The organism is Pusillimonas sp. ANT_WB101, assembly GCF_008369125.1.
In the GTDB taxonomy this organism is placed as follows: Bacteria; Pseudomonadota; Gammaproteobacteria; order Burkholderiales; family Burkholderiaceae_B; genus Allopusillimonas.
The window spans coordinates 115343-173013 of the sequence record NZ_VOAY01000003.1; the positions used below are offsets into that span (position 1 = coordinate 115343).

At 57.0% G+C, this 57671-nt stretch carries 44 protein-coding genes, 1 tRNA gene, 2 pseudogenes and 1 riboswitch (1 of these 48 cut by a window edge); of the genes and pseudogenes, 21 read left to right on the top strand and 26 right to left on the bottom strand.

Annotation, left to right across the window (positions count from 1 at the left end; translation table 11 throughout):
• A protein-coding gene (locus FQ179_RS13300; RefSeq protein ID WP_149397812.1) for a thiopurine S-methyltransferase crosses the window boundary here: on the top strand, nt 1-124 show its end. It extends 542 nt beyond the left edge of the window; the window shows 124 of its 666 coding nt (coding positions 543-666); the start codon falls outside the window, past its left edge; the stop codon is at nt 122-124.
• A 179-nt stretch (nt 125-303) separates the two neighbouring features.
• Here FQ179_RS13300 and nadE read toward each other — a convergent pair whose 3' ends face one another.
• Nucleotides 304-1137, bottom strand: a complete 834-nt coding sequence (gene nadE, locus FQ179_RS13305; protein ID WP_149397813.1) for an ammonia-dependent NAD(+) synthetase — start codon at nt 1135-1137, stop codon at nt 304-306.
• A gap of 155 nt (nt 1138-1292) precedes the next feature.
• Between nadE and FQ179_RS13310 the strand changes: the two genes are divergently transcribed.
• On the top strand, nt 1293-2525 hold the full coding sequence (locus FQ179_RS13310) for an MFS transporter (protein ID WP_149397814.1): 1233 nt from the start codon (nt 1293-1295) through the stop codon (nt 2523-2525).
• A 106-nt stretch (nt 2526-2631) separates the two neighbouring features.
• Here the strand turns inward: FQ179_RS13310 and ilvD are convergent, their stop codons facing one another.
• Nucleotides 2632-4317: a dihydroxy-acid dehydratase gene (gene ilvD / locus FQ179_RS13315; RefSeq protein ID WP_149397815.1), complete on the bottom strand. Its 1686-nt coding sequence runs from the start codon at nt 4315-4317 to the stop codon at nt 2632-2634.
• A gap of 220 nt (nt 4318-4537) precedes the next feature.
• On the opposite strand from ilvD, the gene FQ179_RS13320 reads away from it, so the two are divergent.
• The 3 genes from FQ179_RS13320 to ppc all read left to right on the top strand — a co-directional run bounded on the left by FQ179_RS13320 (nt 4538) and on the right by ppc (nt 10831).
• On the top strand, nt 4538-6607 hold the full coding sequence (locus tag FQ179_RS13320; protein ID WP_149397816.1) for a TonB-dependent receptor domain-containing protein: 2070 nt from the start codon (nt 4538-4540) through the stop codon (nt 6605-6607).
• 311 nt (nt 6608-6918) lie between these two features.
• Entirely contained in the window at nt 6919-7668 is a 750-nt protein-coding gene (locus FQ179_RS13325) for an SDR family oxidoreductase (RefSeq protein WP_149397817.1), read from the top strand.
• Between the two features lie 310 nt (nt 7669-7978).
• Nucleotides 7979-10831 (top strand): phosphoenolpyruvate carboxylase, encoded by a 2853-nt coding sequence (gene ppc, locus FQ179_RS13330; protein WP_149397818.1) that lies wholly within the window; start codon nt 7979-7981, stop codon nt 10829-10831.
• Between the two features lie 180 nt (nt 10832-11011).
• Here ppc and FQ179_RS22465 read toward each other — a convergent pair whose 3' ends face one another.
• Both FQ179_RS22465 and FQ179_RS13335 read right to left on the bottom strand, forming a co-directional pair.
• Complete coding sequence (locus tag FQ179_RS22465; protein WP_223146266.1) at nt 11012-11143, bottom strand: putative transporter small subunit; 132 nt, start codon at nt 11141-11143, stop codon at nt 11012-11014.
• An 11-nt stretch (nt 11144-11154) separates the two neighbouring features.
• Entirely contained in the window at nt 11155-12849 is a 1695-nt protein-coding gene (locus FQ179_RS13335) for a sodium:solute symporter family protein (protein WP_149397819.1), read from the bottom strand.
• Between the two features lie 473 nt (nt 12850-13322).
• Between FQ179_RS13335 and FQ179_RS13340 the strand changes: the two genes are divergently transcribed.
• The 3 genes and pseudogenes from FQ179_RS13340 to FQ179_RS22735 all read left to right on the top strand — a co-directional run.
• A complete protein-coding gene (locus FQ179_RS13340) occupies nt 13323-14876 on the top strand; it encodes a CoA transferase (protein ID WP_255474988.1) in 1554 nt (517 codons plus the stop codon).
• A gap of 99 nt (nt 14877-14975) precedes the next feature.
• Complete coding sequence (locus FQ179_RS13345) at nt 14976-15677, top strand: DUF2238 domain-containing protein (RefSeq protein ID WP_149397820.1); 702 nt, start codon at nt 14976-14978, stop codon at nt 15675-15677.
• 11 nt (nt 15678-15688) lie between these two features.
• Nucleotides 15689-15820 (top strand): annotated as a pseudogene (locus FQ179_RS22735) (3-oxoacyl-ACP reductase); the annotation flags it as partial.
• Nucleotides 15821-16007: 187 nt separating this feature from the next.
• On the opposite strand, the gene FQ179_RS13355 reads toward FQ179_RS22735, so the two are convergent.
• Entirely contained in the window at nt 16008-16670 is a 663-nt protein-coding gene (locus FQ179_RS13355; protein ID WP_149397821.1) for a tRNA-uridine aminocarboxypropyltransferase, read from the bottom strand.
• A 254-nt stretch (nt 16671-16924) separates the two neighbouring features.
• Between FQ179_RS13355 and FQ179_RS13360 the strand changes: the two genes are divergently transcribed.
• The gene (locus FQ179_RS13360; RefSeq protein WP_149397822.1) at nt 16925-18037 is read left to right on the top strand and encodes a YncE family protein; all 1113 of its coding nucleotides are present in this window, start codon (nt 16925-16927) and stop codon (nt 18035-18037) included.
• Between the two features lie 311 nt (nt 18038-18348).
• On the opposite strand, the gene FQ179_RS13365 is transcribed toward FQ179_RS13360, so the two are convergent.
• The 3 genes from FQ179_RS13365 to FQ179_RS13375 form a co-directional block, all read right to left on the bottom strand.
• A complete protein-coding gene (locus FQ179_RS13365; protein WP_149397823.1) occupies nt 18349-18639 on the bottom strand; it encodes an AAA family ATPase in 291 nt (96 codons plus the stop codon).
• A 250-nt stretch (nt 18640-18889) separates the two neighbouring features.
• A tRNA-Pro gene (locus FQ179_RS13370) sits at nt 18890-18966 on the bottom strand.
• Nucleotides 18967-19215: 249 nt separating this feature from the next.
• Complete coding sequence (locus tag FQ179_RS13375) at nt 19216-20163, bottom strand: polyprenyl synthetase family protein (RefSeq protein ID WP_370459880.1); 948 nt, start codon at nt 20161-20163, stop codon at nt 19216-19218.
• Between the two features lie 187 nt (nt 20164-20350).
• On the opposite strand from FQ179_RS13375, the gene FQ179_RS13380 reads away from it, so the two are divergent.
• Complete coding sequence (locus FQ179_RS13380; protein WP_149397825.1) at nt 20351-21223, top strand: ATP-binding protein; 873 nt, start codon at nt 20351-20353, stop codon at nt 21221-21223.
• A 12-nt stretch (nt 21224-21235) separates the two neighbouring features.
• Nucleotides 21236-22273, top strand: coding sequence for a thiamine phosphate synthase (locus FQ179_RS13385; protein WP_149397826.1), 1038 nt, complete (start codon nt 21236-21238; stop codon nt 22271-22273).
• Here the strand turns inward: FQ179_RS13385 and FQ179_RS13390 are convergent.
• The 6 genes and pseudogenes from FQ179_RS13390 to coaE form a co-directional block, all read right to left on the bottom strand.
• On the bottom strand, nt 22270-23769 hold the full coding sequence (locus FQ179_RS13390; RefSeq protein WP_149397827.1) for an efflux transporter outer membrane subunit: 1500 nt from the start codon (nt 23767-23769) through the stop codon (nt 22270-22272). The two genes, FQ179_RS13385 and FQ179_RS13390, sit on opposite strands and share 4 nt — an antisense overlap.
• On the bottom strand, nt 23766-26879 hold the full coding sequence (locus FQ179_RS13395; protein WP_149397828.1) for an efflux RND transporter permease subunit: 3114 nt from the start codon (nt 26877-26879) through the stop codon (nt 23766-23768). Before FQ179_RS13395 ends, FQ179_RS13390 begins: the two co-directional genes overlap by 4 nt.
• A complete protein-coding gene (locus tag FQ179_RS13400; protein WP_149397829.1) occupies nt 26879-29983 on the bottom strand; it encodes a multidrug efflux RND transporter permease subunit in 3105 nt (1034 codons plus the stop codon). The genes FQ179_RS13395 and FQ179_RS13400 overlap by 1 nt, the downstream gene beginning before the upstream one ends.
• A 258-nt stretch (nt 29984-30241) precedes the next feature.
• Nucleotides 30242-31447, bottom strand: a pseudogene (locus FQ179_RS13405) (MdtA/MuxA family multidrug efflux RND transporter periplasmic adaptor subunit); the annotation flags it as partial.
• A gap of 163 nt (nt 31448-31610) precedes the next feature.
• Complete coding sequence (zapD, locus tag FQ179_RS13410; RefSeq protein ID WP_255474989.1) at nt 31611-32363, bottom strand: cell division protein ZapD; 753 nt, start codon at nt 32361-32363, stop codon at nt 31611-31613.
• Nucleotides 32364-32388: 25 nt separating this feature from the next.
• A complete protein-coding gene (gene coaE, locus FQ179_RS13415) occupies nt 32389-33009 on the bottom strand; it encodes a dephospho-CoA kinase (protein WP_149397831.1) in 621 nt (206 codons plus the stop codon).
• A gap of 155 nt (nt 33010-33164) precedes the next feature.
• Between coaE and FQ179_RS13420 the strand changes: the two genes are divergently transcribed.
• Nucleotides 33165-33842, top strand: coding sequence for a hypothetical protein (locus tag FQ179_RS13420; RefSeq protein ID WP_149397832.1), 678 nt, complete (start codon nt 33165-33167; stop codon nt 33840-33842).
• A gap of 83 nt (nt 33843-33925) precedes the next feature.
• Here FQ179_RS13420 and FQ179_RS13425 read toward each other — a convergent pair whose 3' ends face one another.
• The 6 genes from FQ179_RS13425 to metH all read right to left on the bottom strand — a co-directional run bounded on the left by FQ179_RS13425 (nt 33926) and on the right by metH (nt 41017).
• The gene (locus FQ179_RS13425) at nt 33926-34189 is read right to left on the bottom strand and encodes a response regulator transcription factor (RefSeq protein WP_149397833.1); all 264 of its coding nucleotides are present in this window, start codon (nt 34187-34189) and stop codon (nt 33926-33928) included.
• A 51-nt stretch (nt 34190-34240) separates the two neighbouring features.
• Nucleotides 34241-35110 (bottom strand): pantoate--beta-alanine ligase, encoded by an 870-nt coding sequence (gene panC / locus FQ179_RS13430; RefSeq protein ID WP_149397834.1) that lies wholly within the window; start codon nt 35108-35110, stop codon nt 34241-34243.
• A gap of 36 nt (nt 35111-35146) precedes the next feature.
• A complete protein-coding gene (locus FQ179_RS13435) occupies nt 35147-36025 on the bottom strand; it encodes a ScpA family protein (protein WP_149397835.1) in 879 nt (292 codons plus the stop codon).
• A gap of 9 nt (nt 36026-36034) precedes the next feature.
• Complete coding sequence (locus FQ179_RS13440; protein WP_149397836.1) at nt 36035-36226, bottom strand: DUF3460 family protein; 192 nt, start codon at nt 36224-36226, stop codon at nt 36035-36037.
• Between the two features lie 159 nt (nt 36227-36385).
• Nucleotides 36386-37219: a helix-turn-helix transcriptional regulator gene (locus tag FQ179_RS13445; RefSeq protein WP_149397837.1), complete on the bottom strand. Its 834-nt coding sequence runs from the start codon at nt 37217-37219 to the stop codon at nt 36386-36388.
• A gap of 24 nt (nt 37220-37243) precedes the next feature.
• Nucleotides 37244-41017 carry a methionine synthase gene (gene metH / locus FQ179_RS13450; RefSeq protein ID WP_149397838.1) on the bottom strand — a complete coding sequence of 1258 codons (3774 nt, stop codon included), beginning with the start codon at nt 41015-41017 and terminating at the stop codon, nt 37244-37246.
• A 331-nt stretch (nt 41018-41348) separates the two neighbouring features.
• Nucleotides 41349-41498: riboswitch (cobalamin riboswitch) on the top strand.
• A 105-nt stretch (nt 41499-41603) separates the two neighbouring features.
• On the opposite strand from metH, the gene FQ179_RS13455 reads away from it, so the two are divergent.
• The 5 genes from FQ179_RS13455 to FQ179_RS13475 all read left to right on the top strand — a co-directional run bounded on the left by FQ179_RS13455 (nt 41604) and on the right by FQ179_RS13475 (nt 47571).
• The gene (locus FQ179_RS13455) at nt 41604-43454 is read left to right on the top strand and encodes a TonB-dependent receptor domain-containing protein (RefSeq protein ID WP_149397839.1); all 1851 of its coding nucleotides are present in this window, start codon (nt 41604-41606) and stop codon (nt 43452-43454) included.
• Nucleotides 43455-43458: 4 nt separating this feature from the next.
• On the top strand, nt 43459-44391 hold the full coding sequence (locus FQ179_RS13460; RefSeq protein WP_149397840.1) for an ABC transporter substrate-binding protein: 933 nt from the start codon (nt 43459-43461) through the stop codon (nt 44389-44391).
• Nucleotides 44392-44538: 147 nt separating this feature from the next.
• On the top strand, nt 44539-45366 hold the full coding sequence (gene thiD, locus FQ179_RS13465; protein WP_149397841.1) for a bifunctional hydroxymethylpyrimidine kinase/phosphomethylpyrimidine kinase: 828 nt from the start codon (nt 44539-44541) through the stop codon (nt 45364-45366).
• A 186-nt stretch (nt 45367-45552) separates the two neighbouring features.
• Entirely contained in the window at nt 45553-46233 is a 681-nt protein-coding gene (locus FQ179_RS13470; RefSeq protein ID WP_149397842.1) for a protein-L-isoaspartate O-methyltransferase, read from the top strand.
• A complete protein-coding gene (locus tag FQ179_RS13475) occupies nt 46234-47571 on the top strand; it encodes a TolC family outer membrane protein (protein ID WP_149397843.1) in 1338 nt (445 codons plus the stop codon).
• Between the two features lie 25 nt (nt 47572-47596).
• Here FQ179_RS13475 and FQ179_RS13480 read toward each other — a convergent pair whose 3' ends face one another.
• From FQ179_RS13480 to ubiE, 6 genes are all read right to left on the bottom strand, one after another.
• Entirely contained in the window at nt 47597-48082 is a 486-nt protein-coding gene (locus FQ179_RS13480; RefSeq protein ID WP_149397844.1) for an adenylyltransferase/cytidyltransferase family protein, read from the bottom strand.
• A 21-nt stretch (nt 48083-48103) separates the two neighbouring features.
• Complete coding sequence (locus FQ179_RS13485; protein WP_149397845.1) at nt 48104-48958, bottom strand: ferritin-like domain-containing protein; 855 nt, start codon at nt 48956-48958, stop codon at nt 48104-48106.
• A gap of 130 nt (nt 48959-49088) precedes the next feature.
• Nucleotides 49089-50645 (bottom strand): ubiquinone biosynthesis regulatory protein kinase UbiB, encoded by a 1557-nt coding sequence (gene ubiB / locus FQ179_RS13490; RefSeq protein ID WP_149397846.1) that lies wholly within the window; start codon nt 50643-50645, stop codon nt 49089-49091.
• A 3-nt stretch (nt 50646-50648) separates the two neighbouring features.
• Nucleotides 50649-51287 carry an SCP2 domain-containing protein gene (locus FQ179_RS13495; protein ID WP_149397847.1) on the bottom strand — a complete coding sequence of 213 codons (639 nt, stop codon included), beginning with the start codon at nt 51285-51287 and terminating at the stop codon, nt 50649-50651.
• Nucleotides 51288-51549: 262 nt separating this feature from the next.
• Nucleotides 51550-52518, bottom strand: coding sequence for a Tim44 domain-containing protein (locus FQ179_RS13500; protein WP_149397848.1), 969 nt, complete (start codon nt 52516-52518; stop codon nt 51550-51552).
• Nucleotides 52519-52774: 256 nt separating this feature from the next.
• A complete protein-coding gene (gene ubiE, locus FQ179_RS13505; protein ID WP_149397849.1) occupies nt 52775-53611 on the bottom strand; it encodes a bifunctional demethylmenaquinone methyltransferase/2-methoxy-6-polyprenyl-1,4-benzoquinol methylase UbiE in 837 nt (278 codons plus the stop codon).
• A 106-nt stretch (nt 53612-53717) separates the two neighbouring features.
• On the opposite strand from ubiE, the gene phoB reads away from it, so the two are divergent.
• From phoB to FQ179_RS13525, 4 genes are all read left to right on the top strand, one after another.
• The gene (gene phoB / locus FQ179_RS13510) at nt 53718-54419 is read left to right on the top strand and encodes a phosphate regulon transcriptional regulator PhoB (protein ID WP_149397850.1); all 702 of its coding nucleotides are present in this window, start codon (nt 53718-53720) and stop codon (nt 54417-54419) included.
• 46 nt (nt 54420-54465) lie between these two features.
• The gene (gene phoR / locus FQ179_RS13515) at nt 54466-55761 is read left to right on the top strand and encodes a phosphate regulon sensor histidine kinase PhoR (protein ID WP_149397851.1); all 1296 of its coding nucleotides are present in this window, start codon (nt 54466-54468) and stop codon (nt 55759-55761) included.
• A gap of 157 nt (nt 55762-55918) precedes the next feature.
• Nucleotides 55919-56650 carry a 5-oxoprolinase subunit PxpB gene (pxpB, locus tag FQ179_RS13520; RefSeq protein WP_149397852.1) on the top strand — a complete coding sequence of 244 codons (732 nt, stop codon included), beginning with the start codon at nt 55919-55921 and terminating at the stop codon, nt 56648-56650.
• Nucleotides 56647-57648 carry a biotin-dependent carboxyltransferase family protein gene (locus FQ179_RS13525; RefSeq protein WP_149397853.1) on the top strand — a complete coding sequence of 334 codons (1002 nt, stop codon included), beginning with the start codon at nt 56647-56649 and terminating at the stop codon, nt 57646-57648. The genes pxpB and FQ179_RS13525 overlap by 4 nt, the downstream gene beginning before the upstream one ends.
• Nucleotides 57649-57671: the final 23 nt, after the last annotated feature.

Genomic DNA, 57671 nt, shown 5'->3' on the forward strand with positions numbered 1-57671 from the left:
GCACTCTGCTGTACGCCTGACAGACCGTCGCAGCATTCTCGAGAAAGAGCCAAAGTTTAAGGCGCGCGGCCTCACCAGCCTGGATACGGCTGTGTATCAGCTGTCACGCAAGGCAACCGCATAAATCTTCACCGCGTTGGATGGCAAACAGCCAAAGAGCTCCGACACGGCCTGCTTCGAACTGACACATTGCCAGTCGAAGCAGCCCAATGGCTTGCCCAAGAATCATCTGTACAAGAGGCCGTTGAGTTCAAGTAAAACATGAGCGATTGGAGCATATCCTGCCTAATCGCCTTGTGATACTCAGGCTGGCGCGGCCGGCAACGCGCGTTTATGAGCGCTGTTTGCGTGGGTACGGACAATAATTTCATACGCCTTGGCATCCACGTCTTTGCCCTCGAGAAAATCATCGATGATGTCGTAGCTGACGCCAAATGCGTCTTCGTCAGGCTTCAGAGGCGAGAGCGACTCAAGATCGGCAGTAGGCACTTTAAATGCCAGCGGCCGTGGCGCTCCCATGGCCACCGCCATGGCGCGTACACGGCGTTTATTAAGGCCCGTCAAAGGCATGACATCGGCCGCACCATCACCAAACTTGGTGAAAAAACCCATTAACGCCTCAGCAGCATGGTCTGTACCCACTACAAGGCCGCCATGTGCACCCGCTACGGCGTATTGCGCAATCATGCGTTGACGCGCCTTGATGTTGCCATGCAGAAAGTCTTGCTGTGGGGCATCGCGAAACGCAAGCTGCGCACTTAACAGCGCCGCGAGCATGGCATCGCTGGCGGGGCCAACATTTACGGTCAAGGTTTTGTCGGGCTGAATCAGCTGCAGTGAAGCCTGGGCGTCGGGCTCATCTTTTTGTTCACCGTAAGGCAAGCGCATCGCCACGAAGACGGCATCGCCGCCCCCGGCCCGCACACGCTCAACCGCACGCTGCGCCAGACACCCGCCAACCAGCGAATCGACCCCACCGCTTATGCCCAGTACCAATGCGCGAGCATGACTTTTTACCAGGTAGCCGGCGAGAAACGCGACACGTTGTTCGATCTCGTCGTTGGCGTTAAAGACCGCAGTCACGCCAAGCTCGGCAATAATTTCGCGCTGCCGGGCGCGTTGGTCGAAGGTGAGCACGATGTATCCTAAGGATGAAATAAATGAAAATCGGCCCGAAACGCTGCCGCCTCAAGCATCAGGTTTATGATACGACAGAAGTTTCTGATATATCTCGCACACCGGCAATGCCTTGCCTCTAACCGGTGTCATCACAACACTAACCGTATCCTGCCATGCCGCCACTGTCATCCGGCTTTATTGTCCTTACCGCCACACTTTCCGCGCAGTCTCTCGTCGCCATGAGCCTGCTCACACTGCCGGTAGTCGCTCCGGCGGTAGCCCAGACACTCGGTGTGTCTCCAGCCTACGTGGGGCTGTATATCGCCCTGGCCTATGCTGCTGCCATGTTTGCCAGTCTGACGGCGGGAGGTGCTGTACGACGTTTCGGCGCCATACGCGCCAGCCAGGCCGGGCTGGTTCTATGCGCCGTAGGCCTTGTGCTCAGCACCTTGCCGCACGTAGCAGCCACCGCCGCTGGCGCTCTGCTGGTCGGTCTGGGCTATGGTCCGATTACTCCTGCGAGCTCCCACCTGCTGGCACGCACCACCCCGGCCCATCGCATGTCATTTGTGTTTTCAATCAAGCAGACGGGTGTGCCGCTTGGCGGCGTATTGGCCGGGGCCATCGTACCCGGCCTGTCCGACTTCACATCGTGGCAATGGGCCTTTGTCATTGTCGCGGTAGCCAGCCTGGTCTGTGCCGCAAGCCTTCAGCCTTTGTGTGCAGAGTTTGACGCCGACAAAAACCCGGCCCAACGCATTTCGCTGGGCAACGGTCTTGCCGGGCCACTCAGGCTGGTCTTCAGCCGACGCAGCCTCACGGTACTGGCGGCCATATCATTTCTGTTTTCCATTTCCCAACTTTCACTGACCACCTACATGGTGACGTATCTGCATGAAGACATGGCCATGGGCCTTGTGACCGCCGGGTTCATGCTGGCCGTTGCCCAGGCTGCGGGCGTGGCAGGCAGGCTATTGTGGGGGTATGTGTCTGATCGCTTTGCAGGCCCCGTAAAAACGCTGGCACTGCTTGCCCTGCTGATTGTTGTCAGCGCCGCAGCGCTTCCATTTGTTACCGTCGACTCAATGGGGTTGCTGCTGGTGCTGCTGGTCGTGTTCGGCAGCTGTGCCATCGGCTGGAATGGCGTATATCTGGCAGAGGTTGCACGTCAGGCGCCACCGGGCCAGGCCAGCATTGCCACAGGGGGCACGCTTTCAATGACGTTTCTGGGCGTTGTGGTGGGCCCGCCCCTGTTCGGCCTTATTGCCAGCGCGTCGGGTAGCTACGCTCTGGCTTACGCATCATTGGTGGTGCCCAGCGGGTTGTGTCTGTGGCTGCTGTGGCGCTTTCGCACCGCATTTCAGAGCCCGGCCGAATCGCTGCAGCCCGTCCCTGAAAAACCATAAACCCAGCGCTCAAAAAAATAAACCCCACTGTACAAAAACAGAGGGGTTTACCAGCAGTCTGCGATGCCCCTGAAGGGGCGACTGAGTACTTAGCCTGGGTACTTACTTAGAAGGCATCCAGCACGGCGCCGCTACTGGCCGGCGATGCATTGAACGCAAACTTGGCTTGTACACCCCGCATGTAGCGAGGCTCTGGTGCCTTCCAGTTTGCCCGCCGTGCAGACAATGTGTCGTCAGACACATTGAGCTGCAGCACCAGTTGGTGCGCGTCGATGGTGATGGAATCACCCTCTTCGACCAATGCAATCGTGCCGCCCACTGCCGCTTCGGGGCACACATGACCAACCACCATACCCCAGGTACCGCCCGAGAACCGGCCGTCAGTGATAAGGCCTACGGAATCGCCCAGGCCTGCGCCAATGAGCGCACCCGTAGGTGCCAGCATTTCTGGCATGCCTGGCCCACCTTTGGGCCCAAGATAGCGCAAGACCATGACATCACCGGCATTGATCTTGCCATCGAGAATGGCCTTGAGTGCTGACTGCTCGTCATCAAACACGCGCGCAGGGCCTGTAATGACGGGGTTTTTAAGACCTGTAATTTTGGCAACGGCACCGCCGGGGGACAGATTGCCCTTCAGTATGGCAAGGTGGCCTTTGGCATAAAGCGCCTTATCAATGGTGCGGATGACGTCCTGATCTGCAGGAGGCGTGTCGGGCACATCAGCCAGCATCTCGGCAATGGTTTGCCCAGTAATGGTGATGCAGTCGCCATGCAGCAAGCCGGCGTTAAGCAGCAGCTTCATGACCTGGGGTATGCCGCCCACCCTGTGCAGATCAATGGCCAGGTAATGCCCGCTGGGTTTAAGGTCACATATGACGGGAACGCGCTGACGTACACGCTCAAAGTCATCAATGGTCCACTCGACGTCGGCAGCATGGGCGATAGCCAGAAAATGCAGCACGGCATTGGTAGACCCGCCCGTTGCCATGATGACACTCACCGCGTTTTCGATAGACTTGCGCGTAACGATGTCGCGCGGCTTAAGATCCATCTCTATGGCCTTGAGCAAAACACGTGCCGACTCTGCAGCCGATTCGGTTTTTTCGTCTTCAACGTTGGCCATGGTGGATGAGTACGGCAGGCTCATGCCCATGGCTTCGAAGGCCGAACTCATGGTGTTGGCGGTGTACATGCCACCACACGAGCCACAGCCCGGAATGGCGTGCTTTTCAATTTCTTTGAGCTGATCGTCGCTCATGCGCCCGGCGGCGTTTTCGCCCACAGCCTCAAACACGCTGACAATATTGAGATCTTGCCCGTTAAGGCGGCCCGGCAAAATGGTGCCACCGTATACATAAATAGACGGAACATTGGCACGCAACATGCCCATCATGCCGCCTGGCATGTTTTTGTCGCAACCGCCGATGACAACAGCACCGTCCATCCACTGACCCTGCACGCAAGTTTCAACGCAGTCGGAGATCACTTCGCGCGAAACCAGCGAGTACTTCATGCCCTCGGTGCCCATGGCCATGCCATCGGAAACCGTGGGCGTACCAAACACCTGCGCGTTACCGCCGTTAGTTTCTATGGCGTTAATTGCCGCATCCGCCAGTTTTTGCAGGCCCGAGTTACAGGGCGTAATGGTGCTGTAGCCATTTGCCACGCCAACCATAGGCTTGGAGAAATCTTCTTCGGTATAGCCCATCGCGTAATACATCGAACGGTTAGGCGCGCGCTCTGCACCTTGTGTGATGTGGGCAGAACGCAAGCGTCGGGGAGTGCTCATGATTTTCCTTTGTTAGTGGGTGGGGCCGCGTACCAATGCAGGCACCTCTACCCTGCAGTTTACCCTCTGATGTGCGCCTGCAACAGGGTGTGCATGCAACTTGACTAACATCAACTTGATCAGCAAACCGCCGTGCGACAATTCTTAACAAATGCGAACCATTATCAATATCAGCAGCAACAATTGGTTCGTTCACAACCACCCTTAATACTTCTCGCTCATGCCCAACTCTTTTCGTCCCAGCCGATTTACCGTCGGCGCTGCGCTGTGCTGCCTTTCTCTGCCGGCATTGTGTGCTGACCCGGTCGCCACACTACCCACGGTTACCGTTACCGGCGAGGCCGCCACACCGCTACAGCCAAGCGTTTACCAAGAACAGCTGCGGCTGGATCGCGTGCCAGGCGGCACCAACTTGATCACGCCCCAAACCGAGATCGGCACGTCGACACTACGCGACGTTACAGATTTTCAGCCCGGCATTATCGTGCAAGAGTTTTTTGGCGGCATAGACCAGCCCCGAATCAACATCCGGGGTTCTGGCATACAGAGCAACCCCGTCAATCGCGGTGTACTGTTGCTGCAAGACGGTCTGCCCATTAACGAAGCCGATGGTTCCTTTGTAATCGGCCTGCTTGAGCCGCGTAACGCCAGCCTGATCAGCGTACGACGCGGTGCCAATGCGCTCTCGGCCGGCGCCACGACGTTGGGCGGCGAAATGGATTTCCAGTCATTAATTGGTACGCAGGGCGATGTCGTCAGCGTAGAAGGCGGCAGTTTCGGGCGGCTGGGGCTGCACGCAGCCAAAGGTTTCACAGGTGATCAGCTTGATGGCCGCTTCAGCATCAGCCACGACAAGTCTGATGGCTATCGGCACCACTCCGACGGCGAGCGCACCAACCTATCGGCAAACTTTGGCGTGCGTGGCGACAACTTTGAAAACCGCACGTATCTGTCTTACACCGACCTTAAGTTTGACATCCCCACCGTCATACCTCGCGACCGCGCCTATAGCGACCCCAAAAGTGTCATGGGCGACTACTCCGGCGACGCGCCCAATGTGTACAACAGTGACCCCAACCGCAAGACCAGGCAACTTCGCCTTGCCAACCGAACCTACGTGGGCAACGAAAATCTGAATCAAACCTTTGGCGTTTACTGGCAGTCCATAGACGACACATTTACCGATCCATCTAGTTCTACCGCCACCACAGGCAACACCTGGGGAGCCCAATGGCAGCTGGCCGGCAAGCTGCAGTCGCTTGACTACCGCGTGGCCCTAGACTGGGCGCGCAGCGACATGGATCGCGAGCTTACCCCCCAGAACCCGGTAACAGGCAATCGCATGCCACGCATCGCCGACTTCCACCTTCAAGCCGAAAACCGCAGCGCTCTGCTGGGCCTTGAATACCACCTTACGCCCCAACTTAGTCTGGTGGGTGACCTTAAATACACGCAGGCAATACGCGATGCCAGCAATCGCGACAACGGCATGGGGCGCGACCAAAAATGGTCGTATGCCAGCCCCAAGGCAGGCATTGTCTGGAAACCCGCCGACACCATGCGCTGGTACGCAAACATAAGCCGCAGCAATGAAGCCCCCACCTATTGGGAGCTGCTGTCAGGTGCGGCCGTCAACGAGCTCGACCTGCAGCGTGCCACCACTTACGAAATTGGCGGCGACGGGCGCCTGTTTGCCGACACGCTGTATCCCGTCAATTGGGCTATCAGCCTTTATCACAGCAATGTCGATGATGAACTCATGGAAGTTGCCGACCCCACCGACCCTAGCGGCTCCAAATCCATCGTTTACAACTACAGTGACCGCACCGTTCACCAAGGCATTGAAGCCGGCTTAAACGGCAGCCTGCCCTCTCCCGGCGCCGGCAAGTTCGATTACCGGCTTGCTTACACGTACAGCGACTTCCGTTTCCGGGGCGGTGAGTTTGACGGCAACCGAATCGCCGGGGTGCCCCGTCACGTGCTCAGCGCCGAGATTCTTTATCGTTTGGGTGGATGGCAGATTGGCCCTAATGTGCACTGGATGCCTTCCGACACGTATTCAGACCATATGAATACCCAAGGCATGGAGCAAAAGTCTTATGCACTACTGGGTTTCAAGGTGGCGTACCAGCACAGCAAAAACTGGACAGCATGGGTGCAGGCTGACAACCTCACCGATAAAACCTATGTCAGCAGCTATCGCATAGGCCGGCAGAACAAACCGGCGCAACCAAGGTTCTTGCCGGGCAACGGCCGCAGCATCAGCGCGGGGCTCAAGTACCAGTTCTGATCTCACCGTGTTTAAGGCCGGCCCGAAGCCCTTGGCTCGGCGCCGGCATCACCGGCCTCAGCAGCTATTTCCTTTCTGTCGCTGACGCGATGAGTGCCAGGTGTTTACCCGGTTAATGTGCCACGGCATGCACCATGCTGTTTGCTTCTGCCTAAGGGTACGCACGCTTAAAGGCAGACACCGCACCCGCTGATAATCACCCTCAGCGGGCCACCATGGCCTGCGAGCCAGCCCCCCCTTGCATGAACAGGTAGTTTAATTGCGCACCTACGGTGATAATAAAGCTTGAGAACTGTCACACGGAGGCTCACATGGCGCCAGCAAACAACACCGTCCTGATCACTGGGGGCAGCCGCGGCATAGGCGCAGCGACTGCCGTAATCGCCGCGCGTGAAGGCTTTGACGTCGCCGTCAATTACCTTACCAACGCCGCCGCCGCGCATCAGATCGTACAGGCCGTCGAGCGCAGAGGCCGCAAAGCGGTGGCCATACAGGGCAACATGGGTAATCCGGCAGATATCCCACGCATTATTCATCAGGCCGAAGAGGCCCTTGGCCCACTTAGCGCACTCGTCAACAATGCAGGCATCACCGGCCCCATCGGTCAATTTTCGTCTACCACCGACGAAATGATTGCGCAGGTCTTTCAGGTTAATGTGCTGGGGCTAATGCATTGCTGCAGGCTCGCCATCGAAAGCTTCATACAAAACAATATTGACGGCGTTATTGTTAACGTTTCATCGGCCGCCGCCCGCACCGGCAGCCCGGGCGAATATGTTCACTACGCGGCCAGCAAGGCGGCCGTCGAGACATTTACCATAGGCCTGGCGCGTGAGATCGCCGTCGAAAACATCCGTGTTTGTGCTGTTTCGCCGGGCTCAACGCTGACTGACATCCATGCCACGGCAGGCGAACCAGGCCGCCCGCAGCGGGTGGCACCACGCATTCCCATGGGGCGGCTGGCCCAGCCCGAAGAAATCGGTGAGGCCATTGTCTGGCTGCTTACGCCGCAAGCGTCCTATATGACAGGTACAGTGCTCAACTGCGCTGGCGGCATTTAGGCCGACGGCCTCTGGCATTAACCGGACGACGCGAGTGCTCTGCGCAGTAGTCATAATGCGCAGGCCTTGTCGTGCTTTTTATTTTGCCAAAACATCCTGACGGGGAGCCTCACATAACCGCCAGGGCCGCCAAGCGATTTAGCAGCGCTACGACCCATCTCGCGCTGCGCTCGCCATATCGCAACCAGACCTGAAAGCGCCATATCGCGGCACAAAGTGACGCTGGAATAAGACTATGCGCAATACTTCCGAGAATAAACCATCGTATAGTTAGTGCTTGCCCCTATTCCGCAACCCTGCAGGAGACTACGTGAACCCATCGGCACCTTCCAACACTGAACAAAGCGCATTACGCAACGACATACGTCAGCTTGGACGCACGCTGGGGGCTGTAATCAATGCCTGCGAAGGCAAGGCGATTTACGATGTCATCGAAAAACTGCGGCGAGCCGCCGTTAAGTTTCGACGCGAAGGCGATCTGAAAGAAGGCAAGGTGCTTGAGCGCCAGATCAGCCGGCTGGCCGACGAGGAAGCCAACTCCGTCGCGCGCGCATTCAGTTATTTTCTACATCTTTCCAATATTGCCGAAGACAGAGACCAAAACCGTCGACAACGCCATCATGAGCTTGCCGACCAAGAGCCCATGCGTGGCAGCCTTCAGCATGCGCTTGACCTGCTGCAAGCCGAAGGCGTAACGCCTCGCAAGGTGCTGCGTCATCTTGAGCAAGCCTGCATCGTGCCCGTACTTACGGCACACCCTACAGAGGTGCAACGAAAAAGCACGCTTGACCTACACCGCAACATTGCCCATCTGGTCGAGCACAGTGGCAACACCCTCACACCGACTGAGCGCAAAAAACTTGAACAACAGCTAACCGGCCTGGTCGCCACACTGTGGCAAACGCGCATGCTGCGGCGCGAAAAGCTAACTGTACTTGATGAAATCGACAACGCACTCAGCTATTACAACAGCACGTTTCTTACTGCCATACCGCGCCTGTATCACGATCTAGCAGAGCGGCTTCGGCCAGCACGCGGTACGGCATTCGACATTAAAACGCAGCCACTGCCTGCGTTTTTGCGCATGGGCAGCTGGATAGGCGGCGACCGTGACGGCAACCCCAGCGTTGATGCCAACACACTTGAACAGGCCTTGTTGCGCCAGTCTCGTCTGGTATTGCGGCACTATCTGCAAGAGATCAAGGCGCTAGGCACCGAGCTCTCAATGTCGCGGTCACTGGGTACCACCAGCCCTGAACTGCTCGCTTTGTCGCTGGCAAGCCAGGACGCCTCTGCTCACCGTATTGACGAACCCTACCGCAGGGCTGCCATACACATTTATGCCCGCATGGCCGCTACCGCACTCAAGCTGACCGGGCAAAATCTGGCTGAGCGCCCTACCTACCCGGCGCCCGCCTACCCAACCCCAGAAGCCTTTCAACATGACCTGCAAGTCGTTGCTGACTCCCTAGACTTACACCAAGGCGGCCCCATTGGCCAATTGCGGCTGGCCGGCCTTCTGCAACTGGTAAGCATTTTTGGGTTTCATCTGGCCACGGTTGATCTGCGCCAAAGCTCTGACGTACACGAGCGCGTACTGACCGAGCTGTTCGCCGCTACGGGCGCCACGCTAAACGGCCAGGCGGTTGATTACAAGGCCTTGAGTGAAGAGGATCGCATCACCCTGCTGCGCCAGGAAGTTCACGAAGTACGGCCACTGGTATCACCCTGGATCAGCTATTCGGACGAAACTGAAAAAGAACTGGCTATCTTGCGCATGGCGGCAGCATGCCGCCAGAAGTTTGGCGCTGCCGCCATCCAGCAAAGCGTTGTGTCCCACACCGAAACGCTGAGCGACTTGCTTGAAGTGCTGGTACTGCAACAAGAAACCGGGCTTATTTCCCCTACCGGCGACGACCCGTCCAGCGCAGGGCTTATGGTTGTACCGCTGTTCGAAACCATTCCTGACCTTGAGCGCGGCGCCGAGATCATGGCGCAGTGGCTAGACATGCCCGAAGTATCGGGCCGTGTACGCCACGCGCAGCAAGGCATACAAGAAGTCATGCTGGGGTATTCCGACAGCAATAAAGATGGTGGCTACCTCACCTCTAACTGGGCGCTGTATTGTGCCGAGCGGCAGTTGGTTCAGGTTTTCAGAAAACGCAAGGTACGCCTGCGCCTGTTTCACGGTCGCGGCGGATCGGTGGCCCGTGGCGGTGGCCCAAGCTTTGACGCCATTCTTGCGCAGCCACCCGGCACCGTTAATGGCCAGATACGGCTCACTGAGCAGGGTGAAATCATACAAGGCAAGTACAAAAACGCGGAGGTGGGCCGCTGGCATCTTGAAAACATTGTCGCTGCCACACTTGAAGCAAGCCTCGCGCCAGCAACATCCCTGTCCAAGGCCGAAGACGAAAACATGGCACAGTTTGGCGCTGCATTAAACTTCATGTCTGAAGCGGCGCAGCACAGCTATCGCGACCTGGTTTATGAAACGCCGGGCTTTACCGAGTACTTTTTTACCTCCACACCCATCCTGGAAATCGCCGGCCTTAACATTGGGTCGCGCCCGGCATCACGCAAAGCCAGCCAGAAGATCGAAGATTTGCGCGCCATACCCTGGGGGTTCTCCTGGGCGCAGTGCCGTCTCATGCTCACAGGCTGGTACGGCATGGGTTCCGCCCTGCACAGCTATGTAGAGCAAGGTTGTGAAGGTGCCCCAACCACGCGCGCAAAACGCCTGGCCCAGCTGCGCACCATGAACGACGTGTGGCCATTCTTTAGAACCCTTATGTCCAATATGGAGCAGGTGCTTGCCAAGACTGACCTGGGCATTGCAAAACGCTATGCCAGCCTCGTGCCTGATCGCAAGCTGCGCAACACAATTTTCAATCGCATACAGGCAGAGTTTGAGCTAACGCTCGACCTGTTCAAGCAAGTGTGCCAGCACGATCTGCTGGCCAACGACAAGCAGTTGCAGGCGGCTTTGGGTGAACGCTTTGCCTATATTGACCCGCTCAACCACTTGCAGGTAGAGCTGCTTCGCCGATACCGGCTCAGCCAAGAGAAACCTGGCAATAATGATGAGGAAGAAACGCGCACCCAGCGCGCCATACACATGACCATTAACGGTGTGGCGGCAGGCCTGCGCAACTCTGGATAAACCGTCGTAGCGGCCGGCTATGCAACGCGGGCGAGGCCGCTGTGTGGGCTGCAGGCCAGGCGGCTCAAGAAAAGCTGCCATGGTGTGGCCTGCCTTGCCCAGGCACCCGCGCTCATCCAGACAAAAACGCGGCGATACCCATAGGGCCTCGCCGCGTTTTTGCAGATGACGTGCGAGTGACTAGACCATATCTTTGCCACTCTTACGCGCCTTGCGCATATCTCGCACCAGAGAAATAACAAGCAGTGCGAGAACACCGGCAGAGAGTACCGGCCAGATCAGAATGTACAACGTAAGCATATTGGCTGACATAGCATTACTCCTTAATTGCGAACGGGCGCAAGCTTGCCCGAAGGAACACGGCCCGACGGCTTTTCGTGCTGAGGCTCTGTGTGAAACGACGTGACACGTTCAGCAAGAACGCTAAAATCAAAGCGCTCCTGGCTGCGCCAGCTCATCAAAGAACACACAATGGCGCTCACACCATAGGCCGTCAATGAGGCTAGCAACACAAGATAGTCACGCAGAAAGCCCACCATGAACGGCAAGGCGATCAGACCGGCCAAAACCCCAATCGCCAGGCCTATGCGAAAGTTTGAAAAGCCAAATGCCATCAGCCCAACAACAACCGTAATACCGGCCACAGCGCACAGCTCAAAAAACAGCCCTATCAGACCTTCCATGGGAAGAAGCTCGAATCGCACCGTAGCAAAGAGCAGAACAGCAATAACCACCGAGGTAGTAAAGGCCTTGTTGGTGACGCGATCCCAATAAAAGCTCGCGATGACCGGAAACACAATGGCTCCCCACAGTGCACCCACAAACACCAGCATGACCAGAATATCAAGCTTCAAACTGGCGAAAATGACGCCAAGCATGGTTGCGACAACCATGGTCGCCCGACCCCACCACAGCATACGCTCAGGTTTGACCTTGCCACGCGCCAGGTTCTTGCCATAGATATCCGTCATTACAATGGCCGACAGCGCCGACAGGTCAGAATCAGCCGTTGACGACAGCGACCCGATCACCAATACAAAGAACAACGCAATACCAACAGGCGAGAGGTATTTGGACGCCATCTGGGGAATAATATTGTTCATGTCGCCGCCTGCGGGCTCAATGCCCACAAACAAAGCGAGCATCCCCAGCATACCCAGGCCAATCACGACGGCGCCATAGCCTAGCGTCGCAGTCAGAAAGGTAGGCTTGATCAGGTCTTCGCGAACAGCAAAAAGCCGCTGTGCAATGGTCTGGTTACCGATGGCATAGGCAAGTACTGCCACAAAATAGGGCGCACCCTGCTCCAGAATGGCTTTGGTCGAAAAGAAATTATTCTGCTCTAGGGTCAGGTTGGACATGTTGGCCATAAGCATGTCTGTACCGCCGGCTTTAAAGAAAATCATCGGGATAATCACAACCGCAGCCAGAATCATGGCAATCAGTTGCGCAAAGTCGGTCATTACCGACGCCCGAAACCCTGACCACAAGGTGTATGACAGCACGCCCAGCCCGGCAATGAGCACACCCTGAATAAACGTGAGCGGGCTTAATACCGATACCAGCGCCCCCGCTGCCGTAAAGTTGACCATTAAACTTATACAGCTACCAACGATATTGGACCCCGCCATAATGAGCTGGCTTGACGTGCCATGGCGCGCCTGGATCACTTCGGCCAGCGTGTGCGCTTTAGGCGCAAGCGCCCTGAATCTCCGCCCGAACGGGTAAATAAACAAAATCATGAGCGCACCCCAGAACCCATAATGGATGGGCCCTGAAATGCCATATTTATAGCCGGACGTGGCGCTGGCATAAAAAGAGGCGGCCCAGATCCATGTTGCGATCATGCTGGCGGCTGAAAGCCCAAAACCAATGGCATTGTTTGACACCATATAGCCATCTACGTTTTCTTTTTTCTTTCCGATCAGTAGCGTCAGTAGAAAAGTCAGGGCGTAGAAACCGGCGAGCAACAGCAACGCCGTCGTTGTCGAAAGTTGAAAAAAATCTCCCTCGTGCATGGGTTTAATTCTCCTTTTTCCTTCATGCGGGCACTTTGTGGACGCGCGCAATCACACAGGCCCGCTCTGGCACCATGCCATAGTGAGCCTGTTGAAAGACACGTCTGGTGCCTTGGGCAGTTTCAGATATTCAATAGACGAAAACCGGCCACGCCGGGCGCCTAAGGAAAGCTTGAATCTGCGAAGTTGGTTAAACATCAACCAACCTGGTTGTTCCGCGACCAGAAAACGGTCGGGCATATTGTTTCGGCACGGTTGCCGGGCTGCTGCGTAGCAGCCTTAAGACGGGGGCAAACCCCAAAAAAACGCTCTGGCTTTATTGCCGCGCGATTACGGCATGCACAGAGCTGTGTAAGTTATGCATTGTACGCTGGCACCCGGTTAAGGTCTAGTCTGACTGGTGTACAGTAGCAATATGACAGGGTCGCCCGCCACGGTCGACCTATGGCTCTGCGAACAATCGGGGTTGCATTATGGATCAGCATCCAGTCATCGCGGCGTTTCTCCGGGCCATGCGCCCACCAGGTGAAAACACCGTCGATACAGCACATGATTTGAGCACATTGCGTGTTACCGGCAATGGCGCTTTACCGTCTGTATATCCTGTGACGGAGCTGGCCGTTGCCACAATCGCGACAGCTGCCCATGCACTTTCTGACTACATGGGCCAGCAGTTTGGGCATGCCCCCCAGGTTACGATAGACCGACGCCTGGCGTCGTTCTGGTTTGCGTCAACGCTGCGGCCTCAAGGGTGGCAGCCGCCCAGTGTGCGCGACCCCATTACCGGCGACTATGCCACTCGCGATGGATGGATACGTGTGCATGCCAATGCCCCGCATCACCGCGACGCGGCCCTTGCAGTACTGGGGTGCTCACCCGAGCAAAGCGCCGTCAGTCAGGCTATATCCCGCTACCAGGCACGCGAGCTTGAAGATATGCTGGTGGCTGCTGGCGCATGTGCCGCCGCCATGCGAACGCCCCAAGAGTGGGCAGATCATCCCCAGGGTAAGGCAGTAGCTGCCGAGCCGGTTTTTGCTGTGCAACGTTACCCAGCGCGCTCATCATCCCGGCCGCAACCGGCCAGCCACAACACTGCGCCTGATGAAACCGACGGCATGCTGGCCCCGGCGGGTACGGCTCTTAGCAACAGCCCCTTTGGTGATTACCGTCATCTCGACAAACCCGTTGATCTTGTCACGCCCGATCGCCCCCTGGCAGGGCTACGGGTACTTGACCTCACCCGCGTGCTTGCAGGCCCGGTTTGTACGCGTTTCCTGGCAGGTTACGGTGCGCAAATACTGCGCATAGATCCCCCCTTCTGGAACGAACCCGGTCTGGAACCCGAGATGACGCTTGGCAAGCGCTGCGCCAGCCTTGACTTGCGTATTCCCTCGCATATGGCGCAGTTACGTAGCCTGCTGGCCGATGCCGATGTACTGGTCCATGGCTACCGCCCCGACGCGCTTGCACGCCTGGGCCTGGGTGAGGCCGAACGCCAGGCCATCCGGCCAGGCCTGATTGATGTCTGCCTTGATGCCTATGGCTGGACAGGGCCTTGGCAGCACAGGCGCGGCTTTGACAGCCTGGTACAGATGAGTTGCGGCATTGCCTGGGCAGGCATGGCTGGCGCAGACGGCCGTACCAAAGACGGCTTGGCCTCGCACACCCGCACGCAAGCATCGCCCCCAGCCCCGCTGCCCTTGCAGGCTCTGGATCACGCCACTGGCTACCTGATGGCGGCTGCAGTGCTGCGTGCCTTGTCAGAACAAATGGGAACAGAATGTGGCTGCGTCACGCGCCTGTCATTAGCCCGCACGGCCTGCCTGCTTATGTCGCAGCCTGCCCAGGCAGCAGACGGCCTGGCTCCCGAGAGCGAGGATGACTGGGCCCAGATCAGCGAAGCAACAAGCTGGGGTCCCGCCTACCGCCTCAAGCCACCGTGCATCATCGATGACGTCCCGCTGTACTGGGACAGCCCCGCAACCGCATTGCGCACGCATGCGCCTACATGGCAAAGTCAACCCTGAGCCAGGCCGGGCATCCGCTATCATCTCTTACTTAGCGCACGATGGTCTTCAGCGCCTCGGAGCAACACCTCGTCTTCCGCCTTCTCCCGGATCACACCTATGCCAGCTGCATTACCTACCTCTGAAAGCCGCGCACCGAACTTTGCACAGACCGCTCTGCGCCTTGTTGTTATTGCCTATGTGGTGTTGTGGGCCAGTCTGGCCATTGCGCCCTCCGACCGCGCCGACTGGCTGCTCGAAAATGCGCTTGTCGTGGCATTTTTTCTGGTTTTGTGGGCCATGCGTCGGCAGTTCCGCTTTTCAAATATCTCGCTAATATTGATTGTTGTGTTTCTTGCCCTTCACGCAGTCGGCTCACACTATACGTATTCTGAGGTGCCTTATGATCAGTGGTGGAAGGCACTGACGGGCCATACGCTAAACAGTGTATTGGGCTGGGAACGCAATAATTACGATCGACTGGTGCACTTTTCATATGGCCTGCTGCTGGCGTACCCGATTCGCGAGTTTTTTCTGCGCGTGGTCGAAGTGCGTGGCTTCTGGGCCTATTTTCTGCCACTTGACGTCACGCTCAGCACGTCAGCTCTGTACGAACTCATTGAATGGGCTGCTGCCGAACTATTCGGCGGCGAACTGGGCATGCAATACCTGGGCACACAAGGCGATATATGGGATGCACATAAAGACATGGCACTCGCGGCGCTAGGCGCGCTGATCGCCATGCTGATCACCGCCGCCCTCAATAAAAAGCTGCGGCGTGATCCTGCGTGGGAATGGTCGCAAGCCATGAGAAGCAAGTAATACACTCTGAGCGCCCCGAGCCGATTATGGACGTGAGCCATGTCGCAAAAGCCGTGCTCTACATGGCCAGCCTGCCGCTCGACGCGAACGTACAGTTCATGACAGTGATGGCAACAAAGATGCCGTATATCGGGCGAGGTTAGGTTACAAGGCGGCGACAACCATCTGTGCCCGTGATAAACGCAAAAGTACTAAATATAAAAACCTGGGCCTGAACTGACTCAAGATGTTGCAAAGTAAAAAGTAAGGATTAATGGAGAGGGCTTAACCTTCCTGACACGAATTTACACGTGTTATCTCAACTTCGTGCCCAGATTTCCCTCACCTTTCTCAAAGGCCTGATTTCGGTATTGCACCGGACTCAGGCCTTTTAGTTTCGTCCGTCTTGTAATTATGTCTGTATACATCGGCCCCCATGGCCTGAATCTGCTGCTCAATCAGCGCGTCAAACGGAGCGAGCACCGGGCTGAAGTCTTGCCCGGGCTCCAGGGCCGTTAACGTGCGCACGATTGCCTCTATGGTGGAAACTGCTGCAAATTCCCCCGTTTGCCGTATCCGGTATGTAGAAGGTTGGCCTGCTTCAAGGGCAAGGCGCGGCAAGCTATTGAGCACGGGGTTTTCGTGCAGAATCTTGCGGGCCTTGCGCCAAGTGCCATCAAGCACAATCAGCAACGGTGCAGCGTCTTCGGGGCCAGCGGCCAGCGGCTGCGGTGTCTGGGCCTGCTCACCAGGAAACAGCAAAAACACGCGGGCTTCTGCGGCAAGCAATGAGCCCAGCTGCGCAAACCGCTCGCCCACCAGCAACTCGGCTTGCTTCAAGCCCAACACGGCCAGACGCCCTGTATTTAATGCATGCCTTTGCTCGTCGGGGTGCTGCAAAATCAGTACACGCGTACGGCTAGGCACGACAGTAATGTGTTCGCACAGGCAATACGAGACCGGCCGCAGGCATTGCTCGCACCGAGGTCGCTTATGAGTGTTAGGTGTGGACATGGCTTGCATGATACCGCTGCAATGCCACTGTACTTGTGTTTTAACTTGCCAGTCGGCCAGTACAAACCAATTATCGTGCTGTTATACTTTTTGCGAATCATTATCATTAGCTTTACCGCACAAATCAGCCTTACTGGCAAAACGACACACCGCCACTAATTGTTAATCGCTGCGCCATGACACGGCTTCACTTTTAATCGCTGCGTCATGCTGCACCATGACACGGCTTCACACGCTTTCATTGGAGAAACTATATGCTTACTGCCCATCGGGTTTTCGGGTCATTGGCCTTATTGGCGGTTTTGGCCGCGCCAGCCCACGCTGACCAAGCTGCCCTGACGGTTCCCGTCATACCCGAAGCCCAACAGGCTTACAAGCTAACCGCCGAAGGGGCTCTGCGGCGCGAGCTTGCCCACGGCGTGTACCAAATGGCCTACAGCCCGCTAACAAAATCCATTTATGTAGCATCAAGCGAAGCCATGGAAAACGTACACGGTGGGGTTGTGTACCAGCTAAACCCAGAAACACTCGAAACCACCGGGCTTTACCATTTGGACGAAAAAAGCTTTGGCCTGGCCATTAACCCGGCCGGAGACACCCTTTATGTAACGCACAGCCTGGCTGGTGCAGTCAGCAAAATTGACTTGAAAACCGGCAAAGTCATAGCACGCGTCAAATTTACTGACACCAGTAAAGACGGCACGCCTTATGGCCCGCGCACTGTTCGGTACGAGCCCAGCACAGACACATTGTATGTAAGCGGCGTGGGCGACCCCGGCATTATCTGGGTTATAGATGCCGGCAGTTTCAACCTGCGCGCCAAAATCGAAAACGCCGGAAAATGGGTTACCGGGCTGCTGTCTGTGCCTGATGCCAAGCATCTGTATGCCGCCAATGGCGGCGGGGAAATTCTGCTTATCGACACAGACAGCAACCAGATCCAGCAGCGCTGGAAGCCTGCTGGCAATGAAGCTGCCCTGCTTCTGAACATGGCTCACGATGCGGCAAACCACAAGCTGTATGTCACCGACAATTCCAAACTAAAAACCGTTCTGGTTCTTGATGACCGCACAGGCAAGGTTATTAAGCGCCTTCCCCTGGGCGACTCGCTCGACATCATCTATCAGGCTGCAAACCACACCTTGTATGTCAGCCATCGCGATCAAGGCACGGTCAGCATTGTCGATGCCGAAACCTACAAGGTCAAGGCCACGTATCATCTGCAACAAAACCCCAACAGCCTACTCAGCATCCCCGAACTAAACAGCCTGTATGTAACGGTAAAAGCACCTTTCACACCCAAGTACACGGCCAGCGGCCCGGGCAGCATTGTGCGCGTCCCGCTTCAAGGTGCTTCGCAGCAGTAAGGTGGGCTATGGGCACGCCAAAGCTGTCAGGGGCTTTGGGATTTGAGGTCTTTGATTTTGAGACATTGAGATCTTGAGGCCTTGGAAATTTGAGAACTTGGGAACTTGGTACGCTGGGACTCAGGCACTCAGGCATTCAGGCACTCAGGCACTCAGGCACTCAGGCACTCAGACAACCAGTTTGCTTGCTGACGCAAATCTCCTATGGATGCTGTCGTCCCGTGACAATAAAAAAACCCGGCAAAGGTTAAAGAAACCTCGCCGGGACAGTACAGCATGCCACGTAACTTCAGCGTGCAACCCGATTGAGCCTACGCTTTTTGATGTAGCGCAGCAGCGGCGCCATGAGCATACCCGGCACCATCAGCCCCCCCCGGTACCGACAGTGCGCCAGCCAGTGACCTATCGTAAGCAAGGTCTCGATGTGCGTACCCGTATTCATTAGCTTCTTCCGCGCTCGCAGCCATTACTGAATAGACGACTTTGAGCAGGTGCGACTTGCCGCAGCCATTCTCGCCGACAATGACATTAAGCCCTGGCGCGAAATTCAGCTCGACGTCCTGAAACACCGTCAAGTTTCTTGTTGAAAGCGACTTCAGCATGCTGTCTCCTTAAAAGTCCAGGCCGTGCTGATTACCTTTATGGCCAGCACCATACGAGGCAGTCACGATGACGTTCTATGAGTTGGCTAGGCTGCGTATAGCTATCCAGTTCCCAGGCATTCTTTCTGGGTCTGACTAACTGGTGGTGCCTCTCAAGACGTTTAGCGTGAAGCGTTGCATCGAAACACGATGGCAAGTTTAGGAAAAAAAACATAAGCCCCTGATAAACAAGGGCTTAATAGAAAGCTAATGGTCGGGGCGACATGATTCGAACATGCGACTCCTGCGTCCCGAACGCAGTACTCTACCAGGCTGAGCTACGCCCCGACGGGAGCGCTAAACTGCCAGCAAAGCTTGTGAAATACGGCTGACAGCCCCGGGAAAACCTCATCAGCCATGTTTGACCAAGAAGGAATAAAATTTTAACAAAAATTTGTAAAAAGTGGGAACAACAGGCTTGATCAGGCGCAAACAAATGCTTTCACCAAAGCTGGCCAGCACAGGCGAACCAGATGCCTGCCTGTGCACCACTGCCAAGGCCAAAAAGGCCGCTGGCAACAATACACATGGCCTTAATTAACGATCACGTTCAACGGCGAAGGCACAAAAACTAAGCAACATTTCTTGGTGTGCAGAAGCCGGAAATTCAGCAAGGGCCTGGCGGGCCAGCTCGGCTTCAGCCACGGCGGCCTCGCGCGTATAACCCAGGGCGTCGGTGTCGCGAATGGCCTGCGCCACAGCGGCGAAATCACCCTCACCGTGGCGAATGGCGTCTTGCACCAGTTGCCGCTGTTCTGCGTTGCCAATTTCCATGACACGTATAAGGGGCAAGGTAGGCTTACCTTCGCGCAAATCGTCACCCACGTTTTTGCCCAATGCTTCGGCATCACCGGTGTAATCGAGCACATCGTCAATCAACTGAAAAGCGGTGCCAATATGCCGGCCATAGGTGGCTGCGGCGGTTTGCTGAGCTTGGCTGGCGCCGGCGACAATGGCGCCAACCTGCGCTGCCGCCTCGAAGAGCTTGGCCGTTTTATAGCGCACCACCTGCAAATAGCGATCAAGCGAGACATCGGGGTCATGCACATTGAGCAGTTGCAGTACCTCGCCCTCGGCGATGACTGTAGTGGCTGCAGACAGCACCGACATGGCGTGCATGGAGTCAGACTCGACCATCATCTCAAATGATCGCGAGTACAGGTAGTCACCCACCAGCACGCTGGCCGCATTGCCAAACATGGCATTGGCGGTACTGCGCCCCCGGCGCAAGTCGGACTCGTCAACCACATCGTCATGCAGCAGGGTGGCGGTGTGAATAAACTCGACAACCGCAGCCAACAAATGATGCGTACTGCCTTGATAACCCAGCGCCTTCGCCACCAGCAAAAGTAATGCTGGCCGCATGCGCTTGCCGCCAGCACCGACAATGTACTCACCAATGGTGCGGATAAGAACGACATCGGAATCGAGGCGGGCGCGGATGACCGCGTCAACCGCCTTCATGTCGTCAGAAATGGGGGACATTAAATCGGAGAGGCTCAAAACATGGTCCGGCGAGAAGTGGATAGAACGTTGCTAGACATACCAAGTGGTGGATTATACGTGAGCGCGCCCTTGCCCACTCTGCCCACCACACCTGCAGCTCAAGATAAGCTGAGCCAAATTAGCGATAATGCTTCTTTTGTCTGAAAAAATCCTGCTGGAGACATCTGTGAATTCATACGACCTGTCCACGCTGATCAGCCGAGCCGAGCGCGTTCTCGCCCAGCTCGAGGCCTGGCTGCCCCCTGCCCCTCCCGAAATAGACTGGTCTGCCCAGGCCTACCGGTGGCGCAAACGGGGCGCGCGCGGCTGGCTAGACGCCGTGCGCAATGTATCCAGCATTAATCTTGAAGACCTGCAGCATGTAGAGCGCCAAAAAGACATTATTGATCGCAACACACGCCATTTTCTCGAAAAAAGACCGGCCAACAACGTGCTCATGACGGGTGCGCGCGGCACAGGCAAAAGCTCGCTGGTCAAGGCCATGCTGGCCGCATACGGCGCAAAAGGCCTACGGCTGATCGAGGTCGACAAGTCCGATATGGGTGACCTGGGCGATATTGTTGACCTTGTCAGCCAACGCCCCGAACGCTTTATCGTCTTCTGCGACGATCTGTCGTTTGAGGAAGGCGAGCCCGGCTACAAGGCACTCAAATCCGTACTCGACGGATCAATCAGTGCCTCCGGTGACAATGTGCTCATCTATGCCACCTCGAACCGACGTCATCTGATGCCCGAATACATGAGCGAGAACCTAACCGCAAAACACCAGACTGACGGCGAAATTCACCCTGGCGAAACGGTAGAAGAAAAAATATCACTGTCTGAGCGGTTCGGTCTGTGGTTATCGTTCTACCCCTTCAAACAGGATGACTACCTGGACATCGTCAACTACTGGCTGGGTGTTCATGGCTGCTCACCGGAAAGCATTGCGACATCGCGTACCGAAGCACTGCAATGGGCGCTGGAGCGCGGATCACGCTCAGGGCGTGTAGCCCGCCAGTTTGCCCGTGACTGGGCAGCGCGACAATTCAGTGCTTGAGCAGGTTTATCAATGAGCAAACCATTTATTGATGTTGCCGCAGGCCTGATCTTGCGGCCAGACGGTTCACTGTTGCTTGGGCAACGCCCCGAAGGCAAGCCATGGTCGGGCTGGTGGGAACTGCCCGGCGGCAAAATCGAACAGGGCGAGTCGGTGCTGCAGGCGCTGGCACGCGAGCTGAACGAAGAGCTGGGTATTACGGTTACCGAAGCCACACCCTGGGTCACCTATACCCATGAATACCCCAAAAACATTGTGCGCCTGGCTTTTTGCCGCGTTACTGGGTGGGAGGGCGAGCCTCAAGGCCTTGAGGGTCAGTCGCTGGCATGGGTAAACCCAAAGCTGTCCACGCTCAATGTGGGGCCATTACTGCCCGCCACACTGCCCCCGCTGCGATGGATGCGACTGCCAGAACGCTATCTGATCACCGCCATCAACACCTACGACGGGCTGCCAGCCTATCTTGAAACCTTGTCGCAGGTGCTGCAAAACGGCATAGCGCTGGTGCAGTTCCGCGAACCGCGCAGCACCATGACGGCAGAGCAACTGCGCGAGGCTTTTGTGCAGGTATTGCAATGCTGCCGACATTACGGTGCGCGCTGCCTCGTCAACAGCGTACACCCCGAGGCCTGGTGGGCCGAAGCAGACGGCGTGCATTTTAGAGCCGCTGATGCCCTCAGTCGCTACACCGCTGCCGCCACGCCTGCTCGTACAGACAGCCCGGCAGACACCCCACGCCACACCAAAGAAGGGGATGTGGCCGCCGACGTCACCGCTCCCACCCACCGTTTGACAGGTGTTTCTGCTCATACAAAAGAAGAGCTACATGCCGCACTGGCATTGGATGCTGATTTTGTAGTGATCGGTCATGTGCTAGACACCCCCTCACACCCCGGTGAACCTGGCATAGGCTGGGCCCGCTTTGCCCAGTTGGCGCAGGAGGCCGGCTTGCCGGCTTTTGCCATCGGCGGGCAATCACCGGCAACCTTGGCCGAGGCGCAGCAGCATGGCGCCCACGGCATTGCAGGCATCCGCTACCTGGCAGGCTAACCCGGCTGGCTGGGCGTTGCAGCCTCATCAAGCTGCTGCACATCCCAGCCGCCCCCCAGCGCAGCAATTAAGAGTACGCTGGCCGCCAGACGATCTGACTGCAATGAGAGCGCCGATTGTTCGGCATTCAGGGCTGCCGTTTGTACTTGCACCACACTCAGGTAGTCAATCAGGCCAGCGTCATACTGATTTTGTGTCAGGCGCAGCGACTCACGAGCGGCTGCAAGGGCCCGACCCTGCGTAGCCTGTTGCTGAGCCATCACCGCCAGTTGCACCAGATAATCTTCCACCTCTCGCAACGCAGTCAGTACGGTCTGACGATATGATGCCGTTTGGGCGTCATAGGCAGCGCGTGCTTGATCCAGCTGTGCCTGGCGTGCGCCGCCGTCAAAAATCGTCAAGGCCAGCGCCGGCCCGAGCGACCAGAACTGCGCCGGCGCCGTCAGTAACTGGGCCCACTGCGCAGTGCGAAACCCGCCTTGCGCCGACAACGTCAAATCGGGAAACCAGGCAGCCTGCGCCACGCCGATGTTGGCATTGGCCTGCGCCGTGAGCCGTTCTGCAGACGCCACATCTGGCCGCCGCTGCAGCAACTGCGCTGGCACACCCACCGGGACCACGGGCGCTTTCAGCGTGTCATGAGTTTCGGCCAGTGAAAACTGCGACGGCGCAAGCCCTTGCAGCACGGCAATCGCATGCTCATACTGCGCTCGCTGCCAGGTTAGAGCCTGCAGCTGCACACGCGCATTTTCAAGCTGAGTGCGAGACGCCTCAACATCCGCCTGCGCGGCAACGCCTGCTGCCAGGCGGTTCTGTGTGGTGGTAAGCGAACGCTCGTAGACATCAACGGTTTGGCGCAGCAAACGCTGCTGGGCATCAGCAAAACGCAGGTTGAAATAAGTTTGGGCGAGCGTAGACTGCATGCTAAGCCGTACATTGGCAACGTCGGCGGCGCTGGCCTGCACGCCTGCGCGGCTTGCCTCTACCGATCGGCGTACCTCGCCCCACAGGTCTGGTTCCCAACTGACAGTGCCGCCAAATTGATACTGGTTGGAAGGGCCGCCCGTAGCTCTGACCGTCTGGTTGCCTCCACCTGAGCGGGTGCCTGAACCCGACGCACCTATCACCGGGAATAATCCTGACCGGGCCGACTGCAGCAAAGCCTGCGCCTGCCGGTGCTGCGCCTCGGCCTGCGCGATATCGAGATTATCGTCTTGCAGAACTTGCATCAGGTTGGTGAGGACCGGGTCGTTAAACAAAACCCACCAGTCGCTTCGCAAGGTGGCAGCGTCTGGCTGGGCCTGCACCCAGCCTTTGTTAACCTGGCCATCTACATTGGCCTGCGCCGCCTCTTTGTACACAGCCCCCACGTCCAGCGCGGGCCGCTGGTAATCCGGCCCAACAGCACAGGCTGCCAGCACGGCACAGGTAATGGCCACCATGCTCATCCGGGCAGGCAAGGCTAGACGACGGTAGGGTTCAGACTTTATTTTCATTGCTCTTCCTGAATCTGCGCCGCGCTCACTTTGCCGCGCCGACGGTTTACCCAAAGGCGGAATTGGTCCAGATACAAATACACCACCGGCGTGGTGTACAGCGTAAGCATCTGGCTGACAATCAGGCCTCCTACAATGGTGACCCCAAGCGGGCGCCGCATTTCAGAGCCTGCGCCGGTTGCCAGAATAAGCGGTAAAGCCCCCAGAATAGCCGACAGTGTAGTCATCATAATGGGCCTGAATCTGACCAGGCATGCCTGATAAATGGCCTCTCTGGAAGACAGCCGCTCACGCCGCTCCGCAAGCAAGGCATAGTCGACCATCATGATGGCGTTCTTCTTGACGATACCGATAAGCAGAAAAATGCCGATCAGCGCAATCAGCGAAAAATCTTCGCCCACCAACAGTAATGCAAGCAGCGCACCAATGCCTGCCGAGGGCAGCGTAGACAGAATCGTGATCGGGTGCACATAGCTCTCATACAGCATGCCCAACACAATATACATGGTGACCAGCGCCCCCAAAATCAGCCAGGGTTGCCGCGACAATGTGTCTTGCAGCATCTGCGCCTCGCCCAGAAAGCCCGCCTGAATCTGATCGGAAGGCAAGCCGGTGCGCGCTACAGCCTGATCGATGGCCTGCGTTGCCTGGTCCAGCGACACGCCGGGTGCCAGGCTGAAAGAAATACTTTCTGATGCCAGCAAGCCCTGATGCCTTACGCTGAGCGGCGCACTGCCCACCTCAAAGCGCGTAAAGGCCGATAAGGGCACACGATTGCCCTGCGCGGTCAACACTTCAACCTGCTTGAGCGATTCAGCATCCTGTGCATAGGGCGTATCCACCCCCATAATCACATGGTACTGATTCAGCGGCCCGTAAATCACCGAAACCTGGCGCATGCTAAATGAGTTGTTCAGTGTGGACGCAATCAGCGACATATCAACACCCAGTCGCGTCGCGGCGTCGCGATCAATAACCAGTTCAACCCGCCTGCCTTTGTCTTCAATGTCAGAGTCGACATCAACCAGCTCAGGCAGGCCCGCCATGGCACGCTGTACCTGCGGCAACCAGGTTTTCAGTACAGACAGGTCGCTGCCCATTAGCGTGTAGCTGTATGACCCGCTGCCCCCTTGAGGGCCGCCCACAAAAATATCTTGCTGAGGAATCAGGGTGAGCCGCGCCCCCGGCACACCGCTAAATTTCGGTCGCAATCGGTTGACCACGTCTGCCGCGCTAAGCTTGCGCTCGGACAGGGGCTTGAGCTGAATCATCAGAAACGACGAGTTGCTTCCCCCGCGCCCACTCGCAAAGCCCGCTACCGTTTCAATGGCGGGATCCTGCAACAGGATGTCGCGAAAGTGATCAAGACGGGGGCGCATGGCCCTGAAAGAAGTACCCTGATCAACCCGAAAAAAACCTAGCAGCTGCCCCGTATCTTGTTGCGGCAAAAAGCCTTTGGGCACCACCGCGTACAGGTAAAGGTTAAGCCCCACGGTTGCGGCGAGCAAAAGCATCATGATCCGACCATGCCCCAGCGCCCATCCAAGCGATCGCCGGTATCCACGCCATGCCATCGAACCCAGCATGTTGAAAAACCGTGTCAGCAAGCCCGCTCGGGCGGGTTCTGTATCACTGCGTCGCAACAGCTGTGCACACATCATTGGCGTAACCGTTACTGAAATCACCAGGGAAATCAAAACAGCCACCGAAAGCGTGACGGCAAACTCTTTGAACAGGCGGCCAATCAAGCCACCCATGAACAACATGGGAATAAACACCGCCACCAGCGACAAACTCATCGCCAGTACCGTAAAACCCACTTCTCTAAGGCCTCGCAGTGAGGCGCGCAGTGGTGTTGCCCCACGCTCCATGTGGCGCATAATGTTCTCGAGCACCACGATGGCATCGTCGACGACAAACCCGGTGGCCACGATCAACGCCATCAGCGACACGGTGTTGAGCGTGAACCCCGCCCAAAGCATGAACGCGAAGGTGGTAATTAGCGAAGCCGGTACCGCAATGGCCGGCACCAGCGCCGCGCGTATATTACGCAAGAACAAGAGCACCACCAGCACCACCAGTACGACAGCAATCAGCAGCGTAATCTCTGCCTCATGCAACGAAGCGCGTATGCTGGGCGATCGATCCTGGGCCACGGTCAGCGTAACGTGTGCAGGCAACATGGCTTCGAAAGCCGGGAGCTGTTCACGTATGGCATCAACGGTTTCAATGATGTTGGCAGACGCCTGTCTGCGAACCAGCAACAGCACGCCGGGACGGCCATTGAAAAACCCTACGCTAAACTCATTTTCAACGGCATCCTCGACACGGGCAACATCTTCAACCCGGATGGGTGCACCGTCACGCCAGGCAACAATCAATGGTTTGTACTGTTCAGCACGGGTCAGTTGCCCGCCCGAATTCAACTGCCAGTTGTACTCATCGTTTTCAACCACCCCATTGGGGCGCATGCTGTTTGCCTGCGACAGCGTGGTTCGCACTTCATCCAGCGCAACGCCTGCAGCCGTGAGCGCCTTTGGGTTCAGGCTGACGCGAACGGCCGGCAATGAGCTGCCCCCGACCTCAACCTCGCCAACGCCCACAACCTGCGACAACTTCTGCGCAAGCACGGTGTCAGCAACGTCATACAACTGCCCCTGAGTCGCCGTGGCCGATGTCAGTGCCAGCACCATGACGGGTGCTGATGACGGGTTAACTTTGTGATACGTAGGATTGTTGCGCAGCCCCGAAGGCAGTAGCGTGCGCGCCGCGTTAATGGCGGCCTGAACATCGCGGGCCGCCGCATTGATGTTGCGGTCAAGGTCAAACATGAGCTGAATGCGCGTCGACCCTTCAGAGCTGCGGGAACTCATCTCACTAATGCCTGCGATTGAGCCCAGTGATTGCTCCAGTGGCGTTGCCACACTGGACGCCATGGTTTCCGGGCTGGCCCCGGACATACTGGCTGATACCGAAATCATCGGAAAATCAATCTGCGGCAAAGGCGACACCGGTAATACCAACAGCGCCAGCACGCCGGCGAGCACCATTGCCGCGCAAAGCAAAGTGGTGGCTACCGGGCGCATGACGAACACGGCGAGCATACGCATTACACCACCCCGTCTTCGGCTGGGCGTACCCCCTGCCGGGCTTTGACGCGGCTGGACATGCGTTCGAACATCAGATAAATAACCGGTGTGGTGAACAGTGTCAGCAACTGGCTACAGAGCAGCCCGCCTACCATAACCAGCCCAAGAGGATGACGCAATTCAGCGCCCGAGCCCGTCGCCAGCATGAGCGGGATGGCGCTGAAAAAAGCCGCCAGCGTTGTCATCAATATGGGCCGAAATCGCAGTAATGCCGCTTCATGAATTGCTTCAGTCGGGCTCAGCCCGCGCCGGCGCTCGGCATCCAGCGCAAAATCAATCATCATGATGGCGTTTTTCTTGACAATGCCGATCAGCAAAATAATGCCGATAATGCCTATCATGTCGAGTTCACCACCCGATATCAGCAACGCCAGAAGGGCACCAATGGCCGCCGAAGGCAGGGTCGAGAGAATCGTTATGGGGTGAATGTAACTTTCATACAGCACCCCCAGCACAATGTACATAGTGGCTACTGCAGCCAGCAGAAGCCAGAGCGTGCTGGTTAGCGACATCTGGAAAGCGCGCGCTGCCCCCTGGAAGCGCAGGTCAAGCGAGGCTGGCATGCCAAGCTCTGCCTGAGCCGCCCTGACCGCATCGACAGCACCCGACAGTGCCGCTCCCGGTGCTAGATTGAATGAAACGGTCGTAGCCGGAAACTGCCCCAAACGCTCTATGGCCAGTTCTGTGCTGTGCTCTTCGATGCGTGCCAGACTGCTGACCGGCACAGGTGTGCCCGACGACGTCTTCACATACACCTGGTCCAGCGCGTTCGGGTCGGCGCGAAACGACGGTGCCACTTCCAGTACCACGCGGTATTGTGCCGATTGCGTAAATATGGTCGATATCAGCCGCTGACCAAATGCGTCATACAACGCATCATCAATCATGCCCATGGTCACGCCCAGACGCGCTGCCGCATCGCGGTCTATAACCAGCATGGTTTGCAGCCCATTGTTCTGCAAACTGTCCACCACATCCTCAAGCTCAGGCAACTCGCGCAAGGCCTGTACCAACTTGGGTGTCCATTCTGCAAGCACTGCGCTGTCAGGGTCAGACAGCGTCATCTGGTATTGCGTGCGGCTGATCTGATCATCGATCGTCAGGTCCTGAACGGGCTGCATGTAAACACGGATGTCTGTCAGGCTGGCCAGCCGCTCATCCAGACGCCTGATCACCTCTGTTGCAGTGCTGCTGCGGCTGCTTATGGGCTTAAGGGCAATCTGCATGCTGCCCGTGTTAAGCGTGGCATTGTTGCCATCTATCCCGGTAAATGACGTGACGGTCTGCACATCAGGATCTTCCATGATCACGCTAGCGGCCTGCAATTGTCGGTCTGCCATGGAAGAGAACGAGACGGTCTGCGGCCCCTGACTGATCGCCTGAATAATCCCGGTGTCTTGTGGCGGAAAAAAACCCTTGGGTACGGCCACATACAAAAGCCCTGTGAGCACCAGCGTACCCAGTGCCACCAACAGCGTCAGACGCTGATGCGCGAGTACCCAGATAAGCCAGCGGTCATAGCCCTTGATCAGGTTGTCCATCCACAGCCCCGCCTTGATCTGAAAACGGGAATGCTTGATCTGAGATTCGGGCTTGAGCAAACGGGCGCACATCATGGGCGTTAGCGTCAGAGAAATGACCAGTGAAAGCAAAATGGCCACCGCCAGCGTAATCGCGAACTCACGAAACAGACGTCCAATTACATCGCTCATGAACAGCAGGGGTATTAGCACCGCAATCAGCGACAGCGTCAGGGAGAGCAGCGTAAAGCCAATTTGGCGCGACCCTTTGAGGGCAGCATTCAGTGGCGTGTCGCCTCGCTCGATATAGCGGGCAATGTTTTCGATCATGACAATGGCATCGTCGACCACAAAACCCGTTGCAATGGTAAGAGCCATCAGCGTCAGATTGTTAACGCTAAAGCCTGCCAGATACATAATGCCAAAGGTGCCAACCAGGGAAAGCGGCACCACCACACTGGGGATTAGCGTAGCCGTCCATGTGCGCAAAAACACAAACGTCACCAGTACCACAAGGGCAATGGCGAGCAGCATCTCGATCTGCACGTGATTAATCGCGTCGCGTATCGTCTGCGTACGATCCGTCGCCACACTTACATCCACCCCCACCGGCAACGCCTCTTGCAGGCTGGGCAGCAACGCCTTTACACGATCGACCACCTCAATAACGTTGGCCCCCGGCTGACGCTGAATATTCAGCAGTATGGCCGGCGTATTTCCCACCCATGCCGCCTGTCGAAGGTTTTCGGCATCGTCCCGCACGGTGGCGATGTCGCGCAGACGCAGTGGCGCACCATCCTGATACGCAACAATCAGCTTTTCGTAGTCTTCACGGGAGCGTAGCTGGTCATTGACATTAATGGTGGTAGACCGTTGTGGCCCGTCGAGATTGCCTTTGGGCTGATTGACGTTCGCGCTCACAATCGCAGTGCGCAGGTCAGACAGGGTCAGCCCGTGCGACGCCAGCGCCTGCGGGTTGGCCTGAATACGAACGGCGGGCCGCTGCCCACCTGCAATACTGACCAGCCCGACACCATTGATTTGCGACAGCTTCTGCGCGACCCGCACATCGATCAAGTCTCTGACCTGGTGCAATGGCAGTGTCGGGGAGGTAACAGCCAGGCTGATGACCGCCGTGTCAGCAGGGTTAACCTTGTTATAAATGGGTGGCGTGGGCAGATCGCTGGGAATCAAGCTGGATGCGGCATTAATGGCCGCCTGCACCTCTTGCTCAGCAACATCGAGCGGCAGTTCAAGATCGAACTGCAGCGTAATCAGCGACGCACCACCTGAACTGGTGGACGTCATCTGGGTAAGCCCCGGCATCTGGCCAAACTCCCGCTCCAGCGGCGAGGTAACCAGCGCAGTCATTACCTCAGGACTGGCGCCGGGGTACAGCGTAGTAACCTGTATCGTCGGGTAATCAACCTGAGGCAATGCCGATACCGGCAACATGCGGTAGGCAATAAGCCCTGATATCAACAACGCCACCATCGCCAGCGTCGTGGCAACAGGGCGAAGAATAAACAGGCGGGATAAGTTCACGGCAGCGCCCTATTGGCCACTGCGGTTTTTCGTATCCGCCTGATTTTTCGTGCCGGGCTGACCTTGTGCACCTGACTGGCTTTCCGTACCCGATTGGCTGGAAGGCCCTGGCTGAGTTGTCGCGCCAACGCGGCTTGCCGTGTCGGGCTGACTCTTTGCACCCGGCTGGCTTTCAGTACCCGACTGACTGGCAGGCCCCGGCTGAGTTTTCGCGCCCACCTGGCTTGTCGTGCCAGGCTGACTCTTTGCACCGTCAGGCCCTGTAGCGGGCAGAGAGGTGGCCGGCGCATTGGTACCTGGCTTAACGACCTCCACCTTTGCGCCTTCGCGCAGGCGGTCAACCCCTTCTACCACGACGCGCTGCCCTTGAGTAAGCCCTGACACAATACCTATCTGGCCATCATCGACGCGCCCCGTCTTGACGGTTTGCACATGCACCTTGTCTTCGTCGTCAACACGATACACAAACGCACCGATGGTGCCCTGCTGCACGGCGATAACCGGCACCTGCAGCGACTCGGTGGTGTCGACCCGCAAACGCACATTGACAAACTGATTGGGAAAAAGCTGCTCATCGTCGTTGTCAAACCGCGCCTTGAGCTTGACTGTGCCTGTTGTCACGTCAATCTGGTTATCAACCGCGACGAGTGTTCCACTGGCAAGACGATTAACATCATCGCGATCATAGGCATCGACCACCAGCGTCTTCCCCGCTCGCAGTTTCTGCATAACGTCTGGCAATTGCACCTGCGGCAGCGAAAACATCACGGCAATGGGCTGGGTCTGGGTAATGACCACCAGTCCTTCTGTATTGGAGGCGTTAATGATGTTACCCGCGTCCACATTACGCAGGCCGGCACGCCCCGAAATAGGCGCAATAATCTTGGTATAGCTCAGCTGGAGCTTGGCGCTGTCGACAGCAGCCTGATCGCTTTTTACGGCACCCTGCAGCTGGCCAACCTGTGCCTGCTGGGTATCAACCTGCTGGCGGGCGATAGAGTTTTGCTTAAACAGTTGCTGATAGCGCTGCAGATCACGCTGCGCATTGCGAAACAGCGCCGCATTCTGAGCCTGCTGGCCCAGGGCCTGATCAAGCTGCACCTGATAGTCACGAGGATCAATCTCGGCCAGCACGTCGCCCTGTTTGACGGCTGCCCCCTCTTCAAAGGCGATGTGGATTAGCTCGCCATCGACCTGGCTACGCACGGTCACCGTGTTAAAGGCGGTTACCGTGCCTATGGCCTTCATGACGTAATGCAGTGGCCCCGACTCAGCCGTGGCTACCTTGACCGGCACCGCCATGCCCGCCGTCATCCCGCGGCCAAACCGGCCACCAGACTTAACGGGCGCATCCGGCTGCCGTGTGGCCAGCCAGTAGCCGCCTCCGATCAGCAGCAGGGCAAGCACCAGTGACAGTGCGGTACGCCAGCGCGGACGATGAGCCTCGGCACTAGGTGCAGACATACAGGGTTCTCCGGATTCGAACGAAACAGGCGCTATTTTCGCCCATCGCGCGAGTGCGGGGCATTCAAAAATTGAAAATGAAATGGAATGCAACAACTATCGAGACCACCCGACCAGCAGAATCGGAGGTTAATGTTCGATATTTTGCTGCCTTTTCAGAAAGTTATACGTTGCAACGCGCCAGTTTAAACGACACATCGCTCGTGACCGACTGGGGCTTTAGATCTGCATCTTGTGCCGAAAAACGTACCCAGATCACGTACTTGTTGGCGCTCATTTCAGGGAATATATGATGCGTTCCGTCTATCCACACCCGCAATAGCTGAAACAGTTTACCGCCCAGCATCTCCTGGTAGGCCCCGCTGCGGGCCACGACGTCAACGACGTCGCCCGAGTCGCGCAAAACACGCAATATAAGCGCCAGACCCTTGTACAGGGGTAAAAAAGGCGTGATCCAGTTTTTGAGATACCGCGCCCTTACTTCGGGCGGATTGATTTGCCAGGAGTGATACGAGGGCATGTCGATCTGCGATGACCCACCCGGCACGGCAAGCCTGCCCCGCAGACTGGCCAGCCATTCATTGTCGCGCAGCTCTTGGCCTATGCGCCCCTGTGCGCCCAGCTCAGCGGCCGCACCCTGTATTTCAGCCAGCATAGCATCCAGCGCACGGGCATCAACCCCCGGATGCTGACGCAGGGCATTGAGTGTCGTGCGTTGACGCTCGAGATCTTGCAGAACTGCACCTCGCAGATCGGTACGATCACAGATATCGAGCAAATCAAACAGCGTGGCGATAGACACCTGATGATGATGTACGTCTGATCCCTTGGCGAAGAAAAAAAGCCGCTCGAAAAGATGCTCTACCCTCAACAGGGACCTTACGCGCTCATTGCATGGATATTCATAAAGAATCACGCGGCCAAAAACCTTTTTTGAATGACTAGGAAGGACTGCAACCTTGGCGCGCCTGCACACACCAGCCATCATGCAACACCCGGGTGCGACGCACCAGCTCGTCAGCCCCCGTAGTGCCATCGTTGATGATGACATCGTCGGCTGCCGCGAGGCGGGTTTCCCGCGGGACCTGCGCGTTAATGATACGCGTAATAGCTTCGCGCGTCAGCCCACTGCGGGCCTGTACACGTTTGAACTGCGTTTCGATATCACAGTCAACCACACAGATGCGGTCGACTCGATCGCGCCAGTGACCGGACTCAACCAGCAATGGCACAACATAAACAAGATAACACCCCCGCGCCAAACTGGCCCGCTGTTTGGTAACGGCACCTATCATTGGATGTAAAAGTGCTTCGAGTTGCTGTCGTGCCTCGGGGCTTTCAAACACCAGATCGCGCATGGCCTGCCGATCGAGCGCGCCGGTAGCCGCAATGACGTCAGGCCCAAATAGCTGGCTTATGGGTTCAATGGCAGCGCCACCAGGCGCCGTGAGGTCGTGGGCAATGACATCAGTGTCGATGATGGCAGCCCCCCATTCGGCCAACAAGTCAGCCACCCGGCTTTTGCCAGACCCTATTCCACCGGTCAATCCAATTTTGTACATGCAAGGTTACCCGTGTGCCCAAAACACTGAATGTAACTCAGACCACGGTCCTGTGACACTGGCCATCGCTTGCCAGCGAGCAGGCGGCGTAGCCCGACCTACGCTGGCTGGCTGTAGAATGCCTGTATTGTCCATTACTGCTACCGGAATTAACCATGTCCAGCACGTTTTCGCTTCGATCTCTTCTCAGCCGCAAAGTCCTGGTTCTGCCGCTGATGGCCATGGCATTGGCCGGCTGCGCGCAACTTAGCGCCCCTGGCTATTACGACACGCCTCGGGACAGCACCCAATCAGACGCACGCATTCAGGCACAAGGCCGCAGTAAGGGTGAGCCGCCCTCACAGTTGCGATTTGGTTTTGGAGCAGATGCCAAGTCACCCGACGAGGCAGCACAAATGCAACGCGAAGCCCAGATCGCATCGGCTCGGGTTCCGGCCCGCCCTCTTGCCGAAGCAAAAACCTATCTGGGCACGGTGCCCTGCCTAAACGAAAAAAACATGGCCTGCCCGGCTTCGCGCATTACCCTCACGCTTGCTCCGACGGGCGAATGGCGCGCTCGCAGCATTTCGGTCACCGATGCGTCGGCTGGGGGTACGCGTTTGGAACAGGGGTGCTGGGAAGTGATCGGGTCGCGTCCACTGCGCATCATGCTGCGCATCAACAAAGAGGGTAGTAAGGCCGACCTAAGCTTTGTCAATGACAACGTCTTGCGCATAAACAGCCTTGATGGCGCCCAACCAACGCTTGATTACCACCTTACCCGCCAGGCCGATGTTGACCCCATCAAAGAGCTGGCCGACCGCCCTGCGCTTTCTTGCGGTCAAATAAACTGACACCGGCGGCATAAAAAAACGCCCTGATGGGCGCATACGCTGCCCAGGCAGCGTATGCGCCCGGGCCGGTTAACCACGTTACTTTAACCCGGCACAGTACTGTCGCCGGAATCAGCCTCAGACGGCTGGCCGTACCTCATAACGCACTGCGACAGTTCTACGGCGTTGCGCACGTGAAGTTTATGGAAAATACGGGCCCTGTGCGCTTCAACGGTACGTCTAGACACGCCCAGTTCTGCCGCGATCACTTTGTTGGCCTTGCCATTGGCAACATAAGCCATAACATCGCGCTCGCGCGCCGTCAGCACGGAAAAAGGTGAATGGTCCTGATTTCTTGACTGCTTCATGACGCCTCCTGTTCACAGACGTTAAAGGAGACGTCATATTGTCACAGCTTATTACATCTGTCTTGTGTCAGGAGTGACAGTTATCTCCAGATTATCAATGAGCCGCGTATTGCCCAGTTTGGCTGCCGCCAGCACAACCAGGGGCTCGCCGTCGCGAATCTGGGCTGGATCAGGAATACCCAGATCACTCTGGCGACGCAGCGAAATGTAATCGACCTTCCAGCCTCTGGTCGCAAGATGCTGTACTGCCTCACCTTCTATATCGGCAAAATCAGTAACGCCTGAATTGACGCGCTGCTGCACTTTTTGCAGCGCTGCATAAAGCTGCGGTGCCTCAGCTCTTTCGGCCGGTGCAAGAAACCGATTGCGCGATGAGAGCGCCAGACCGTCGGCATCGCGCACGGTCTCATGGGCATAAATGGTAACCGGCAACTGAAACTGCCTGCACATATTGCGCACAATCATGAGCTGCTGATAATCTTTCTTGCCGAATACCGCCACGCTAGGCTGCACACACGCAAACAGTTTCATGACAACCGTCGTAACGCCCACAAAAAAATCAGGCCTGAACTCGCCTTCCAGAATGCTGCCCAGATCTGAAGGAGGAAGTATTTTGTAGCTTTGCGGCTCCGGGTACATTTCGCGCTCATTGGGTGCGAAGAGCACGTATACATCGCGTTCACGCTCCAGCTTTTCTATGTCTAGCGCGAGCGTACGTGGATACTGATCAAAGTCTTCGCTGGGGCCAAACTGCAGGCGATTCACAAAAATACTTGCCACGACGGGGTCACCGTGTTTTCGTGCCAGCTTCATCAGCGATAGGTGCGCCTCATGCAAATTGCCCATGGTAGGAACAAACGCCACGCGTAATTGCCCGCTTAGCTGGGCACGCAACTCTTCGATGGTGTGAACGACTTTCAAGAAGCTCTCCGTTCAGGATAGATAGGGTGGTACCGCTCAGGCGGCGGCGCGCAAATAAGAAAGGCGCACATAAATGGGGGCGTAGGGCTCGGCCTGCGTAATTTCGAGCAATGATTCACGTGCCAGCTCAAGCATGGCCAGAAAATGCACGACGACAATAGCCGGCCCATCACCCTCGTGTATACGATCGAGAAAGAGATCGGTAAATTCCATGAACCGCACATCATTAAGCTGGCGCAATATCTGGCTCATGTGATCGCGTACCGACAACTGCTCACGAGTGATGCGATGATTGGCGTTTAGACGTGCACGACGCATAATATCTTGCCAGGCCGCACGCAAATCGTCAGCATTAACCTCTGGCAGTGTTTGCTCAAACGTTACATTGGCCAATGCATGGGTGCGGTGAAAGTCACGGCCCAATTGCGGTAACGCGTCAAGTTTTTGGGCGGCAAGCTTCATTTGTTCGTATTCAAGCAAGCGCCTTACCAGCTCGGCGCGCGGATCATCTACTTCTTCGTCAGTATCTGATTTTTTGACCGGCAGCAACATGCGCGACTTAATCTCGATAAGCATGGCAGCCATCAATAGATATTCGCCTGCCAATTCCAGATTGTGCTTACGTATTTGCTGAACATACGAGAGGTACTGTTTTGTGACCTCGGCCATGGGTATGTCAAGCACATTGAAATTTTGCTTGCGTATCAGGTACAGCAGCAGATCCAGCGGGCCTTCGAAGGTTTCAAGAAACACTTCGAGCGCATCAGGCGGAATATACAGGTCTTGCGGCAAGGCGAACAAAGGCTCGCCATACAGACGTGCAAGCGCCACGCTGTCGAGGACGTCAGGCGTACTGTCAAACTTGGGCTCGACCAATGCGTTCAACTCAGCGGCCGCGTCCTTGGGCAAAGACATGCGTAATGATCAATCGATCGGGTAGTACACATAGGGGGGCTGTGGCACCTTGCCGGCCTTGTAGCCTTCTTGTTGCTCGGCGTCTACGTGTTTGTCCCAGAGGCGACCACGACCTTCGCGTTGACGCATTTCAGTATCGGAATGGTCGGTTTTGTACTTTTTGAGAAACTGGGTAATCTCGGATTCGTAATTTTTTGCCATAATGTTTACTTGTAAACGCGATTGAGCCAATAAGGTTGAGTGTACTTCACCCAACGCTCCCGCACCGAACGGCCGCAACCTGGCAGCCAAAAACCGTGATTACCGGTATTTTACTGTGTACAGATGGCTGTGCGCACTCAGGCAGGCGCCGGCACAGGCTTACGTTATACCGGCGTCAGCATCCAGCAACATAACCAGCTTGCAGTCTGGCCGCGTCGCCAGGCGAAACGTAATCTGCTGATAACGCAGCGTGCCATCGGTGGGGTGGCTGAACTCACGCAAACCGCCGGCACGGTCAACCACCGTATGACGCGTCCACCAGTGGGCAAACACACTGCTTGCCTGCCTTAGCTCATCGCGAATACCCTGCACATCGCGCTCTTCGGCATAGGCGCCTGAATCAGCCCGAAACTCTGCCACGATACGACTGGCCCGCTCTTCCCAATTTATGACCAGCTTGCGGGCGGCTGGGTCCAGAAACACATAACGCAACAGGTTAGGCGTTTCATCGCGCGCTGGCCACCCGTCAAAAAGATGCAGCAACGGCTTGTTTTGGGCCAGCACATTCCAACAGCGATCCAGAATATAGGCCGGGGCCGTAATGGCATGCACGCAGTCTGCCAGGCGAGGCGGCAATGGCGTGACAAGGTTGCCTCCATGATCAGGGTCGGCACACTCTGCCAGTTCAAAAAGATAGTGGCGTTCCGCCCGCGACAGACGCAGCGTTGAAGCCAGTCGCGCCCAGACACCTGCAGACACAGAGACGTCTCTGCCCTGCTCAATCCAGGTAAGCCAGGTAACACTTATATCGCACAACTGCGCCACTTCTTCGCGCCGCAGGCCAGGCGTACGTCGTCTTGCGCCAGGCGGCAGGCCGACCTCTTCAGGCTGAACTCGCCCCCGCACCCGCCGCAGGAAGTCGCCCAGCGCCTTGCGCCTCAGTGACCCGGTGTGCTCGGCAGAATCTGACAAAACGGATGGGGGTTTCTGCATGATTGACCCTGGGTTCTCACAGGCCTACCCGAGCACGCTGGCCAGTGTGCGGCGCACGTCTTCTTCGTCGCGGCCGCTACGCTGTACGTAGTCAGCCAGCTGGTCTGCCCCGATCTGCCCCACATTAAAGTACTTGGAGTCAGGGTGGCTGAGGTAAAACCCGCTGACACTGGATGCCGGGTACATGGCAAAGCTATCGGTCAGTTGCATGCCGATTTCTTCGGCATCGAGCACCCTGAACATATCCTTTTTTACCACGTGTTCCGGGCATGCGGGGTAACCAGGCGCCGGCCGTATGCCTTGGTACTTTTCGGCGACAATCTCTTCGTTGGTTAACGACTCATCTGGCACATACCCCCACAGATCGCGCCGCACACGCGCGTGCAGGGTTTCAGCAAAACCTTCGGCCAGCCTGTCGCCGATGGACTTGAGCATAATGCTGGAGTAATCATCCATATCATCAAGAAAAGCCTTGTCGTACTTCTCGATGCCTATGCCTCCGGTCACTGCAAACATGCCAATGTAATCGGCCACGCCGCTGTCCTTGGGTGCAATAAAGTCAGCCAGACACTTGTTGTCAACGCCTTCGCGTTTACCCGTTTGCTGGCGTACGTTGCGCCATGTAAACAGCACGTCACTACGAGACTCGTCACTGTAAACCTCGATGTCTTCGTCATTGACGGTGTTGGCCGGGTAAAAGGCCACGACACCACTGGCGGTGAGCCAGCGCCCTTCAATAACCTTCTTGAGCATGGCCTTGCCTTCGGCAAACAGCTTGCGAGCCTCTTCGCCCACCACTTTGTCGTCCAGAATGGCCGGATACTGCCCGAACAGGCTCCAGGTCTGGAAAAACGGTGTCCAGTCCAGGAAATGCTCGATTTCGCGCAGGTCGTAGTTTTGAAATGTACGTCGGCCCAGAAACTTGGGGCGCGGAGGCGTATAAGACGACCAGTCAATGACCGGACGCGCCGCCCGAGCCTCGGCCAGCGGAAGTATAGGCGTTGACTTGCGATTGGCATGGCGCTTGCGCACCAGCTCATATTCTTGCGCCACGCTGGCTACATATTCGTCGACCTGATCCGACATCAGGTTGGTGGCCACACCCACCGAACGGCTGGCATCGGGTACGTAGATAACCGGGCCATCATAGTTGGGCGCAATTTTGACGGCGGTATGAACCCGACTGGTCGTGGCCCCTCCTACCAGCAACGGTATGTTGCGCTCCTTAAAATAAGGATCGCGCTGCATCTCTGACGCCACATACGCCATTTCTTCGAGGCTGGGGGTAATCAGGCCAGACAACCCCACCATATTGCAGTTTTCTTCCTTGGCCTTGGCCAAAATTTCGGCGCAAGGCACCATGACGCCCATGTTGACGACTTCATAGTTGTTGCACTCGAGCACCACGGACACAATATTTTTGCCAATATCGTGAACGTCACCCTTGACCGTGGCTATAACGATTTTGCCTTTGGAGCGCACATCGCCCCCCGCGGCTTCAATCTGTCTTTTTTCTTCTTCGATAAAGGGAATCAGGTGCGCCACGGCAAGCTTCATAACCCGGGCTGACTTAACCACTTGCGGCAAGAACATTTTGCCGGCGCCAAACAGGTCACCCACAATATTCATGCCGTCCATCAACGGGCCTTCAATCACCTGTATGGGTCGACCGCCGGCATCGGCGATCTTCTGACGCACCTCTTCAGTGTCTTCGACAATAAAATTGGTAATGCCTAGCACCAGCGCATGCGAGAGCCGCTTTTCAACCGATTGCTCGCGCCAGGTCAGGTCTTCTTCTTTTTTGGCACCAGACCCCTTGACGCTTTCTGCAAGCTCGACCAGGCGCTCGGTGGAGGTAAGTTCATCGGACGGGTCGGTTTTACCCAACGGCTCAGGGCGGTCGAGCACAACGTCTTCAACCATGTCGAGCAGTTTTTTATCGATATCCTGATACACCCCCAGCTGACCGGCATTAACAATGCCCATGGTCAGGCCTTTCTGGATGGCGTAATACAGAAAAACGGTATGGATGGCTTCGCGCATGGCCTCGTTGCCGCGAAATGAGAAGCTGACGTTGGAAATACCACCCGATACACGCGCATGCGGAAGGTTTTCGGTGATCCAGCCCGTGGCCTCGATAAAGTCGACGGCATAGTGGTTGTGCTCGTCGATACCTGTCGCGATGGCGAAAACGTTAGGATCAAAAATAATGTCTTCAGGCGGAAAGTTAACCTCATCCACCAGCAGGCGGTAAGCCCGCTCGCAAATAAGTTTGCGCTTTTCAAGATTGTCGGCCTGACCTTGTTCGTCAAAGGCCATCACTACGACGGCTGCGCCATACTTGCGGCAAAGACGGGCATGCTCAAGAAACAGCGCTTCGCCCTCCTTCATTGAGATTGAGTTGACCACCGCCTTGCCCTGAACCGTGCGCAAGCCCTGCTCGATCACCTCCCATTTGGAGCTGTCGATCATGATGGGCACACGAGAGATGTCAGGCTCGGAAGCGATCATGTTCAGAAAACGGCGCATGCACTTGGCCGAGTCGAGCATGCCCTCGTCCATGTTCACGTCAATAATCTGAGCCCCGTTTTCTACTTGCTCACGCGCCACAGACAGCGCTTCTTCATAGAGATCTTCACGGATCAGGCGCAAAAATTTCTTGCTGCCGGTCACATTGGTACGCTCGCCCACGTTGATGAACAGACTGTCTGCGTCAATGTTCAGCGGCTCCAGCCCGGACAGCCTGGTTTTGATGGGCACTTCAGGCACAACCCGCACCGGAAGCGATGCCACCTTGTCGAAGATGGCTTTAATGTGCTCGGGCGTTGTGCCACAGCACCCGCCCGCCATATTGACCAAGCCCGAATGCGCAAATTCTTCAAGCAATGACGAGGTATCTTCAGGGGTTTCGTCAAAACCGGTTTCTGCCATGGGGTTGGGCAAGCCGGCGTTGGGGTAGACACAAATGTAGGTGTCGCAGATTTTGGAAAGCTCAGCCACATAAGGCCGCATCAGTGCAGCACCCAGTGCGCAGTTCAGGCCTATAGTAATGGGGCGAGCATGGCGCATGGAGTTCCAGAAGGCCTCCACGGTCTGCCCCGAAAGAATACGGCCTGACGCGTCGGTAACCGTGCCTGAAATCATGACGGGCAAACGCACACCGCGCGTTTCGAACACCGTTTCAACCGCAAAAATGGCCGCCTTGGCATTAAGCGTATCGAAAATGGTTTCGATCAGTACGACATCAATACCCCCATCGAGCAGACCATTTAATTGATCGGTATAGGCATCGCGCAGTTGTTCAAAGGTGACATTGCGTGCGCCCGGGTCATTGACGTCAGGTGAAATAGAGGCCGTCTTGGGCTGAGGGCCCAAGGCGCCGACCACGAAACGCGGGCGTTCAGGAGTGCTGAAACTATCACAGGCTTCGCGTGCCAGCCGCGCCGACTGTATATTGAGCTCGTACGCCAGTTCTGGCAGGCCATAATCACCCTGGGCAATGGCGGTGGCGCCAAAGGTATTTGTGGTGATGGCGTCTGCGCCGGCCTCGAGATACTGGCGGTGGATGTCACTGATGATATCTGGCCGCACCAGCGACAGCAGTTCGTTGTTACCTTTGACGTCTTTGCTGTGCTCTGCAAAACGGCTACCACGAAATTCGGCCTCGCTCAGTTTGCACTGCTGAATCATGGTGCCCATGGCGCCGTCCAGAATCAGAATTCGCTCGCCCAAAAGGCGTGCAAAGTCGCGACCGTGGGTGTAGGCGGAGAGGGGATATGGCAAAGAAGGATAGGACACGGGATACCTGCTGAATGGACTAGGCTTTGGGGTGAAGCCTTCTATTGTATCGCCGCCCGCTCAATTCTTTAGTGTTCAAGAGTCTGGACTGCCTGCTGATCCGGCCAGCGGGCCGATCTGAATCTATTCTATGTGGCCGTTGCAGGCGGCCAGACCAATATGCTGGCCGGGTGCACATGGCTAACCCAGAGAGCCAGAAAGCGCATGTCTGTCGGCATTCAAACCCCGTGACGGCATGCCGCGACACCGCCCCGGCCAAGCGGGGAAAGCTCTTTGCCACGCAAGGCCCCGTGTTAATATTTCGTCACGAAAGAGGTGCTTGTCGCAGCCGCTCCCACGCCACACAGTTGGCCTGGAACGCTCTTCGCAAGGTAAACGGGAAACAGCGACGCTTAATTTATAACGCCAAACTGTGCTGCCCCCGCAACGGTAAGCATGCTTGCATGCCAGCCCGACACCGGCCTCGATCACCCCTTGGGTTCGTTTCACGCCATTTCCTTCTTGTAGCGGTCACTGCCACCGCCGCTGGCGCGTCACGATTTTTACGCTTTCGACGTGCGGGGACGCACGTCTTACCAGGTTCATCATGCCTTTCATCATTAAACGGCACACACTTGCCGTACTGTCCTGTTTTGCCACCGCAAGCGTCTTTGCGCAGACCAACACCATCCCCAGTCTTGACAACATCGTGGTTACACCTGGCCGCATGATCCAGTCAGAACAAGATGTTATTGGCGACATCACCGTAATCGATCACGAAACATTGCAAAAAGCGGGCAGCGACAGTGTGGCCGACATACTGGGCCGCCAGCCTGGTGTGCAGTTTTCTTCGCAGGGTGGCCCTCAAACCGTTACCAGCGTTTTTCTGCGCGGCACAGCGCCCCAGCAAACTCTGGTATTGCTTGACGGCATGCGTATTAATGGCAATGCCACCGGCAGTATTGCCTGGAACGCCATTGATCCGGCCATGGTCGAGCGTATCGAGATTGTGCGTGGTGCGGCCAGCAGCCTATATGGTTCCAATGCCTTGGGCGGGGTTATTAACATTATCACCAAGAAAGACGGTGATCGCCCGCTGTCAGCCTGGGCCAACGTAGGCATGGGCACCTACGACACATTCAAAACCAGCGCGGGTATTTCGGGTGCCGCTCAGGGCTGGGATTACGCACTGGCCGCCAGCAAGGCACAAAGTGAGGGGTTTAATGCCACCAACCGGCACAATGCCTTTGGCTACAACGCTGACAAAGACGGCTACGACCAGCATGCACTTTCTGGCTCTCTGGGTTACCGATGGGCACCCGGCCAGCATATTGGCCTGACCGCCTACAACGGCTACATAAATGGCGACTACGACGCCGGCGAGTTCTCACACCCGGCATACTCACTGACGCGCCAGCAGGCTTATACACTAACCAGCACCAATGAAATTACCTCATGGTGGGAAAGCGTGCTGCGCTATGGGTTTTCGAAAGACTATGGCGAAAGCCGCTACGGCACTGATAGCGCCGCTTATGGCACGCTGCAGCGCAACTACGCGTGGCAGAACAATTTCGCGCTGGGTCAGAACCAGAAACTTGGCGTGATACTCGAGCGCCTTGAAGAACGCCCCCGCGCAACCTCTTCGTATACGACCAATCGACGCAACACCAACTCGGTCGGCCTTACTTATCGCGGTGATTTCGGCCCCCACCATCTGCAGGCCAGCGTGCGCAATGACGACATTACCGGCTACGGTGACGAAACCACGGGCGGGCTTGGCTATGACTTTGACCTTGACCCCCACTGGACCATCGGCCTGGCCGGCAATACCGGCTTCCGGGCACCTACGTTTGCCGACATGTACTCGCCACTTAACTGGGGCTTTCAGGGCAACCCTGATCTGAAACCCGAAAAGTCGCGCAATATCGAGGCCCACATTCAGTACGCAACCGACACCACCCGCATCGGGCTGGTCGCGTACCAGAACAAGATCCGCAACCTTATTGAGGGCTATGTCTGTGACCCCGTCACCTGGGACTGCACGGCCAAAAACGTTGACGATGCCACCATACGGGGTTTAACGCTTACCGCTTCGCAGCAGTTTGGCAACACCACCTTGCACGCAAGTGCCGACTTCATGCGGCCACGTAACAACGGTACGGGCAAACAGCTGATCCGACGCGCCAAACAGGTGTACAACCTGAGCGCCGATCACCGCATTGGTGCCTTTAACGTGGGGGCTGAGTATCAGTTTATCGGCAAACGTTATGAAGACGTTGACAACACCGTCAGCCTTGGCGGGTATGGGCTGTTTAACCTGACGGGTGCCTACGAGGTAAGTAAAAACGTCGCTGTGCAGGTTCGCTGGAACAACGTCTTCGACAAGTATTACCAAAATGCCTACGGATACAACATGCCAGGTTCCAGCGTCTTCGTAAACTTCGCATTAAAGATGTAATGCCATGAACGCCATCCTGTTCGCAGGCAGGTCGACAGCCATGCTGCTTGCCTGTGTCTTGATGGCCGTCGCCTCGGGAACAGCCCGCGCTGAGAGCACCCGTTTGCCTCAAGAGGCCACTGCGCCCAGAGGGCAGACTAGCCATGCAGCGACCAGCGACGCCACCAGCACGACGCCCCGACGCGCTCTCGTGCTGGCACCGCATATTGCCGAACTCATGTACGCCGCCGGCGCAGGCCAGTATATTGTGGCCACCATAGACCGCAGCGACTTCCCCAGCCAGGCTCTGGCTATACCCCGGGTTGGCGATGGCATCAGCGTCAGCGCGGAAGCCTCGTTCTCTGCGCGCCCTGACATTATTCTCGATTGGCGGCCTTCGGGCGCCTCCAGCACGCTCAAGCCTCTGGCAGATCGTCTGGATATTCCTATCGTCTATGTCGCGCCACGCAGCCTGGATGACATCCCAAAACAGGTCGAGCGTCTGGGCCGTCTGTTTGGCACGGAGCACCACGCCAACGCCCGGGCGCAGGCGCTGCAGCAGCACATCGACAGTTTGCGTAGCCAGTATGGCCAGCGCAGGCCTCTGAGCGTTTTCATCCAGATCGGCGACCCGCCGTTATTCACCATTGGTAGTGACCCTGTGTTGAATGACGCATTAAAGGCTTGCGGGGGCAACAATATCTTCGCAGGCCTCGCGACCGAAGCCGCACAAGTCAGCCGCGAAAGTGTGCTGCTGAAACAACCCGATGTCGTTATTACGCCCCAAACTGACACACAACGCCTCCAGGCATTGCGCACCCGTTGGGCAGGCCTGGGCCTGGGCGCTGCACGCGATGGCAAGGTCTATGCCATCAATGCCGACCAGCTTTTTCGGCCGGGGCCGCGCCTGATCGACGCGACACAAAGATTGTGCACGTTGCTCGACGCGGCGCGCTAAGCTTTCGTGTCTTGCAGCGCGTACCGAACGTCTGTACGGGTACATGACGGGTCATCTCATGGCTCGTCATCCAGGGGCAAGCCTGCGTCTGGACGAGGAAATGGATTATTCTTCCATGTTTGATCACACTGCATATTGCTGAGAGCCATGATTCCCAACACGCTTACGATCGCCGGTGTAGACCCTTCAGGCGGGGCCGGTGTACTGGCCGACATCAAAGCCATGAGTGCCCTGGGCGCATATGGCACGGCCGTTATTGCCGCCCTTACCGCCCAGAACACGCTGGGTGTTACCGAAATTTCGCCTGTTCCCGCTGAATTTGTCACACAACAGATCAACACCCTGTTTGACGATGTGCGCATAGACGCCGTCAAAATCGGCATGTTGGGACAGCAGGCTGTCATTCGGGCTGTTGCCGACGCCATGGCGCGTTGGCGGCCGGCCCACCTGGTGCTCGACCCCGTCATGGTCGCCAAAAGCGGCGACCATCTGCTCGAACGGGCTGCGGTCAATGAGCTGCGTGAAAGCCTGATCCCCCAGGCAACCATGATTACACCCAACCTGCCTGAGGCGGGCGTGCTGCTTGGCACCTCCCCCGTCGACTCTTTGAAAGACATGCGACGTGCAGCAGAAAAACTGCGCCGGCTACTCGCTGATGATGGCGATCGTTGGGTATTTTTGAAGGGCGGGCACCTGCCAGGCAATGATACGGTTGACGTGCTGCACAATGGTGACAAGCTTATTGAGCTGCCCGGCAGACGCATTGAAACCCGCAATACACACGGCACCGGCTGCACGCTATCGGCAGCACTTGCTGCGCTACTGCCCCGCTGCGCCAGTGTGCCTGAGGCCGCAGCGCAAGCCAAAGATTATCTGGTTAAAGCCATTGCACGCTCAGGCGATCTATCGGTAGGCAGCGGTCACGGCCCGGTACAACATTTTCACGCCTGGTGGCCTCAACCAGACCAAACTTGATCCATCCCAAACACGCTCACAAGCAATCAGGCTATATTTATTCGTCAATGCCCCTGAAACACGGGGCGTGCCGCGCACCATAGTCAAATAAGCTATAGTAGCTTTCGATGGGCGCAGCCGCGCCTGCAACAGGCACCACACGCCTTTGCACTAAAATTTCTATTCTTCTGTTTTTCTCAAGACACTATGAACGTCACTGCCCTTTCAGAAATCGAACAGGCCCGGTTCAACATGGTCGAGCAACAAATTCGTCCGTGGGATGTGCTCGATGAAGACGTGCTTCAGGCGCTCTTCCAGGTGCCGCGCGAGCGTTTTGTGCCGGCCCAGCTACAAGGGCTGGCATTTTCTGACGTCGAGCTGCCCTTGGTGATCAACTCGGTTGATACGCGCGAAACCATGCTCACACCCAAGCTCGAAGCCCGTCTTACGCAAGAGCTGCAGCTCAAACCCACTGATTGCGTGCTTGAGATCGGCACAGGCTCGGGCTATCAGGCTGCCCTGCTTGGGCAGCTTGCACAACAGGTAACCAGTATCGAAGTCGACAGCCGCCTTGCAGCCTTTGCGCAAGAAAACCTGCAACGCAACCAGGTTGGCAATGTCAAAGTTGAGCTCGGTGATGCACACGAAGGCTGGGGCACCGCAGAGTTCGACGCCATTCTCGTAACCGGCTCTGTGCCTGTGTTGCCCGACGCGTTCAAGTACCAACTGTGCATTGGCGGCCGCCTGGTCGTCATTGTGGGTCAAAACCCCATCATGACAGCCTGTCGCATTACGCGCACCAGCGCAGCCAGTTTCGAAACCGAAAAGCTGTTCGATACGGTCATCAAACCGCTTCGTGGCGTGGCGGTGTCACACTTCAAGTTTTAAATGAACCCCTGGGCTGCACGCACCGGGCTGGCCCTGCTGCTGTCAGCAGGCACATTGCCCCTCTGTCATGGCCAAGACCTTCTCGAGGTCTGGCAAATGGCCAAAGCGCGCGACCCCATCTATGCCGCTGCAGGCGCTGGCCGCCTGGCAGACCAGGAAGTTGTACCCCAGGCCCGTGCACGCCTGCTTCCGTACATTACCGCCGGCGCGGCAGCTGAAGCGGATGAAGCCCGGCGCACACGAGGCCTGCACAGGCATCGTACCGATCGCCGCGCCCTGTGGGCACTGACACTCACCCAACCCATTATTGACGTGGGTGCGTGGAATTCTCTGAAACAATCTGAGTACATCGCCAGCTCCGCTGACGTGGCCCAGGCGGGGGCTTACCAGGATTTAATCCTGCGCGTCACGCAAGCGTATTTTGATATCCTGGCGGCGCAAGACACCCTGCGTGCGCTTATGGCTGAAAAGTCAGCCATAAAAACACAATTGCAGGCGGCCCAGCTCGGCTTTGAGCTCGGCGGCGTCACCATTACTGACGCGCAAGAGGCTCAGGCGCGACTCGATCTTATTAACGCTCAAGAAATTCTGGCGCGCAATATACTGCAAGTCACCCAAGATCAGCTGGCGCGCATTATTGCCGAAAGGCCACAACAGCTGGCCGAACTAGCGGCCAGTACCCAACTGCCCGCCCCAGAGCCCAATCGTCTCGAAAACTGGACAACGCAATCGGCACAGGCCAACCTTGCAGTCGCCCGCGCCGAGCTCGCCACGCGCATTGTTGAAAAGCAAATCGACATAGCCAAAAGCAATCATTACCCCCGCCTGTCTTTGCAGGCCCAAACAGGCAGCGCTTCAGACCAGGGCATTAATGCAGATCGCAGCGGCCCCCGATCACTCAACAGTTCGATAGGGCTGCAGTTATCCATCCCGATTTACGCTGGTGGAGAAATCTCTTCCACGGTACGAGAGCAAACCTCACGCCTGCAACAGGCGCGTTACGAGCTCGAAGATGCACGCCGTGTGGCAGTTGCTTCGACACAGCGGTATTTTTCGGGTGTTACGTCAGGGCTGGCCCGGGTGGAGGCCTTGCAGGCAGCAGAAAAATCCAGCCTGGCCGCGTTACAGGCCAATCAGACCGGATACGAATTGGGTGTGCGGGTAAACATAGACGTGCTCAATGCCCAGCAGCAACTGTATGAAACCCAGCGTAACCTTGCGCTGGCCCGCTACAACACGCTCATGGACAGCCTGCGTCTGAAAGCGGCGAGCGGCATTTTGACTGACGCCGACATCGTGGCCATCAACCAACTACTGACACACAGCGGTAAACCGTAAACGTCACAGCCCGCAAACCGCGCCCTCAACTGCCCCGTATTTTGCTCAATAGAGCGGTGGTGGATCGCTGGTGCCGAAACGGTATGGCTACCGCACGCCCGCCCCAGCTTTCAACGCTGGCCGTTTCAGGCAGCTCTGACATAATGTAGTCGCCACCTTTGACAATGACATCAGGCCTTAGCTGCTCAATAAGGGCCTGGGGCGTGTCTTCATCAAAAGACGTTACCAGCCCGACACTTTCAAGTGACGCCAGCAGCGCCGCCCTATCGGCCAGGGTGTTTAACGGCCTGTCGTCGCCCTTGCCCAAGCGCCGCACCGAAGCATCAGTATTGATCGCCACGATCAAGCTTGCGCCCAACTGCGCCGCCTCATCAAGATAGGTGACATGACCGCGATGCAGAATATCGAACACACCATTGGTAAAGATAAGCGGTCGGGGCAAGCGACCGCTGCGTACCGCATCGATACACGCCTGACGCGACAAAATTTTGGATTCAAAACGTGCAGTCATGGCAGGCTTGTTAGTGTATGTTCAGGCAGCAGGAACCAGATCTTTGTTCAGCTGTTTGCGATAGCGGTTAAGGTCTTGCACCGTATTAAAGGTGTTGTCCATTAGCAATGACATATTGTGCAAAATGCGTGAGCTAACTTTGCCTTCCCATTCTTTATCAAAATGAATCTGGTTATCAAGCCAGTTTTCAAGCCAACCCGGAGACGGCAGTTGAGACTGCACGGTATCCATCGGGTAGAGTTCTTTGTTGACGTGCAGATTGGTGGGGTGCAAAGCCTGGGGCGTACGGTGGGCTGATGCCATCAACACGCCAATTTTGGCAAATGCCATGCGTGCCTGCTGACCGTATTCTTGCCCCTGATGCATTAACGCACGCTTCATGTAGCGCAGGTAGGCACCGGCGTGACGTGCTTCATCTTGTGCCACAATTTTGTAAATAGCCTTGATGACCGGCTCAGTGTGCCAGTCGGCCGCGCGGCGGTACCAGTGGTTGAGCCGTATCTCGCCGCAAAAATGCAGCATGAGGGTTTCCATGGCGGGCGCCGGATCAAACTCAAAACGCACCTTGTGCAGCTCTTCTTCGGTAGGCACCAGATCTGGGTAAAAGCGACGCAAGTACTCCATAAGTACGAGCGAGTGCTTTTGTTCTTCAAAAAACCAGATTGACATAAATGCCGAGAAATCACTGTCGTCGCGAAAATCGCGCAGAAACATTTCAGTGGCCGGCAACGCCGCCCACTCAGTGATGGCATTCATTTTGATGGTGTATGCCTGGTCATCCGTAAGCTTGGAACGGTCGAAATCATCCCATGGGATGTCGGCGTGCATGTTCCAACGCACGGCTTCCATTGATTTGAATAATTCAGGATAAAGCATGGAATTCTCTCTTTGGTCCGGGGCACCGCAGGCCAGTATGGTATACAGGCGGCTTGGGGCGGCGTGTTAAAGGGTGGGCGAGCCTGCGGGTGTATGTGGAAATATTACCTGAGCAATGATTACCTGACTATTACACCCGCGTAAGGGCCCATATGGCGACACCTACCGCCACGGCGAGGATAGCGCACACGGTCATGAGCAGCCGGTTGGTTTGCTCTTGGGTACGACGCATGCGCTCCATCTGTGAGTGTAACTCAGGTGCAAACGAAGGCTTGCTAAGGTGTGCGTGCACCAGTCTGGGGATCTGCGGCAAAAGTTGCGACCATTGCCCCGCTTCTTTCTCCAGCTGCTTGCGCACCCCAGTTAGCCCTACCCGTTCGTGCATCCATTTTTCGAGGTAGGGCTTGGCAGTTTTCCAGAGATCAAGCTCAGGATCCAGCTCGCGCCCCATACCTTCGACATTTAGCAGTGTTTTTTGCAATAACACAAGTTGCGGCTGAATCTCGACATTGAAACGACGTGAGGTCTGGAATAGTCGCAGCAACACCTGACCAAGCGAAATTTCGGAGAGCGGGCGGTCGAAATAGGGTTCGCATACGGCGCGTACCGCCCCCTCGAGCTCTTCTTCGCGCGTGGTCGCAGGCACCCAGCCTGACTCAATATGCAGTTGCGCGACTCGATGATAATCGCGACGGAAGAAGGCAAGAAAGTTTTGTGCCAAATAATTTTTGTCAAACTCAGACAGCGAACCTACGATACCGAAGTCGAGCGCAATATAGCGACCGAGGCTTTCAGGTTGATCAGACACAAAAATATTGCCAGGGTGCATGTCGGCGTGGAAAAAGCCATCGCTAAACACCTGCATGAAAAATATTTCGACGCCTTTGCGACCCAGCTCGCGTGTATCAATGCCTGCCGCCTTGAGCCGGTCCATGTGACTGACCGGAATGCCACGCATACGCTCCATAGTAAAGATGGTTGTGGTGCAGTACTCCCACACCACCTCTGGAACCATAAGCAAGTGTTCGCGCCCGGTTTCGGGCGCAAAGTTACGGCGCAACTGGCTGCAGTTGGATGCTTCACGAATAAGGTCGAGCTCATCATGCAGATAGTTATCAAACTCGGCAACGACCTGACGCGGCTTAAGCCTGCGCCCGTCAGCAGCCAGGCGCTCTACCAGCCCGGCCAGAACACCCATGAGCGCCAGATCTTTTTCAATAATGTCGCGCATGCCGGGCCTGAGCACTTTGACGGCGACATCACGACCATCGTGCAGTACGGCAAAATGCACCTGGGCAATCGACGCGGACGCCACGGGGTCGGTTTCAAAATGCTTGAACAGTGTGTAGGGCGATGCCCCGAGCGCGGCCTCGATGGAGGCGGCTGCCTGTTCTGACGGAAACGGCGGCACGCTGTCTTGCAGCAGTGCAAGCTCAATGGCAACGTCCAGAGGGATGAGATCGCGGCGCGTGGAAAGGACTTGCCCAAACTTGACGAAAATTGGGCCAAGCTCTTCAAGCGCCATCCGCAAACGAACACCTCGGGGTGTGCGCGGAGCCCGCCCAAACCGCACGACACGCAACAGGCTATAGGCCATCGGGTGCTTGATACTGGACAGCACCAGCTCATCGAGTCGGTAGCGTAGTGCTACCCAGACGATGCGAAAAAGACGAAAAAATATAAACATGTATCAGGCCTTTGCCGAGGGGGTGCCCCTCTGGGCGGGGTTGAGCGCGCCTACACGCGCTTCAAGCAACTCAAGCCGCTGCAGCATGGAGCGCATATCGGCCGACAACCCCTGAAACGCCGCACGCCCTGTCATCAGGCCGCTTTCTTCGGTCATATACTCGGAGACATTGCCTGCAAGACGTTCGGCGGCCTGCTCCATACCGCTGGCCGCCAGTTTGCCGGCCCCCACCAGGCGAGCGGTAGCCACATCGCCCACGACGCGCGAAAGATCGTTTTGCAGATCCCATCGCAAACTGCGTGCCAGGTCAGAAACCACCTGAGCCAGCGCCGCGTCGCCTTCCACATGCAGCAACGCCGTTAGTGCCGACGGATCACGGCTGCGCAGCACCCCGGGAAGGCTGGCAAGCCGGGCGACCGGGATGGTAAACGTGGCATTGGGGACAATGGCGGGGTCAGACGTCGCCACAAACCCCGAGCCCTGAATAGACAGATTGACTATTCCAGGGCCAACGATGAAACGCACTGATTTACCCGCATGGGGCTCCAGGCGTTCGCGCGCCCACGGCTCGCGCCGAAGCAAAGCGTTCAACGCAGAAACGGGCAGTTGGGCGGGTTTGGGCAGAAAAGGCAAAGAAAACATGTTTGGCGCGGGCGGCAGTGCCGAAATCGAATTAGCCTGTATAGCAAGACGTCAAGTTTAACGGTTTTACACGCAACTGAGAGATACAAACCAAAACGATAAGGTCTGAAGGCGGCCGCACGAGGTGTACGGCCGCCTTCAGACGGATTAACGGGTTGCCGCCAGCGCCAGGCAGAGCCCTGACAAACAACCCGCCAACGCCCAGCCCTGTACAGGCTTTCAGGGGCATAGGCCAGCTTGCCCGCCCCTTGCCCACTTGGGCTTAACTGGCGTTATCGAGGGGTATTTGCTGAATGCCCGCAAGCAGCCAGCCAGCGCCGTCAGCCTTGTAGAGATTCCAGACTTCTTCGAAACGGAAGGCCTCGGTATTGGGTGACTCGCGCAGCATGCCAGAGTAACGGACGCTGGCCAGATGACCACCTGAAACGGTTTCAATACCAAGCAGCTCGGCATTAAGCAGCACCACCTCGGTGACATTGCCGGCATCGCGCTGCATGAGCTCTGGCTTGACCTCGGCAATGAGGTCGTCAGTCATGTAGTCGCGAAGCTCATCAAGATTGCCGCTGTCCCAGACCGATTGGATTTTAATGAACTGCGCCTTGGCGTTGCCCAGAAAGGTTGCCGTGTCGAAGTCGCCGGGAATAAACCAGGACTCATCTACGGGAGGTGCGGGTACCGCCGCCACTGAAGACGCAGCGGGGACGGCAGCCAGCGGAGGCGTAGCTGCACGGTCTTGTTGTGCAAGACCTTGCCGTTGCATGGGGCTGGCCCCATGCGCGCCGTGGCCGGACTGCTGCATGGCAGGCCGCGCCATGCCCCCACGCAGTTTGCGTACCAGGAAGATGACAGCGAACACCACCAAGCCTATGAGCAGCATACTGGACATGAACTCGAGGAAGGCACCGGACAGCCCCATGCTGGAAAGCAGGGCCGCAATGCCCAAGCCGGCGGCTATGCCGGCGAGAGGGCCAAGCCACCGGGACATGCCACTTTTTGCAGCGGCACCGGCAGCTGCAGCACCAGCGGCCGGTGCGGCGCTGCGTTGTGCGGAGGAGGCGGCGGCAGGCGGCTTGGCAGCCTGACGCTGTTTCATGATATTGCTGGACTGCTTGCCGAAGCTTCTGCCGCCGCCCATGCGGCGAGCTTCTGCATCGAATGAGACCGTAAGCATGGCGCCAGCGGTAACCACGAGCAAGAGCGCGGCCAGCAGACGTGAACCTTTGTTAAACATTTAGTGCTCCTGTATATGGCGCGCATACCAACGCGCCACCAGATTGAATGTATGGTCTTGGTAAGGCAGCAACAGAACGACTATGCGCCAGGCTCCGGCAACCTTACGAGAACCTGAACATTATCATAAAGTGGGCGGCGGCGGGAATGAATTTTGCATCAAACGATACATTGCCCGCATGAACAGGCGCGCCGCGAATGGAAGGACGATATTGTTTTGCCTGGCTGCATAACCCTGCAACCAGGCGCAAGCCGGTTCAATCGAGCCGGACACCCTCATGCAGGGCCACAAGCCCGGCGTTGAGATTGAAATACCGTACACGTGACAGCCCGGCGTCACGCAACATGCCTGCCAGGGTTTCCTGATCAGGATGCATGCGAATAGACTCGGCCAGATAACGATAGCTTTCTTCGTCACCCGCTACCTTGCCACCCAGCCACGGCAACACGTTAAACGAGTACCAGTCGTAGACTGGAGCCAGAGGCCGCGCGATGTGGGAGAACTCAAGCACAAGCAGCTTGCCACCCGGCTTGAGCACGCGACGCATTTCGGCCAGCGCAAGCTCTTTATGAGTCATGTTGCGCAGGCCAAAGGCTACGCTGACCCGGTCAAAATACGCATCGGGAAACGGCAGCTTCTCGGCGTCGCAGACAGATACGGGCAAAAGCATGCCCCGATCAGCCAGCCGGTCACGGCCAACCCGCAACATAGACTCATTAATGTCAGTGAGCCACACCTCGCCGGTTTGACCGGCACGCTTGGCAAACGCACGTGCCAGATCACCGGTGCCGCCAGCAATGTCGAGCACCTTCATGCCCGAACGTACATCAGCCTGACGGATGGTAAACGCCTTCCAGATACGATGCAGGCCGCCCGACATCAGGTCGTTCATGACGTCGTAGCGACTTGCTACCGAATGGAACACCTGGGCAACCTTGCTGGCTTTTTCGCCTTCTGCAACCGTTTTAAAGCCAAAGTGCGTGCTGGCCTGCTGATGCGTGGACGCACCCTCGGCAGAAAAGCGATTGACGGCGTCGGCAGCCGCGCCTTCGGACCGGGCCCGGTCTTCTGGGGAAGAAGTGGTATTTTGCATGATTAGATAATCGTACATCATTATTGAAAGTCGGCTCCATTTTCACAAACCTGACATATTCGCGACATATGATGCATGTCATGAAAAACTACTATCATCCCGCACCATGAGCACAACAATCCTTGTCGTAGAAGATGAACCCGCCATTCAGGAACTGATCTCGGTCAATCTATCGTTTGCCGGGCACAAGGTATTGCGCGCTTTCGATGCCGAACAGGCGCAGACGCTCATCCGGGCCGAGCTACCCGACCTGATATTGCTTGACTGGATGCTGCCGGGCGCCTCGGGCATTACCCTGGCGCGCACGTTGCGCAGCGATGAACGCACCCGCAATGTGCCGGTTATCATGCTGACCGCAAAAGGGGCTGAGCACGACAAGGTCGAAGGCCTGGAGGCGGGTGCCGACGATTACATTACCAAGCCCTTTTCACCCAAAGAACTGGTGGCACGCATTAAGGCGGTGCTGCGCCGACGGGCCCCCCAGCTAACTGATGACATTATTACAATGGGCACACTTGCCCTTGACCCAACCACCCACCGGGTTACCAGTGATGGCCTGGCGCTCACCGTGGGTCCCACCGAGTTCCGCCTGCTACACTTTTTCATGACGCACACTGAAAGAGTGTTCTCACGTGCGCAGCTTCTTGACCAAGTCTGGGGCGACCATGTTTTCGTCGAAGAACGTACGGTAGACGTGCATATTCGACGTCTGCGCAAAGCGCTGGAGCCCGGCGGCCACGATAACCGTATAGAAACCGTTCGTGGCGCGGGCTACCGCTTTACTGCAAACCCTGTAAAAAAAGACTGAACAAACACATGCCCCATGGCTGCGGTGGTTCCAGAGATATGAAGTCATGACCAAAACCTTGTTTTCCATCGGCGCCTGGGCGCTATTAGGCTGGCTTGTCGGTTCATGGCTGGGGCCAAAGGTTGGCTGGGGTCTGTTCTCGCTCGGTCTGCTGATCATGATACTGGTCAGCGGCTGGCAGTTGTCACGCATCGCTCACTGGGCCAAAAACGTTGATGACCCGCCCCCGCCCTCTATGGGCCCATGGGACGATATTCTGGCGCCTATTTATCGCAAGCTGCGCAACTCAACCCGCGAAATGGGCCTGCTAAAGCGTAATCTCGACAGCCTGATGCAGGCAGCTGAGGCCTTGCCCGATGGTGCCATCACACTCGACGAGGCCATGCAGGTAACGTGGTGCAATCAAACTGCCAGCGAGCACATTGGGTTAAATCTGGAAACCGACCGCAACCACAGCATTCTGAACATTTTGCGCGAGCCTGAGTTTGCCCGCTACGCCCGCCAGAACAAATGGCCAGGCCCCGTGCTGCTTCATCTTACCTACGATGGACACGAAAAAAGCCTGCTGGCGCAGTTGACCCAATATGGCGTAGGCCAGTTTCTGCTGGTAACCCGCGACGTGACACAAGTCGAAAAGCTGGAAACCACCCGCAAAGATTTTGTGGCCAACGTGTCGCACGAATTACGCACGCCGCTTACGGTATTGGCAGGCTTTCTGGAAACCCTTTGCGACATGCCGCCCGAGGCATTCAGCCAGGCACAGCGCGACCACTACCAGCGGCTGATGCTGGAGCAGGCTCAGCGCATGCAGGCCATCGTGGCTGATCTGCTGACACTCTCGGCGCTTGAATCCTCACCGCAAGCGGGCGGACGGCCCATCCAGCTTGGTCAGGTGGTACACGAAGCCCTGCAACAAGCACGTATTTTGTCGGGTGGGCAGCACGTGTTTGTAGAGAACATCGCTCACGATATCTGCGTGACCGGCAGCGAAACCGAGCTGGCCTCAGCCGTCTCCAACCTGCTGACCAATGCCATTCGCTACACCCCTAAAGACGGAACCATTACCGTAAGCTGGTTTATGACTGAAGATGGCCACGCCTGTTACAGCGTCCAGGACACCGGCATCGGCATTGCAGCCCAAGACATTCCTCGCCTGACAGAGCGCTTCTACCGTGTAGATCGTGGCCGTTCACGTGCCACCGGCGGCACCGGCCTGGGCCTTGCCATCACAAGGCACGTGGCCCTGCGTCACAACGCCGAATTAACCATACACAGCCGGCTAGGGGCTGGCAGCACGTTTTCGCTTATCTTCCCTTCTTCGCGCCTGAGCACAGCGCGCTAGCCAAACGGCCTTTGCATAGGCAGCCCGCTGCGGCGCATGCACTAAAGACAGCCAGGCAGGCACGAGGGCACATTGGGCATGCCGATCAAGCCCTGCTGCCTTAAAATCAGGCACAATATCTGACGCGCGCATTAAACAATAACGAATGGAGACCCCCATGCCTGCAGCGACAAAACACGCCTGCCCGCCATGGGCACTCGCCCCGCAGGGCGACCGCTGCCTCATACTCACTTTTGGCGAAACCATTGATGTTGCCGTCGGAAAGCGTTGCGCCGCTGCAGCCTGGGCACTGCGACAGGCTAACCTTCTGGGCGTTACCGATATTGTTCCTGCCTTTACCACGCTGGCTGTACATTATCAGCCGCAAGTCGCCGACCGTGGCAATAGCCTGAGCCGGCTCGCCAGCGAGATCGAGCAGGTACTCGCCAGCGAACTCGCCGACCAAACCACAGCCACACACGGAAAGCAAGTGGACATACCCGTCTGCTACGGCGCAGAATATGGCCCTGACCTGGCCGACGTGGCAGCACATACGGGCCTGAGCACCGACGAAGTCATACGCCTGCACAGTGCAGAGCCTTGTTATGTCTTTATGCTGGGTTTTGCACCCGGTGCTCCCTATCTGGGCGTGCATGATGTCCGGCTCGATATAGGGCGTCGGCCCACACCCCGCACGCGACTGCCGGCGGGCTCCGTCGCCATCGCCAACCGCCAAACCATGATCTACCCCAATGCCTCGCCGGGTGGCTGGCATATTATTGGCGCAACGCCTGTCACGCTGTTCAACCCCGTTGAAAACCCGCCCACGCTGCTCTCTCCCGGCGACATGCTGCGGTTTATCCCTGTGTCGGCCGAGGAGTTTCTTGCGATTAAAGGTGGCCAGTCATGAGCATTACGGTAATCAAACCGGGCCTGCTGTCCACATTCCAAGACGGTGGCCGTCTGGGTCATCAGCACTTGGGCGTACCTGTAAGCGGTGCCATGGACACGCGTGCCCATCGTCTTGCCAATTTGCTGGCGGGCAACAACGCCGATGAAGCCACGCTTGAAATCACACTGACCGGGCCTGAACTGCACTTTGATGCGCCCGCCTGCATAGCCATCAGTGGTGCAAGATTAGGCCCGTGTCTTAACGGGCAGGCTGTACCCAATGACCGCCCTCTGGTCGTAAGCGCCGGCGACAGGCTGACGTTCGGTGCGCGCCAATCAGGCGTTCGCGCTTATCTGGCGTGGCATGGTGGTGTAGAGATTCTGCCTGTGCTGGGAAGTCGCAGCACCTATGTACGTGGCGGCTTTGGTGGGCTTGATGGGCGCGCGCTAAAAAAAGGCGATACGCTGACGCTACGCCGCTCGCTGCAGCAGCACGACCTGCAAGCCCTGGACCGCGAGCTTTGGCACATAAAAATATACCTGCCCGCCATACTCGGCCTGCAGCCGCGTGCGGCCTTGCGGCTACTGCGCGGCCCTCATACTGGCCTGTTTACCGAGGCAGCCATAGATACCCTGTTTTCAGCCGAGTACCGCGTCAGCCCTGATTCTGAACGCATGGGCTATCGCCTGCAGGGGCCATTATTGCCACTGAAGCAAGCGACCCAGTTGCTGTCTGAGCCAACCAGCTTTGGTGCCATCCAGGTGCCGGCCGACGGGCAACCTATTATTTTGATGGCGGACCGGCAGACCACAGGCGGCTATGCCAAGATCGGCCATGTTGCCACCGTTGACCTGCCGCTGGTTGCGCAATGCCTGCCCGGCGAGAAGCTGAAATTTACCGAATGCACGCTAGAGCAGGCCCAACGGCTGGATGCCCAGCGCGAGGCTGCGTTTGAACAATTGAATCAAATGCTAGCACCGGTACGGGCACTATTAAATGGCGGGTCGGCAAGCTGAAACCCCGCCACCCGTTAACTCGC

What these genes read in the sequence shown, in the direction of transcription:
- FQ179_RS13360 (WP_149397822.1), top strand. Translation starts at nt 16,925, where the DNA reads ATGCTTACTGCCCATCGGGTTTTCGGGTCATTGGCCTTATTGGCGGTT.
- FQ179_RS13320 (WP_149397816.1), top strand. Translation starts at nt 4,538, where the DNA reads ATGCCCAACTCTTTTCGTCCCAGCCGATTTACCGTCGGCGCTGCGCTG.
- thiD (WP_149397841.1), top strand. Translation starts at nt 44,539, where the DNA reads ATGATTCCCAACACGCTTACGATCGCCGGTGTAGACCCTTCAGGCGGG.
- FQ179_RS13485 (WP_149397845.1), bottom strand. Translation starts at nt 48,958, where the DNA reads ATGCTTTATCCTGAATTATTCAAATCAATGGAAGCCGTGCGTTGGAAC.
- FQ179_RS13435 (WP_149397835.1), bottom strand. Translation starts at nt 36,025, where the DNA reads ATGTCTTTGCCCAAGGACGCGGCCGCTGAGTTGAACGCATTGGTCGAG.
- FQ179_RS13390 (WP_149397827.1), bottom strand. Translation starts at nt 23,769, where the DNA reads ATGAAAATAAAGTCTGAACCCTACCGTCGTCTAGCCTTGCCTGCCCGG.
- ilvD (WP_149397815.1), bottom strand. Translation starts at nt 4,317, where the DNA reads ATGAGCACTCCCCGACGCTTGCGTTCTGCCCACATCACACAAGGTGCA.
- FQ179_RS13355 (WP_149397821.1), bottom strand. Translation starts at nt 16,670, where the DNA reads ATGTCCACACCTAACACTCATAAGCGACCTCGGTGCGAGCAATGCCTG.
- FQ179_RS13335 (WP_149397819.1), bottom strand. Translation starts at nt 12,849, where the DNA reads ATGCACGAGGGAGATTTTTTTCAACTTTCGACAACGACGGCGTTGCTG.
- phoB (WP_149397850.1), top strand. Translation starts at nt 53,718, where the DNA reads ATGAGCACAACAATCCTTGTCGTAGAAGATGAACCCGCCATTCAGGAA.
- FQ179_RS13495 (WP_149397847.1), bottom strand. Translation starts at nt 51,287, where the DNA reads ATGTTTTCTTTGCCTTTTCTGCCCAAACCCGCCCAACTGCCCGTTTCT.
- FQ179_RS13385 (WP_149397826.1), top strand. Translation starts at nt 21,236, where the DNA reads ATGAGCAAACCATTTATTGATGTTGCCGCAGGCCTGATCTTGCGGCCA.
- FQ179_RS13395 (WP_149397828.1), bottom strand. Translation starts at nt 26,879, where the DNA reads ATGCGTATGCTCGCCGTGTTCGTCATGCGCCCGGTAGCCACCACTTTG.
- FQ179_RS13475 (WP_149397843.1), top strand. Translation starts at nt 46,234, where the DNA reads ATGAACCCCTGGGCTGCACGCACCGGGCTGGCCCTGCTGCTGTCAGCA.
- FQ179_RS13455 (WP_149397839.1), top strand. Translation starts at nt 41,604, where the DNA reads ATGCCTTTCATCATTAAACGGCACACACTTGCCGTACTGTCCTGTTTT.
- ubiB (WP_149397846.1), bottom strand. Translation starts at nt 50,645, where the DNA reads ATGTTTATATTTTTTCGTCTTTTTCGCATCGTCTGGGTAGCACTACGC.
- ubiE (WP_149397849.1), bottom strand. Translation starts at nt 53,611, where the DNA reads ATGCAAAATACCACTTCTTCCCCAGAAGACCGGGCCCGGTCCGAAGGC.
- pxpB (WP_149397852.1), top strand. Translation starts at nt 55,919, where the DNA reads ATGCCTGCAGCGACAAAACACGCCTGCCCGCCATGGGCACTCGCCCCG.
- phoR (WP_149397851.1), top strand. Translation starts at nt 54,466, where the DNA reads ATGACCAAAACCTTGTTTTCCATCGGCGCCTGGGCGCTATTAGGCTGG.
- FQ179_RS13375 (WP_370459880.1), bottom strand. Translation starts at nt 20,163, where the DNA reads ATGTCCCCCATTTCTGACGACATGAAGGCGGTTGACGCGGTCATCCGC.
- coaE (WP_149397831.1), bottom strand. Translation starts at nt 33,009, where the DNA reads ATGTACAAAATTGGATTGACCGGTGGAATAGGGTCTGGCAAAAGCCGG.
- FQ179_RS13420 (WP_149397832.1), top strand. Translation starts at nt 33,165, where the DNA reads ATGTCCAGCACGTTTTCGCTTCGATCTCTTCTCAGCCGCAAAGTCCTG.
- FQ179_RS13525 (WP_149397853.1), top strand. Translation starts at nt 56,647, where the DNA reads ATGAGCATTACGGTAATCAAACCGGGCCTGCTGTCCACATTCCAAGAC.
- FQ179_RS13440 (WP_149397836.1), bottom strand. Translation starts at nt 36,226, where the DNA reads ATGGCAAAAAATTACGAATCCGAGATTACCCAGTTTCTCAAAAAGTAC.
- FQ179_RS13345 (WP_149397820.1), top strand. Translation starts at nt 14,976, where the DNA reads ATGCCAGCTGCATTACCTACCTCTGAAAGCCGCGCACCGAACTTTGCA.
- FQ179_RS13445 (WP_149397837.1), bottom strand. Translation starts at nt 37,219, where the DNA reads ATGCAGAAACCCCCATCCGTTTTGTCAGATTCTGCCGAGCACACCGGG.
- FQ179_RS13480 (WP_149397844.1), bottom strand. Translation starts at nt 48,082, where the DNA reads ATGACTGCACGTTTTGAATCCAAAATTTTGTCGCGTCAGGCGTGTATC.
- FQ179_RS13325 (WP_149397817.1), top strand. Translation starts at nt 6,919, where the DNA reads ATGGCGCCAGCAAACAACACCGTCCTGATCACTGGGGGCAGCCGCGGC.
- FQ179_RS13460 (WP_149397840.1), top strand. Translation starts at nt 43,459, where the DNA reads ATGAACGCCATCCTGTTCGCAGGCAGGTCGACAGCCATGCTGCTTGCC.
- FQ179_RS13340 (WP_255474988.1), top strand. Translation starts at nt 13,323, where the DNA reads ATGGATCAGCATCCAGTCATCGCGGCGTTTCTCCGGGCCATGCGCCCA.
- FQ179_RS13425 (WP_149397833.1), bottom strand. Translation starts at nt 34,189, where the DNA reads ATGAAGCAGTCAAGAAATCAGGACCATTCACCTTTTTCCGTGCTGACG.
- FQ179_RS13365 (WP_149397823.1), bottom strand. Translation starts at nt 18,639, where the DNA reads ATGCTGAAGTCGCTTTCAACAAGAAACTTGACGGTGTTTCAGGACGTC.
- FQ179_RS13310 (WP_149397814.1), top strand. Translation starts at nt 1,293, where the DNA reads ATGCCGCCACTGTCATCCGGCTTTATTGTCCTTACCGCCACACTTTCC.
- FQ179_RS22465 (WP_223146266.1), bottom strand. Translation starts at nt 11,143, where the DNA reads ATGTCAGCCAATATGCTTACGTTGTACATTCTGATCTGGCCGGTACTC.
- FQ179_RS13470 (WP_149397842.1), top strand. Translation starts at nt 45,553, where the DNA reads ATGAACGTCACTGCCCTTTCAGAAATCGAACAGGCCCGGTTCAACATG.
- FQ179_RS13500 (WP_149397848.1), bottom strand. Translation starts at nt 52,518, where the DNA reads ATGTTTAACAAAGGTTCACGTCTGCTGGCCGCGCTCTTGCTCGTGGTT.